Origin of the sequence: Hydrogenophaga sp. (genome assembly GCF_050182545.1) — a bacterium.
Classification (GTDB): domain Bacteria; phylum Pseudomonadota; class Gammaproteobacteria; order Burkholderiales; family Burkholderiaceae_C; genus Hydrogenophaga.
On sequence record NZ_JBFXCD010000012.1, the window covers coordinates 56,511 to 110,313 of the forward strand.

A 53,803-nucleotide genomic window follows, 5' to 3' on the forward strand; every position below is an offset into this window, starting at 1 on the left:
TGAACAGCATGTCATCCAACGCCAGTTGCTCGCGGATATCACGCCCCAGTGGAGCGTCGCCGGGCAACTCCAGCAAGCCCCCATGGTCATCGGAGAGTCTGAGTTCGCGCGCCGAACACAGCATGCCCTGGCTTTCCACACCGCGCAGCTTGCCCAGCTTGATCAGGAACGGCTTGCCATCCTCGCCCGGCGGCAGTTCCGCCCCCACGAGGGCGCATGGCACCTTGATCCCCACGCGGGCGTTGGGCGCGCCACACACAATGCTGAGCAGACTGCCCCGTCCGACATCGACCTGGCACACGCGCAAACGGTCCGCATTCGGGTGCTGCTCGGCCGAGACGATCACGCCCACCACCACCTTGGAGAAAGGGGGCGCCACAGGTTGAAGCTCTTCCACCTCCAGACCAGCCATGGTCAAGGTGTCGGCCAGTTGCTGGCTGTTCAGGGGCGGGTTGCAGAAGGTGCGCAGCCAGGATTCGGGGAATTGCATGTCTTGGTCTCAACGGAACTGGGCAAGAAAGCGAACGTCGCCATCGAAGAACAGGCGCAGGTCGTTCACCCCATAGCGCAACATGGTCAGGCGGTCTGGGCCCATGCCGAAGGCGAATCCGATGTGGCGCTCCGGGTCGAGACCCATGTTGCGCACCACGTTGGGATGGACCTGCCCGGAACCTGCCACTTCCAGCCAGCGACCGGCCAGCGGACCGTGCTGGAACTGGATGTCGATCTCCGCGCTGGGCTCGGTGAAGGGAAAGAAGCTGGGCCGGAAGCGCAGCACCAGGTCATCGGATTCGAAAAAGGTGCGGCAGAAATCGGTGAAGACGTACTTCAGATCCTTGAAGCTCACGTTTTCGCCGATCCACAGGCCTTCGCACTGGTGGAACATGGGCGAGTGGGTGGCATCGCTGTCCACCCGATAGGTGCGACCGGGAGCGATCACGCGAATTTCGGGCATGGAGCGACCGGCGTCCAGCGCGGCACGGTGGCGCTTCACATGCTGCACCGCATGGCGAATCTGCATCGGGCTGGTATGGGTGCGCAAGAGGTTGGGAGCCTTCGCGCTGCCGCCCTCCACGTAAAACGTGTCGTGCATCGAGCGCGCCGGGTGATCCTCCGGCGTATTCAACGCAGTGAAGTTGAACCAGTCGGATTCGATCTCCGGCCCCTCCGCAACCTCGAAACCCATGGAAGCAAAGATCGCCTCGATGCGCTCGAGTGTCAGGCTCACCGGATGGAGACCACCCTGCCCGCGCTGGCGCCCAGGCAGCGTCACGTCCAGGGCCTCGGCCCTGAGCTGCACCTGCATCTCCGCGTCGGCCAGTGCCTGGCGCCGCTCGGTCAACGCATCCTCGATGGCCTGCTTGGCCTGGTTGATGGCGGCCCCGCGCGACTTCTTCTCATCCACCGGCAGTGCACCCAGGCCCTTCATCAATTCCGTGACGCGGCCCGATTTACCCAGATACTGGGCCTTGGCGTTTTCCAGATCCGCAGGCGTCTCCGCCTGTGCGAAGCCTGCCCGGGCGCTGTCAACCAGTGCGTCCAACTCGTTCATGTTCGTGTGTGAATCGTTGGGAAAGAAAAAAGGGTTGAAGCCAGCGAGGGAATCCCTCAAGCCTCAACCCCTTAGAGCGACGGGTCGTTTGGCGACGAACGCCACCCGACCCGATCGTGAATCAAGCGGCCAGCTTGGCTTTGACCTGCTCCACGATGCTGCCAAAGGCCGCCGGATCGTTCACCGCCAGATCGGCCAGGACCTTGCGGTCGATCTCGATCTGGGCCTTCTTCAGGCCGTTGGCGAACTGGCTGTACGTCAGGCCGCAAGCACGGGCGCCGGCGTTGATGCGGGCAATCCACAGCTGGCGGAAGACGCGCTTCTTGGTGCGACGATCACGATAGGCATATTGCCCAGCCTTCATCACCGCCTGCTTGGCGATGCGGAAGACATTGCCGCGGCGGCCGCGGAAACCTTTGGCCAGAGCCAGAACTTTTTTGTGTCGGGCGCGAGCCGTTACACCACGTTTGACGCGAGGCATGTGTGTTCTCCTTGTTCGTCGTTGATCAAATGCCCATGCCGGGCAGCATCTGCGCCATGTGACCCATATTGGTCTCATGAACGTTGACGGCTCCACGCAGATGGCGCTTGTTCTTGGTGGTCTTCTTGGTCAGAATGTGACGTTTGAAGGCTTGACCGCGCTTGACGGTGCCACCGGGACGAACGCGAAAACGCTTCTTCGCGCTGCTCTTGGTCTTCATTTTGGGCATCTTCATGCTCCTTTTTCATTTGTGCTCGTGAGGCGCCGCGAACCTTCCGCGGACTTGTTGGCCCCGAGCCACTTTTGGAGGGGCAGCCTTTCGGCCGCCCGCTTCGACATCCAGCCCTTCGGCCAGATCCTCGGACCAGCAGGAGACTACCCTGCCCGTCCAATCCTGTTCTTCTGTTCCGCAGCCCTCACGCAGCCGACTGACCTGCTGCTGGAGCCGCCGCGTCGGCAGTCTTCGTCGCAGCGCCGGCCTTCTTGCGCCCAGGCGCGATCATCATGATCATCTGGCGCCCTTCGAGCTTGGGAAACTGTTCCACCACGATGGAATCAGCCAGCTCGTCACGGATGCGGTTCAACAAGGCAAGGCCCAGATCCTGGTGCGTGATCTCACGACCACGGAACCGCAGCGTGATCTTGCACTTGTCGCCATCGTCCAGAAACCGGCGGATGTTGCGCATCTTGATGTTGTAGTCGCCATCGTCGGTACCGGGACGGAACTTGACTTCCTTGATCTCGATGACCGTTTGCTTGGCCTTGGCTTCCGCCGCCTTCTTCTGCTCCTGGTACTTGAACTTGCCGTAGTCCATCAGACGACACACGGGAGGGACAGCAGTGGCCGCAATTTCGACCAGATCCACATCCAGTTCACCGGCCATGCGCAGCGCCTCCTGCAGACTCACGATGCCCAGCGGCTCGTTCTCGGGGCCATTGAGGCGAACCTCAGGAGCCATGATTTCCCGGTTCAGTCTGTGTGCGCGCTCTTCACGTTGGCGGCGGTCGCGAAAGTTGGTAGCTATGGTGAGTTCCTTCGTGTGGGCTTGATCAAGCGTAATGGCGGCCCTTCGGCCGCCACCATACACGCGAGGTGTGCCACGGCGGCAGGGGCATCAAGCCAGATGTTGGACATCAAACTTTGGATGAAACGTCTGCCGCAATGAGTTTGGAAAAGGCTTCCAGCGGCATGACACCGAGGTCTTTGTTCCCTCGAGCCCGTACAGCCACGGCACCAGCTTCCTTCTCTTTGTCGCCCACGACAACGATGAAAGGCAGCTTTTGCAGCGCGTGCTCCCGTATTTTATACGTAATTTTCTCGTTGCGCAGGTCGGTGGTGACCCTAAGCCCTTGATTCTGCAGAGATTTCGCGATTTCCCGACAGTAGTCGGCCTGCGCATCGGTGATGTTGAGCACCGCAACCTGCACCGGCGACAACCAAGTGGGCAATGCGCCTGCATGTTCTTCGATCAAGATGCCGATGAAGCGCTCCAGACTGCCCACGATGGCGCGGTGCAGCATGACCGGCCGATGGCGTGATCCGTCCTCGCCCACGTACTCGGCGTCGAGCCGCTCCGGCATGGAGAAGTCCACCTGCATGGTGCCGCACTGCCACTGCCGCCCGATAGCGTCCTTCAGGGTGTATTCGATCTTGGGGCCATAGAAGGCCCCGTCGCCGGGCGCGATCTCGAATTCGCAACCCGACGCGCGCAAGCTCTCCATCAGGGCATGCTCGGCCTTGTCCCAGACTTCGTCCGAACCAATGCGCGCAGCCGGCCGTGTGGCGACCTTGTAGATGATGTTCCTGAACCCGAAGTCGGCGTAGACCTTCTGCAGCAAGGCGGTGTAGGCCAGGCACTCGGGCAGGATCTGCTCCTCGGTGCAGAAGATGTGCCCGTCGTCCTGGGTGAAACCACGCACGCGCATGATGCCGTGCAGGCCGCCGCTGGGCTCATTGCGGTGGCACTGTCCGAACTCGCCATAGCGCAGGGGCAGGTCGCGGTAGCTCTTGATGCCCTGCTTGTAGATCAGGATGTGGCCCGGGCAGTTCATGGGCTTCAAGGCATAGTCGCGCTTTTCACTCTCCGTGGTGAACATGTTGTCGCGGTACTTGTCCCAGTGGCCGGTCTTCTCCCACAGCGACTTGTCGATGATCTGAGGGCCCTTGACCTCCTGGTAGCCGTTGTCGCGGTAGACGCGGCGCATGTACTGCTCCACCTCCTGCCACAGCGTCCAGCCCTTGGGATGCCAGAACACCAGGCCAGGGGCGTGCTCGTCGATGTGGAACAGGTCGAGTTCGCGCCCGAGCTTGCGGTGGTCGCGCTTCTCGGCCTCCTCGATCATGGTCAGGTGCTGCTGCAGCTCCTCCTTGGTGGCCCAGGCCGTGCCATAGATGCGTTGCAGCATCTCGTTGCGGTGGTCACCCCGCCAGTACGCTCCCGCCACCTTCATGAGCTTGAAGTGCTTGAGCTTGCCGGTGCTGGGCACGTGCGGACCACGGCACAGGTCTTCGAAGGCACCCTCGCGGTACAGCGACACGTCCTCGTTGCTCGGGATGCTGGCGATGATTTCCGCCTTGTAGTGCTCGCCCATGCCTTTGAAGTGGTCCACCGCCTCGTCGCGCGGGAGCACACGGCGTTCGACCTTCTCGTCCTTCGCTGCCAGTTCGCCCATGCGCTTTTCGATCGCGACCAGGTCCTCCGGCGTAAAGGGGCGCTTGTATGAAAAGTCGTAGAAGAAACCGTGTTCGATCACCGGGCCGATGGTGACTTGTGCATCCGGAAAAAGCTCCTTCACCGCGTAGGCCAGCAAGTGCGCCGTCGAATGCCGAATCACTTCCAGGCCATCCGGGTCCTTTGCCGTGACGATGGACAACGGGCTGTCCTGCGTGATGAGGTAGCTGGTGTCGACCACCTTGCCGTCGATCTTGCCGGCCAGCGCCGCCTTGGCCAGACCGGTGCCGATCGACGCCGCCACATCGGCGACCGTGACCGGGCCGGGGAATTCGCGTTGGGAACCGTCTGGGAGCGTGATGTGCAACATGGGGAGTCCAGAAAACAAAAAAGCGCGGCAGGGGCCGCGCTGGTGTGGATCAAAAGGCAATCAATCGGGCAGGCGCGAACTGCAGGCCTCAAAGGGCCGTGGAAGTCAACTCCATAGTTCGCGGTGTCATAACCAGATTGCCTTTCTCGCTCTTGCTGTGTGAAACAGGCTGCGATTTTCCCACAAAAAAGCCCGGGCATGCCCGGGCTTCTGTCTCCTCGGCCTCTGCGGGCCCCGCTGAGCTCAGGCTCAGTGGAACTGCTCTTCCTCGGTCGAACCCGTCAGCGCCTTCACGCTGGACGAACCGCCCTGGATGACCGTGGTCACGTCGTCGAAGTAGCCCGCGCCCACCTCCTGCTGGTGCGACACGAAGGTGTAGCCCTTGTCGCGCGCGGCGAATTCGGGCTCCTGCACCATTTCCGTGTAGTGCTTCATGCCTTCGCCGCGGGCGTAGGCGTGGGCAAACTGGAAGGTGTTGAACCAGTTGATGTGGATGCCGGCGAGAGTGATGAACTGGTACTTGTAGCCCAGCGCGGCCAGGTCTTCCTGGAACGACGCGATCTGCTTGTCGTTGAGGTTCTTCTTCCAGTTGAACGAGGGCGAGCAGTTGTACGAGAGCAGCTTGCCGGGGCAGGCAGCCTGCACGGCCTGGGCGAATTCGCGGGCAAAGCCGATGTCGGGCACGCCGGTCTCGCACCACACCAGGTCGGCGTAGGGCGCGTAGGCGATACCGCGGCTGATGGCCTGCTCCAGACCGTTCTTGACGCGGAAGAAGCCTTCCTGCGTGCGCTCGCCGGTCAGGAAGGGCTTGTCGTTGGCGTCGTGGTCGCTGGTGATCAGGTTGGCGGCCTCGGCGTCGGTGCGGGCGAGCACGATGGTGGAGACGCCCATCACGTCAGCGGCAAAGCGCGCGGCGATGAGCTTCTCGCAGGCTTCCTGGGTGGGCACGAGCACCTTGCCGCCCATGTGGCCGCACTTCTTGACAGCGGCCAGCTGGTCTTCGAAGTGCACGCCCGCAGCGCCGGCCGCGATCATGTTCTTCATCAGCTCGAAGGCGTTGAGCACGCCGCCGAAGCCGGCTTCCGCGTCGGCCACGATGGGCAGGAAGTAGTCGATGAACTCCGGGCTGCCCGGTTCGATGCCGCGGCCCCACTGGATTTCATCCGCGCGCTTGAACGTGTTGTTGATGCGGCGCACCATGGTCGGCACCGAGTCGTAGGCGTAGAGCGACTGGTCGGGGTACATCGTTTCCGAAGTGTTCCCATCGGCAGCGACCTGCCAGCCCGACAGGTACACCGCTTCCAGGCCCGCCTTGGCTTGCTGCATGGCCTGGCCGGCGGAGATCGCACCAAAGGCGTTCACATAGCCCTTCTTGGCGCCGCCATTGACCTTGTCCCACAGCTTCTCGGCACCGCGCTTGGCCAGCGTGTGCTCGATCTGCATGCTGCCGCGCAGGCGCACGACGTCGGCGGCGGTGTAGCCTCGCTTGACACCTTTCCAGCGTGGGTTGGTGGCCCAGTCTTTTTCCAGCGCTTCGATTTGCTGCTGGCGGCTCAGTTGCTCGGTCAGGGATTGCGGCATGGGGAAACTCCTTGAGGTTGAGGGATCGGGGCGGCTGGGCCCGCAAGCCATTGCGGTGCCGTTGACAAGACTTTAAGTCTTATAGAAGAGTTTGTGAATCTCTTATGTCTTATATAAGAGAAAAAATTTCTTGTTTATTTTCAACATGCTTTCAAACAAATCTCTCAATGTGGAATTGTCTTTCTTGCATTGAGAAAATTTCGTGCAGCGCAACATGAGATCATTCCATATGACAAAACAAAAATCTCTCATCCCGAAATGCGCGCTCCGCCTCAGGCATGATGCGCGGACTTGCACGCACAAACAGAAAACGCCGTGACTTCCCCCAACCGCTGGTGGGCCTACCTTTGCCTGGCCCTGAGCATGTCCCTGGTCGGCAGCTACGTGGCACTGTCCAAGCCCCTGGTGCTGGTGTTCCCCGTGTTTCTGCTGGCCTGGCTGCGCTTCGGCATCGGCGGCGTGGCCATGGCCCACTGGCTGCGCAAACCCGCCAGCGAGCCACCGATCGGCACGCGCACGCGCTGGCTGCTCTTTCTTGAATCGTTTCTCGGCAACTTCCTGTTCTCGATCTGCATGCTGTTCGGCGTGAGCCTGACGACGGCCGTGGCCGCTGGCGTGGTGATGTCCTCGATTCCGGCGGTGGTCGCGGTGCTGAGCTGGATCTTCCTGCGCGAGCGCTTGGGCTGGCGCAGCGCGGCCGGCATTGCGTGCGCGGCCATCGGCATCGGTTTGTTCTCGCTGCAGAAGGTGGACACCAGCACCCCGGTCGCCGACGCCAGCGGTCCGTTCGGCATCAGCAAAGCCCTTCTGGGCAACCTGCTGGTGTTTGCCGCGGTGGTCTGCGAGGCCTCCTACGTGGTGATCGGCAAGCACCTCACCGAAGGCCTGGGGCCCAAGCGCATCTCGGCCATCATCAATCTCTGGGGATTCGCGCTGGTCACGCCGTTCGGTCTGTGGGCTGCCTGGCAGTTCGACTTCTCCACCGTCACCCTGCCCGTCTGGGGCTTGCTGGTGTTCTACGGACTGGCCGCCAGCGTCTGGACGGTATGGCTGTGGATGACGGGCCTCAGGACGGTGCCGGCATCTCAGGCCGGTGTGTTCACCGTGATGCTGCCCATCAGTGCCGCTGCCATCGGCGTGCTGTTCATGGGTGAGCGCCTCACGCTGCTGCAAGGCGTGGCCTTCGGCATCGCCCTGCTCGGCCTGGTCCTGGCCACCCTGCCCGAAGGCCGCCCGCGCCCCTGACTCAGAGGCACCACAGACCGGTCGGCTGGGTAATGCCCATCCACAGGGCCCAGCCCGACGTGGCGGCCAGCGCCAGCCCGGCCAGGCGGATACCCCAGCCGCCGGATCGCGCGCCGCGAAGGCGCAGCAGCAGCCACGGGCCTGCCGTCAGGCTCAACGAAGTGCCCAGGGCGAACAGCGCCATGGTGGCCGCGCCTTCCAGGGCATTCGCAGACAGCGAGGCCACCAGCAGAGCCGAGTACAGCAGCCCGCAGGGCATGAGCGCCCAGCCCACGCCCAGCACCATGGGCGCGCGCGGCCCCAACGCAGACAGCGCCGGCCGCGCCCGGCGCCACACACCCTGCCCCAGGTTGTCGATCCACGCCGGCTGACGCGCCTGCCACAGCAGCACCGCGCCCAGCAAGAGCGCCGCCACATGGAACATGGTCCACACCGGGCGCAGCGCCGCAGTGCTGGTGCCCAGCCACGCAAGCCCCTGCACCGATCCGCCAGCCAGCGCACCCAGCAGGGTGTAGCCAGCGATGCGACTCATCTGGAAGCGCAGCAACGTGGACGTGCTGCGCTGGCCGGCGGCGCGTCCGATACCGGCGCACGCTGCGCCGCACATGGCCACGCAATGGGGACCTCCCACCAGCCCCATGACAAGCCCCGAGATCGCCAGCGATGTCTGCATGTCGACCCTTGCCTGCCCGCTCAGATAATCCGCGAAAAGCGCGCGCGGTTCTCGTCGACCTGCAGATTCCGGTCGAACACCATCGCGATGGCACGCACCAGGAACCAGCCGGTCTCGGTGACGTGCACACCCGACGCATCCACCCGCACCAACCCCTGATCTGCCAATTCCTCCAGGACCTGGAGTTCGCGCGCGAAATGCGTCCTGAAGTCGATCAGGTGGCCCAGTTCGATCGGCTCGTACTGCACCTCGCCCTGGCACATCAGGGACATGATCACTGCGCGCCGCAGCAGGTCTTCACGCGTCAGCGCCAGACCCCGCACGATGGGAAGGCGGCCCTGGTCGAGCAGGTCCCGGTACTCATCCATCGTCTTGGCGTTCTGGCTGTAGGTGGCGCCGATGCGGCCGATGGCCGACACGCCCAGCGCGATCAGGTCGCAATCCGGCTGCGTGCTGTAGCCCTGGAAGTTGCGGTGCAAACGGCCCTGTCGCCTGGCCACGGCCAGCGCATCGTCAGGCAGGGCAAAGTGGTCCATGCCCACGTACACATAACCGGCATCCATCAGGGCGTCGAGGGACGCCGAGAGCATCCCCAGCTTGTCGCTGGCGCTGGGCAGCTCGGCGGCCACGATGCGCCGCTGTGGCTTGAAGCGCGACGGCAGGTGCGCATAGGCGTAGAGCGCGATGCGGTCGGGCCGCAACCGGTTCACTTGCGCCAGCGTGCGCGCGAACGACTCGGGCGTCTGCAGCGGCAGGCCGTAGATCAGGTCCACGTTGACCGACTCAAAACCAATGCGCCTCGCGGCATCGACCAGGGCGAATACCTGCTCGGCGGGTTGCACGCGGTGCACGGCCTTCTGCACCGCCGGGTCGAAGTCCTGCACGCCGAAGCTCAGGCGGTTGAAGCCCAGCCGGGCCAGTGTCCACAGGCGTTCCTCGCTCACCGTGCGCGGATCCACCTCCACCGAATACTCACCGCCGGGCGCCAGCACAAAGTGGCGCCGGATCACAGACATCAGCTCTTCCAGCTCGTCGTCAGAGAGGAAGGTGGGCGTGCCGCCGCCCAGGTGCAATTGCGAGACGGTCTGGCCCTTGCCCAGGTGCTCGACCTGCAGTTCCAGTTCGCGCCCCAGATAGCGCAGGTATTCGGCAGCACGCGAATGGTGCTTCGTGATGACCTTGTTGCAGGCGCAGTAGTAGCACACCGACTCGCAGAAGGGGATGTGCACGTACAGCGACAGCGGCAAGGCCATGGAGCCAGCGCGCCGCTGCCGCAGCGCCTGGACGTAGTCGCTCTCCGTGAAGGCCTCGACAAACCGGTCGGCCGTCGGGTACGAGGTGTACCGGGGCCCGGGAACATCGAAGCGCCGCAGCAGCTCTTCGGAAATGACGTGGCGCAAGGTCTGGTCTCCCAACATGGCACTCACTGTGCGGCAAAGAGCCCGCGCGTCCCTTGATCCGGATCAAACAAGGACCCGAAGCCTCGCGTCTCGACGGTCCGGATTGATACGTCACGGGGTATGCTCGATTCATGGACACCCACAGCATCAAAGTCGCCTGTTCGAGCTGCAACCTGCGCGAGCTGTGCCTGCCCATGGGGCTGAATCCCGAGGAGATGGACAAGCTCGACCAGGTCATCTCCAAGCGCCGGCGGGTCAAACGTGGTGCGGCGCTGTTCAACACGGGGGACAGGTTCACCTCCCTCTACGCGGTGCGCTCGGGCTTCTTCAAGACCTGCGTGACCACCGCCGACGGCCGTGACCAGGTGACCGGCTTCCAGATGACGGGCGAGATCATCGGCCTCGATGGCATCGTCAGCGACCACCATTCGTGCGATGCGATTGCGCTGGAAGACGCCGAGGTCTGCGTGATGCCCTTTGACCAGGTCGAGGAACTATCCCGCGAATTCACCACCCTGCAACACCACGTGCACAAGATCATGAGCCGCGAGATCGTGCGCGACCACGGTGTGATGCTGCTGCTGGGCAGCATGCGCGCCGAAGAGCGACTGGCGGCCTTTCTGCTCAACCTGGCGCAGCGCCTTCACGCGCGGGGGTTCTCCCAGTCCGAACTGATCCTGCGGATGACGCGCGAAGAGATCGGCAGTTACCTGGGCATGAAGCTGGAGACGGTCAGCCGCACCTTCTCCCGCTTTGCCGACGAAGGCCTCATCGACATCAAGCAGCGCTACGTGCACATTCGCAATACCGACGGCCTGCGCCAGATCGTCAACTCCCCGTCCTGCGCCTGAGCTCTTCGCTGGGCGATGGTGTGCCGATCAGCAGCGCGGTCAATGCGCTTGAGGCGGTGGTGACCGCCCAGAACGCGAAGAACGCCACGGTGTAGACCATCTGGCGCGAGGCCTCCAGCGGGTGGCCGAACCAGTGCAGGTCGCGCGGGTCCACCATCGCAAACACGAGCATCTCCAGGACCGCCGCCGCGATGAAGGCCGGCCAGGCAATGCCCATCCACTGGCGCGCATCCACCTCAGCGCTCCTGGCCGGGCACCACCGGCGAGGCCGCATGGTTGCGGGCCTGGTGGGCCGGCTGCAACTGGATCAGTGCCGCATCCCGCGCCTTGCCCTGCAGCGCCAGCGCGGCCTGCCGGTCGCGCTCGAACACGGCCTTGTCCAGGACCGGGTCGGCGTAGTTCACGGCGATGAATGCGGTAATCAGGCTGGCCACCACCACCAGCAGTGGGCCGCCGACCACCAGCCACATCTGTGGCACGCGCCACCAGGACTCGGCGGGCACTGCGGCGGCGGGAGACGGGGACGTGTTCATGGGCGACTCCTTCGTGTATCGGTCTTCATCAGCGTGGCACGAGAAACACCGCCTTTTCGACAACGCGGATCGCGCTGTCACCTTCGGCCTGTATCTCGAAGCGGATCGGGTGCGAACCCGTGGTGGCGGCTTCGGGCGCAATCTGCACCCGCACCGCCGCCGAGCGGACTTCCGTGGGCAGCACCTCGACCTCGGCGGGCGAAGCGAGCTCGATGCCGGGCAGGCCCGTCACACGGATCTGGTAGCGCTGCGTGTCTTCGGTCGCGTTCATGACCTGCAGGCGGAACACGTTCTCGATGCGCCCGTTCTCCACCATCCGCGCCAGGGCACCACGGTCGCGGATCACGTCCACCTTGAGCGGTGTGCGCAGCCACAGGCTCAGACCGACGGCCAGCGTGATCGACAGCAGCACGCCGGCATAGACCAGCACGCGCGGACGCAGTGCGCGCCGCAGCATCTGGCGCGTGTCCCAGCCACCGGCCATGCCGTTCTGCGTTGAAAAACGGATCAGGCCACGCGGATAGCCGACCTTGTCCATGACGTCATCGCACACATCCACGCAGGCGGCGCAGCCGATGCATTCGTACTGCAGCCCCTTGCGAATGTCGATGCCGGTCGGACAGACCTGCACGCAGAGCGAGCAGTCCACGCAGGACCCCAGGCCCAGTGCTTTCGGATCGGCCTTTTTCGAGCGCGCGCCCCGCGGTTCACCGCGGCGGGCGTCGTAGGTCACGATCATGGTGTCCTTGTCGAACATCGCGCTCTGGAACCGCGCGTACGGGCACATGTACTTGCAGACCTGCTCGCGCAGGAAGCCGGCGTTGCCATAAGTGGCAAAGCCGTAGAAGAAGATCCAGAACATCTGCCAGGGACCGAGCGCAGCCGCCACGGCCAGCGCGCCCAGCTCGCGGATGGGCGTGAAGTAGCCCACGAAGGTGAAGCCGGTCCACAGCGCAAAGCCGATCCACAGCACGTGCTTGAGCGCGCGCTTGCCAAGCTTGGCCGCGGACATCTGCGCCTTGTCCAGCCGCAGGCGCGCCGAACGGTCGCCCTCCACCTGCTTTTCGATCCACAGGAATATTTCCGTGTAGACCGTCTGCGGGCAGGTGAAGCCGCACCACAGGCGACCGGCCACCGCCGTGAACAGGAACAGCGACAGCGCCGAGATCACCAGCAAGCCGGTGAGATAGATGAAATCCTGCGGGTACAGCACCAGGCCGAAGATGTAGAAGCGCCGCGCCTCCAGATCGAACAGCACCGCCTGGCGCGCATGCCACTGCAGCCAAGGCAGACCATAGAACACGAGCTGCGTTGCCCAGACCATGATCCAGCGCCAGCGGGCAAACAGGCCCGAGACCGAGCGCGGCTGGATCTTTTCGTGTGCCGCATACAGCGACACCACCGCCTCGTCGTCCGCCGCGGCGGGAACGATGGCGATGGTCTTGCGTTCCGGAACGGTCATGGCACCCCGAGGTTCGGGATCAGTTGGCGGCAGCGGGCCGGGTTGACAGGCCCCAGACGTAACCCGTGAGCACATGGATCTGCTCGGCGTTGAGCTTGCCAGCCTGGGCGGGCATCTGGTTGGTGAAGCCCTGCGTGATGGCGCGCACCACCGCCTCTTCGCCCCAGCCATGCAGCCAGGTGCTGTCGCTCAGGTTCGGCGCGCCCAGCGCGGTGTTGCCCTTGCCGTCCGCGCCGTGGCAGGCGGCGCACGCGGCGAAATTGGGACGGCCCAGCGTCGCGCGCACCGGATCGTGCGGGCTTCCCGAGAGGCTCAGCACGTAATGGGCCACGTTGCGCACGTCCTCCGGAGAGCCCACGGCGGCGGCCATGGGTGGCATGACGCCGGTGCGGCCTTCGGTGATGGTGGTTTTGATGGCCGCAGGCTCACCGCCCCAAAGCCAGTCGCCATCGGTCAGGTTCGGGAAGCTGCGCGCGCCGCGCGCGTCCGAGCCGTGGCACTGGGCGCAGTTGTTCATGAACAGGCGTTCCCCAATGGCCATGGCCTGTGCATTGGCCGCCAGTTCCTGCGGCTGCATGTCCTGGAACTTCGCGTAGATGGGCGCGATGGCTTTTTCCATGGCCGCCACCTCGGTCTGGTGCTGCCCGTTGGACGACCAGCCCAGCACGCCCGGGTACTTGCCGAACGTGGGGTAGAGCACGCCATAGACCAGCGAAAAGACCACGGTGATGACGAACAGCCACACCCACCAGCGCGGCAGGGGGTTGTTCATTTCGCGCAGGTCGCCGTCCCACACGTGGCCGGTGGTGTTGTCGGCCGAGGCCTTGACCTTGGTGGTGCCGCTCACCCAGAGCAGGATCAGGCAGGCCACGATGCTGACCAAGGTCAGCCCGCCCACGTACCAGGACCAGAAATCATTGGTGAAATCGCTCATGACGGTTCTTTCATGCTGTCCGCGGTGGCTTCGTCCTGGAATGGCAGCTGTGCCGCCTCGTCGAAGCGCGACTGGTTGCGCCGGGCCCATGCCCAGGCCACGATGCCCAGGAAGGTCATGAGGCTGATCACGGTCACGGCGCTGCGCAGGTCATTGATGTCCATGGTGGTGTTCTCCTTGCGGTCACTTGATCGCCGTGCCCAGCACCTGCAGGTAGGCGATCAGGGCGTCCATTTCGGTCTTGCCCTTCACGTCCGCGCTGGAGGCGGCAATCTCCTCGTCGGTGTATGGCGCGCCGAGCGTGCGCAGCACCTCCATGCGCCTGGGCAGGCCCGCCGCGTTCACGGTTTTTTTCTCCAGCCACGGGTAGGCCGGCATGTTGGACTCGGGCACCAGGTCGCGCGGATTGTTCAGGTGGAGGCGGTGCCACTCGTCGCTGTAACGGCCGCCCACGCGCGCCAGGTCGGGCCCGGTGCGCTTGCTGCCCCACTGGAAGGGCCGGTCGTAGACGAATTCACCTGCCACCGAGTAGTGGCCGTAGCGCAGGGTCTCGGCCTGAAAGGGGCGGATCATCTGCGAGTGGCAGTTGTAGCAACCTTCCTTCACGTAGACGTCGCGGCCGGCGAGCTGCAGCGGGCTGTAGGGCTTGAGGCCGGCCACCGGTTGCGTGGTCGACTTCTGGAAGAACAGCGGAACGATTTCCACCAAGCCACCCACCGCGATCACCAGGACGATGAGCACGATCATCAGGAAGTTGTTGGTCTCGATCCGCTCGTGGGTGAAACCCTGGGGCTTTTGATTGGCCATGGTGCGGTCCTCAGGCGTGGGCGTGGTTGAGAGCGGGAATGCGGACGTCTTCGACCCGGCCACTGCGCGCGGTCATCACCGTGTTCCACAGCATCACGACCATGCCGGCCAGGTAGAGCACGCCACCGGCCAGACGGATCACGTAGAACGGAAAGGTGGCCTTGACCGATTCGACGAAGGTATAGGTCAGGCTGCCGTCGGGATTGACGGAGCGCCACATCAGACCCTGCATCACACCGGCGATCCACATCGCGGCGATATAGAGCACGATGCCGATGGTGGCGATCCAGAAGTGCAGCTCGATGGCGGGCACCGAGTACATCTTCTTCTGCCCGTACAGGCGCGGGATCAGGTAGTACATCGAGCCCATCGTCACCAGCCCCACCCAGCCCAGCGCGCCGGAGTGCACGTGGCCCACGGTCCAGTCCGTGTAGTGGGAGAGCGCGTTGACGGTCTTGATCGACATCATCGGCCCCTCGAAGGTCGACATGCCGTAGAACGAGAGCGAGACGATCAGGAAGCGCAGGATCGGGTCGTCGCGCAGCTTGTGCCACGCCCCCGAGAGCGTCATGATGCCGTTGATCATGCCGCCCCAGCTGGGCGCGAGCAGGATGAGCGAGAACACCATGCCGATGGACTGCGTCCAGTCCGGCAGTGCGGTGTAGTGCAGGTGGTGCGGGCCGGCCCACATGTAGGTGAAGATCAGCGCCCAGAAGTGCACGATGGACAGGCGGTAGCTGTACACCGGGCGTTCAACCTGCTTGGGGATGAAGTAGTACATCATCCCGAGGAAGCCGGCCGTGAGGAAGAAGCCCACGGCGTTGTGGCCGTACCACCACTGCACCATGGCGTCCTGCACGCCGGCGTAGGCCGAATAGGACTTGAAGATGTCGACGGGGATCACCGCGCTGTTGACGATGTGCAGCACGGCCACGGCCAGGATGAATGCGCCGAAGAACCAGTTGGCCACGTAGATGTGGCGCACCTTGCGAATGCCGATGGTGCCGAAGAACACGATCGCGTAGGCCACCCAGACCACGGCGATCAGCAGGTCGATCGGCCATTCCAGCTCGGCGTATTCCTTGCCCTGCGTCATGCCCAGCGGCAGTGTGATGGCAGCCAGCACGATCACCAGTTGCCAGCCCCAGAAGGTGAAGGCCGCGAGCGCATCGGAAATGATGCGCACCTGGCAGGTGCGCTGTACCACGTAGTAGCTCGCCGCGAACAGTCCACAGCCGCCGAAGGCGAAGATCACGGCGTTGGTGTGCAACGGTCGCAATCGACCGTACGACAGCCATTCGATGCCCATGTTGAGGCCGGGCCAGGTGAGCTGGGCGGCGATGATCACGCCGACGAGCATGCCCACCACGCCCCACACCACCGTCATGATGGTGAACTGCCGCACGACTTTGTCGTTGTAGACCGCCGACGGGCTGGCCTTGTTGTAGGTCACGGACATACAGAAACTCCTTGCCAATGTCACTGCATGCAGTGTGCGCAAGGCATTCCTTTCGCGCCTTGACTTGCGTCAAACGCCGCCTCAATCGTTGCGGAGAATGCGCTCGCCTTCGCGTTCGATGTTGTCGAACTGACCCGCCTGCAAGGCCCACCAGAACACGCCGATGATCCCGAAGACCAGCAGGACCGACAGCGGAATGAGCAGGTAGAGGACGTCCATGGTCTACCTTCAGCGCCGCGACAGGCGCAGCGCGTTGCCAACCACCAGCAGCGAACTGGCCGCCATGCCCAACCCGGCCAGCGACGGCGGCATGAAGCCGGCCAGCGCCAGGGGCACGCTCACGGCGTTGTAGCCCGCAGCCCAGGCCAGGTTCTGGCGCACCGTGCGCAGGGTGGCGCGCGCCTGGGTGAGCGTGCGCACCACGTCCATCACCTGCCCACCCTGGACGATGAAGTCCGACTGCGCCTGCGCCAGCGGCGCCGCATGACCCAGCGCGAACGAGGTGTCGGCGCGCGCAAGCACCGGGCCATCGTTGAGGCCATCGCCCACCATCGCCACCGTCAGGCTACGCGCCTGCAGGCCGGCGAGTTCGGCCAGCTTGCCCTCGGGCGAAGCGCCGCCGACCACGTGGTCCACACCCACCGCCTGCCCGACCCGCTGCGCCGCCATGACCCGGTCACCCGACAGCAACCAGGTTCGCACGCCCAGTGCCCGCAGGGCCGACACCGCTTCGGCGGCGTCCTCGCGCAGGCCTTCGCGAAGCCGGAAGGTGGCGAGCCAGCCGTGCGCGTCGCCCAGATGCACCTGTGGTGCGTCCCCCTCGTCTGGGCGCACCGGCACGCCGCAGAAAGCCGCGGAACCCAGGCGAACCCACGAACCATCGGGCCGCAGCGCCTGCATGCCCTGCCCCGCGCGCTCCTCGTGGCCGGCCAGTGCCGCGAGCGCAATGCCCGCGCTGGCGGCACTGGCCGCGATGGCGCGGGACGCCGGGTGCAGGGACCCTTCGGCCAGCGCACCCGCCAGGGCAAGTGCCTGCTCCCTGTTCACGCCTTCGCGGGTGACCAGTGCATCCAGTTCAAGCCGGTCATGGGTCAGGGTGCCGGTCTTGTCGAACACGACCGCATCAATGCGCGCGAGGGTCTCGAAGGCCTGCAGACGGCGCACCAGCACGCCGCGCCGCGCGAGCGCGCCGGCCGATGCCAGCATGGCCGCCGGGGTGGCCAGTGACAGCGCGCAGGGGCAGGTGACGATGAGCACCGCCACCGCCACCGCCAGCGCCTGCGTGTGATCGATCTGCCACCAGTACACGCCGGCAGCGGCCGCCGCGAGCAGCACCAGGACGAGGAACGGTGCGGCCACGCGGTCGGCCAGCACCGCCCAGCGGGGCTTCTCGACACTGGCCTGTTCCATCAGGCGCACGATCTGCGCGAAGCGGGTGTCCGCGCCGGTGCGCTGCACGCGCACGCGCACGGGACCGCCCAGGTTGAAACTGCCCGCCACCACCGCCTGCCCATGCGAGCGCGTCACGGGGTGGGATTCGCCCGTGAGCAGCGCTTCGTCCACCAGCGCCACCTCGTCGAGCAAGGCCCCGTCCGCGGGAAAAGCCTGCCCTGCGCGCACGCGCACCAGGTCGCCCGCGCGCAAGCGCCGCAGCGAGACGGATTCGTACCCCCCGTCAGGGCGCTGCCGCTCGCACACCTGCGGCAGGCGGTTCATCAGTTCGTCCAGCGCGCCCGCCGTCCTGTCGCGCGCCTTGTGCTCCAGGTAGCGGCCACCAAGCAGGAAGAAGACGAACATGGTCAGCGAGTCGAACCACACTTCGGAACCCCAGGGGCCGGTGGGGTCGAAGGTGGCGGCGGAGCTGGCAAGAAAGGTCACCAGGATGCCGATCGACACCGGGGTGTCCATGCCCACGCGCGCATGCCGCAGGTCACGCCATGCGCTGGCGAAGAAGGGGCCACTGGCGAAGAACACCACCGGCAGGCTGATCACCCAGCTGGCCCAGCGCAGCAATTGCTCGATGTCGGGCGGAATGTCGCCGGGCGACGTCACGTACGCGGGCCATGCGTACATCATCACCTGCATCATGCAGAAGCCCGCCACGAACAGCCGCCACAGCGCCTGCCGGGTCTCGCGCTGGCGTTCGCTGACGGATAGGGCCTGTTGCAACGGGAGCAGGCGGTAGCCAGCCTCGCCCACCGCACGCGCCAGGCGCGAGAGCTGGGTCTGCGAACGGTCCCAGCGCAGCGTCAGGCGCCGGCTCGCCGCCTGCACCCGCGCCTGTTGCACCCCCGGCAGCGCAGTGAGAACGGACTCCACCGCGTCGGCGCAGGCCGCGCAATGCATGCCCTGCACCACCAGCAGCGACTCGGCTTCGCTGCCACCCTCCGCGTCCAGCGCGCGGGTGAAGACCTCCTGCTCGCCGGGGTCATCGAGCACCGCGAAGTCGTCGGTCACGGTCAGCGACCCGCGCTGCAACCCCAGCCAGCCCGATGCGGGCGTGGCGGCGCCTTGCGGCGCCTCGCGCGCAACACCGCTTTGCCACCGCTGTGGTGGCGCTGCTGATACGGCCGGATTCATGCCCGCAGGCTACGTCACATCGTGTTGCAAGCCCTTGATACAGATCAACCGCGCCAGCCCAAGCTTTGTTACGCTGATGCCATGCCCCAACAACAGAAGGAGAACCTCATGTACAAGCGCATTCTGGTGGCCACCGACGGCTCCAAGCTCTCCCAGCAGGCTGTGGAGCACGGCCTGAACCTGGCCGACCTCACGGGCGCCGAGGTGGTCGCGCTCAAGGTGATCCCGCGCTATCCCCAGACCTATTTCGAAGGGGGCATGGCGCTGGCGGCGGCCGAGATTGCCCGCATCGAGAAGCAGTGGCACACCGAGGCCATGGACGCGGTCAACGCGGTCAAGTCGGCCGGGCAACTGCGCGAGGTCAAGGTCAAGCCGGTCACGGTGAAGTCCGACCTGATTGCCGAGGCCATCATCGCCGCGGCCAAGCGCAACAAGTGCGACCTCATCGTCATGGCATCGCACGGTCGGCGCGGCATCAAGCGCCTGCTGCTGGGCAGCGAGACCCAGCAGGTGCTGACGCACTCGCACATCCCGGTGCTCGTGCTGCGCTGAAGGCCTGCGCCGGCACGCGCCGGCCAGACAGGGTAGAGTGCGCGGGCCTGCCGCCCGCCCATGCCCAGAGATCCCAGCCCGTCATCGCCCGCCACCGGTGCCTTTGTCACCGGCTCCACGCTGCGCCACGTCATCACCATGACGGCCACCGGCTCGGTGGGCCTGGTGGCGGTGTTCTTCGTGGACATGCTCAACCTGTTCTACATCTCGCTGCTGGGCCAGAAGGAACTGGCCGCGGCCGTGGGCTACGCAGGCACGCTGCTGTTCTTCATCACCTCGCTGGCCATCGGCCTGTCGATCGCCGTCACGGCCCTCACCTCGCGGGCGCTCGGGCGCGGCGACCGCGAACACGCCCGCACCCTGGCCGGTGCCTCGCTGGTCCTGATGGCATCGACCATGACGCTGGCGGCCTTGCTGGCCCTGCCCTGGCTGCCGTCGCTGCTCGCGCTGCTGGGCGCCAGCGGAGAAACCGCCGCCCTGGCCCTGCGTTTCCTGTACATCGTTCTGCCCTCGGCACCGCTGCTGGGCATGGGCATGTGCCTGGGTGCGCTGCTGCGTTCGCTGGGCGACGCGCGGCGCGCCATGTGGGTCACGCTGGGTGCGGGCGCGGTGGCCGCCGTGCTCGATCCGATCCTGATCTTCGGCCTGGGCTGGGGGCTCGATGGCGCCGCCGTCGCCACCCTGGTCACGCGCGGCGCGATGATGCTGATCGGCCTGCAGGCGGTGCTGCGCGTGCACAGGCTGTACACCCGCCCGAACCTGCCCGTGCTGCGGCAGACGCTCGGTCCCTTCCTCGCCATCGGGTTCCCGGCGGTGCTCACGCAGGTCGCCACGCCGGTGGGCAACGCCTTCGTGACGGCGGCCGTCGCGCCTTTCGGCGACGACGCGGTGGCCGGCTGGGCCGTGATTGTGCGCCTGATCCCCGTGGCCTTCGTGGCCCTGTTCGCGCTCTCGGGGTCCATCGGTCCGATCCTGGGCCAGAATCTGGGCGCGCACCGCCATGACCGCCTGCGCACGGCCGTGCGCGACAGCCTGAAGGTGGTGCTGGTCTACGTGCTGGTGGTGTGGTTGCTGCTGGCGCTGGGCAGTGGTGCCATTGCCGACGCCTTCGGCGCCACTGGCGAGGCGCGCCAGCTGATCGTGTTCTTCTGCGTCTTCGTGGCCGGCAGCTTCATGTTCAACGGCGCCCTGTTCGTGGCCAACGCGGCTTTCAACAACCTGGGTTTCGCGTTCTACTCGACGGCGCTGAACTGGGGCCGCTCCACCCTGGGCGTCGTGCCCTTCATCTGGCTGGGCGCGCAATGGTTCGGTGCGCGCGGCGTGATGGCCGGCTATGGGCTGGGCGTGGTGCTGTTCGGCATCGCCGGCGCGCTGCTGTGCTTTCGCGTGCTGCGCCGGCTGGAGACTCAGGCGGCCTTGAACAGACCCGCGTAGTCGTTGCGCAGCAGGTTCTTCTGCACCTTGCCCATGGTGTTGCGCGGCAGTTCGGGCACCACCACGCAGCGCTTGGGAATCTTGAAGTTCGCCAGCCGGGCCTTGAGGGCCGCGAGCACCTCCTCGGGGTTCACGGCCGCGCCGGGCCTGGCCGTGACCACCGCCACCCCCACCTCGCCAAAGTCGGGGTGCGGCACGCCCACCACGGCACTCTCGGCCACGCCGGGCATCTCGTTGATGCAGCTCTCGATTTCCGCCGGGTAGACGTTGTAGCCGCCGGAGATGATCAGGTCCTTGCTGCGTCCGACGATGCTCACGTAGCCCCGGTCGTCGACGCGGCCCACGTCGCCGGTCTTGAAGAAGCCGTCGGCCGTGAACTCTTCGGCCGTCTTCTCGGGCATGCGCCAGTAGCCCTTGAACACGTTGGGACCGCGGACCTGGATGGCGCCGATGTCGCCCGCGGGCACCGGCCGGTTGGCGTCATCGACCACCCTCAGCTCGTTGCCCGGCAGGGGAAAGCCCACCGTGCCCCCACGCCGCTCGCCCTGCCCGCCGTGGCGCGCGTCGGGCGCATAGGGGTTGGAGGTGATCATCACCGTCTCGCTCATGCCGTAGCGTTCCAGGATGGTGTGGCCGGTGCGTGCCCTCCATTCGTCGAAAGTCTCGATCAGCAACGGCGCCGAGCCCGAGACGAACAGCCGCATGTGCGCCGCCTGCTGTTTCGTCAGGCCTGGCTCGGCGAGCAGGCGCGTGTAGAGCGTCGGCACCCCCATGAACACGGTGGCGCGCGGCAGCAGTTCCACCACGGCACGCGGCTCGAACTTGTTGAGCCAGAGCATGGGGCTGCCGTTGATCAGGGCACCATGGATGGCCACGAAAAGGCCATGCACGTGGAAGATCGGCAGCGCGTGGATCAGCACGTCGTCGGGCTTCCAGCCCCAGTAGGTCCTGAGCACCTGCGCATTGCTCAGCATGTTGCCGTGCGAGAGCATCGCGCCCTTGCTGCGCCCGGTGGTGCCGCTGGTGTAGATGATCACGCCGAGGTCGTCGGCGCGGCTTGGCACCGGCGTGTGCAGGTCGCTGTGGTGGGCGGCGCGCTCGAGCAGGCTGCCGCTGCGGTCCTCGCCGAGCGTGAACACGTGGCGCGTGCCGGCCTTGAAAGCGATCTTCGACACCCAGCCAAAGTTGGCGGGGCTGCAGACCACCACGGCCGGTTCGGCGTTGCCCACGAAGTACTCGATCTCGCCGGCCTGGTAGGCCGTGTTGAGCGGCAGGAACACATGGCCGGCGCGCAGCACGGCGAGGTACAGCATCAGCGCCTCGACCGATTTCTCCACCTGCACCGCGATGCGCGAGCCCGCGGGCAGCGCCAGCGATCCCAGCAGGTTGGCCAGCATGGCGCTGGCGCGGTCCAGGTCGCGCCAGGAGTAGCGCAGGCCGGGATGGGCGCCGCCCACGGTTTCCACGGCGGTGGCATCGAGATCGGCGGGAAACGCCGCGCGCAGGGCGGCATACAGGTTGTGGTTGCTCATGGTGGTTCTAGGGCCTGTTCACACTATTTTTCCAAGTGCGAATGGGGTGGAAACAGCGCCAATCGAGGCGCGCGACGACGGCCAGACTGGGTGTCTGGCCTGGGAGTGCAACGAAGAGTGGCGCTGTTTCCACCCCATACCCTTCGGGTTGCGGCCAAAAAGGCCATGCGCGGCGTTGCGAAGCCTTGCCGGGGGGCAACCCCGGCTGCGTTTCGCGCCTTGCGCATGGCCTTTTTGATCCGCAACGCATCTTGGAAAAATAGTGTGAACAGGCCCTGGTGCGGGACGGGAAGTCAAAACGCGGGGCGGCGCCGGGCCACGAAAGCTTCAATACCTTCGCGGTGCTCGGCCTCGTCGGCATAGCGGTAGGCGCCCTCCACGACGGATTCGATCGGCTGACCCGCGGACAAGGCCCGAAGGGTCTGCTTGTTCAGGCGCGCGGCACGCGGGGCCAGCGCCAGGATCTGCTGCGCACGCGCCAGCGCTTCGGTGGCCACACCAGCGTCGGGCAGCACGGCATGCAGAAAACCGCGCGCCTTCATCTCCCGCGCACCGAGCACCGCCGCCTCCAGCAGCAGCTCGCGCGCGGTGGCCGCACCCGCCTCGCGTGCGACGAGCTGCGCCTCGCGGGGCGCCATCGGAAAGCCCAGCCGCGCAATCGGCGCGCCGAAGCGCGCGCCCTCGCCGGCCACTCGAATGTCGCAGCAACTGGCAATTTCAAGGCCCGCACCCAGGCAGTTGCCTTCGATCTGCGCCACGATGGGCAGGTCGCAAGCCAGCATGGCGCCCAGGCCACCCCAGACATCGGCCTCATGAAAGTCGCGCAGGGTGACCTCCTCGAAACGAAAGGCCGGGTATTCGGAGATGTCACCGCCGGCGCAGAAATGCCCGGCGTCGCCGGCGACGATCACGCAGCGCAGGTCCTCGCGCGCCTGCAGCGCCAGAAAGATGGCCCGGAGTTCGCGCCACATCGATCGCGACATGGCGTTGAACTTGCCTGGATGGCACAGGCTCACGCGCGCGAGCGTGCCGTCGATGCCGAGCCGCACCTGCCCGGGCATGCCGCAATCAGCCTGCCGCGGCGCCAGCCAGGCGCACGGACATGTGGACGACAGACGTCTCGATCAAACGATGGTCTCCGGGAACGACGCGAATGGCCTCAAAGGTAGAGCTCCCTGACGGCCTTGGCTATCGGGATTTTTCCCTGCGCCAGCAAGGCGCGGTGCTTGTCCAGCCGCTTGAGATCATAGAGGTAGTTCACCATCAGGCCGAACGACTGTCGCGCCCCCTTGGCAGACGGATCGGCGGCCCAGTTCAGGCGCTCCACGCACGCGCCATTGCCCAGGTGGAAACGCGCCACCGGATCCAGCGGCCTACCATCCTTGAGCTCGTCGCCCAGGTAGCGGGCGGCCCAGCCCATGAGCGCGCGGCGCTCCGGTGCCCCGTCGGGCAACTCATCGGCGCGCTCCCAGGCCTTGAGCAGCTCGGCCGGCGCGTTCTTCGAAAGCCAGGCCCGCAGGCCGGGGATCGGCGAGAGCGTGGCGAAGGTCTTGAGGCGCGGAAACTCGTGCTTGAGCGTCTCCACCACGTGCTTGATCAGCGAGTCCCCGAAGCTCACGCCCTTGAGACCGGTCTGGGTGTTGCTGATGGAGTAGAAGATTGCAGTCGTGGCCTTGTCCAGATCGGCCGGTGCGGCCGACTCGTCGAGCAGCGGCGTGATGCTGGTGGCGATCTCGTTCATCAGCGCCACCTCCACGAAGATCAGCGGCTCCTGTGGCAGGCGGGGGTGAAAGAAGCCGTAGCAACGCCGGTCACTGTCGAGCCGGTTCTTCACGTCGGACCAGCTGCGGATGTCGTGCACCGCCTCGTACTTGATGAGCTTCTCCACCAGCGAGGCCGGCGAATCCCAGGTGATGCGTTGCAGCTCGAGAAACCCCACGTCGAACCAGGTGGAGAACATGTACTCCATCTCGACGTCGAGCGCGAGCAGTCGCTTGTCCGTCTTGAGCTGCGGCTGGAACTCGGCGCGCATGTCCACCAGGAAGCGCACACCCTCGGGGTTGGCACTGAAGCGCTGCAGCAGGCGGCGCCGCGGCGAGACCGTGGCGCGGCGGTACAGCACTTCGGCTGCGGCCTCGTCGGGTGTACCCACCGCGGCGGCGAACTGGGCCTGCGCCTCTTTCACATGCTCTGGGTCCGCCACAAAGCGCTCGCTCATGAGCAGCCAGAGGTCGCGCCGCTGAGGCGTGCTCGCACCGGCGTACCAGTCCATCATGGCCTGTGCGCGGCGACCGCCCTCGACTTCGCTCACCAGCGGGTCGACGATGGCCTGGAGGTCCTTGAGCGACTGGCGCAGCATGCGCGGTGACATGGCCTCTTCGTCATGGCGCAAGGTGGCCTTGAGGCGCTCCATCGTCGTGCGCGGCCGGGCCGCCTTGGCGCCCGGCCGCAGCAAGGACACGCCTTGGGCGAGCCAGTCGGGAGGCGTCATCGGAAGTCCTCCTTTCGGTGGGTAGGGGCAAGGTTGCAGGCGGAGCGAGTCATGCGGACAACCTCGACTTCTGGCTGCGCGCGAGTTCGCGCAACGCCACGCGCTGGCGCGTCAGGTGGGTGCGCATGGCGGCTTCCGCGCCTTCGGCGTCGCGGGCCTTGAGGGCGGCGAACACCGCCATGTGCTCGGACAGGCTTTGCTCCAGCCGGCCCGGCGCGTGCAACTGCTGCAGGCGAGCGAGGCGCACAATCTTGCGCAGGTCGCCAATCACCTGCGCCAGCCAGCGGTTGTCGGCCAGAAGGATGATGGCCTCGTGGATTGCATGGTTGGCCTCGTAATACTCGTTGATGCGCCGCGATTTCGCGAACCGGTTGAGCCGCTCGTGCAGGGCTTCCAGGGCCGCCAGGTCGGCGTCGGTCGCGCGGGTGGCCGCCTCGAACGCGCAGCGTCCCTCCAGGAGGGCAATCACGGGGAAGATTTCGTCGAGGTCGCGCTCGGTGATTTCGCTCACGAAACAGCCGCGGCGGGGTTCGTGGCGCAACAGGCCTTCGGCGGCCAGCACCTTGAGCGCCTCGCGCAGCGGCGTGCGAGAGATGGACAGCTCGGCGCACAGCGCGGGTTCGTCCAGAAAGCTGCCGGGCAGGAGCTCACCGGCAAAGATGCGTTCGCGCAACTTTGCGGCCACCTCGTCGTGCAGGGAATTGAGCACCAGTCGCATTCGTAATGATCTGTAATTATGAGAAATTTTACGATACGCTGCTCTAAAGGCAACCCGTGTTTACCCTGCGGTGCTCAGGTCTTCGACGCGCGCCGGCCGAACCACCACCACAGGCCGGCGCCACCCAGGATCATGGGCACACACAGCCACTGGCCCATGCTCATGCCCAGCGAGAGCAAACCCAGGTGGGCGTCGGGCTCGCGGAAGAACTCGGCGATAAAGCGAAACACGCCGTAGCCGAGCAGGAACACGGCCGAGACCTGTCCGCGTGCCCGCTCCTTGCGGGCGTAGAACCACAGCAGCACGAACAGCAGCAGACCTTCGAGCAGGAACTGATACACCTGCGAGGGATGGCGCGGCAGGTCCCCCGCGCCCCGGAACACCATGCCCCAGGGCAGCGACGGGTCGGCCACGCGGCCCCAGAGTTCGCCATTGATGAAGTTGCCCAGGCGCCCGGCAGCCAGGCCCGTGGGCACGCAGGGCGCCACGAAATCCATCACCTGCATGAACGGACGCTGGCGGCTGCGCGCGTACCAGACCATGGCCAGCATCACGCCCAGCAGCCCGCCATGGAAGCTCATGCCGCCCTGCCACACGGCAAAAATCTCGAATGGGTGGGCCAGGTAGTACGCTGGTTTGTAGAACAGGCAGTAGCCAATGCGCCCGCCCGCCACCACGCCGAGCACACCGAGGAAGAGGATGTCTTCCACGTCGCGACGCGTCCAGGCTGGCTGCGTGATACCGGCAAACGGCATGTGGCGCAGGCGCGCACGGGCCAACAGCATGAACAGGCCGAAAGCCAGCAGATAGGTCAAGCCGTACCAGTGAATGGCCAAGGGTCCGATCTGCAGGGCGACAGGGTCGATCTGGGGGTGTTGAAGCATGGCGGCTATTGTGGCAGGGGCGAAATTACGCGGCCCGTGTGCGCGCGAACTCGACAAAGTGCGCCAGTGTCGGGCTCACGGCCTCAGCGCGCCAGACCAGGCTGGTTTCGCAGGCAGGCACGGCACGCCCACGCACTGGCCGCACGCCGCGATACACCACGCCAGGCCGCTGGAACTGCCGCACACTTTGCGGCACCCAGGCAATGCCCAGACCGGCCGACACCAGGTTGACGATGGTCTGCATCTGGATCGCCTCCTGCGCCACCAGGGGCACGCGGTCGACCGCGTGGTACAGGGCAAAGATGGCGTCGTGCAGCGTGGGCAGGATGCGCCGCGGGAAGATCACCAGCGGCTCGGCCAGCAGCGCAGTCAGCCCCACGCGGTCATGCGCCGAGAGCGGATGTGACTCGGGCAGGGCCACCACCAGCGGCTCGCTGGCGATGCGCGCGTGCGCCAGACCGGGCGCCTGAAACCCGGGGGAATGCAGCACCATGCCGGCGTCCACCTCGCCGCGCGCCAGCAACTCCAGTTGCACATCGCCGGTGGCTTCGATCAGCTCCAGCGCGATCTGCGGCCAGCGCTGGCGAAACGCGCGCACCCATCGCGGCAGCAGCTCGAACCCCACGGTGGACACGAAGGCCAGGCGCAGGCGCCCGGTCTCACCGGCGGCAGCGGCGCGCGCCAGCGCGGGCAGTCCCTGGGCCCGTGCGAGCAGCTCGCGCACCCCGGGCAGCAGCGCCGCCGCCGCCGGCGCCAGCGCCACGCTGCGCCGGGTGCGCTCGAACAGGCGCACGCCCAGCGCCTGTTCGAGCCCGGCAATCGCCTGCGTGAGCGGCGGCTGCGTCATGTGCAGGCGCGCAGCGGCGCGTCCGAAGTGCAGCTCCTCGGACAGGACGACGAACTGCCGCCATTGCCTCAATTCAATGCGCAGCGGATTTTTTGCCTCACTCATATGCTGCACATATTAATCGAAGCGATCAAAGCAATTGGAAAGCGGCCGACGCCTGACGCATACTCGCGGCAAACGACCCTGGTGCGCTCGCCGCAGCCACCCTTCCCTCCCCCCACGAAAAGACATGCCATGGCAGACAGCAAAACCATCACCATCAAGCCCATCAACAGCCGCAGCTCGCACATCACCGAAGGCAAGTCGCGCGCGCCCAACCGCTCCATGTACTACGCCATGGGCTACGAGGAAAGCGACTTCAAAAAGCCCATGGTAGGGGTGGCCAATGGCCACAGCACCATCACCCCTTGCAACAGCGGCCTGCAGAAGCTGGCCGACGCAGCGGTGGCCGGTATCGAGGAGGCGGGCGGGAACGCCCAGATTTTCGGCACGCCCACCATCTCCGACGGCATGGCCATGGGCACGGAGGGCATGAAGTACTCGCTGGTGAGCCGCGAGGTGATTTCCGACTGCATCGAGACCTGCGTGCAGGGTCAGTGGATGGACGGCGTGGTGGTGGTCGGCGGCTGCGACAAGAACATGCCCGGCGGCCTGATGGGCATGCTCCGTGCCAACGTGCCCGCCATCTATGTGTACGGTGGCACCATCCTGCCCGGCCGCTACAAGGGCCAGGACCTGAACATCGTTAGCGTGTTCGAGGCCGTGGGACAGAACGCCGCGGGCAACCTGAGCGACGAGGACCTGCTGGAAATCGAAAAGCGCGCCATTCCTGGCACAGGATCCTGCGGCGGCATGTACACGGCCAACACCATGTCCTCGGCCTTCGAGGCCCTGGGCATCTCGCTGCCGTACTCAAGCACCATGGCCAATCCGCACGACGAGAAGATGAACTCGGCGAAGGAGTCGGCCAGAGTGCTGGTTGACGCCATTCGCAAGGACATCAAGCCGCGCGACATCGTGACCCGCAAGGCCATCGAGAACGCCGTGGCCGTGATCATGGCCACCGGCGGCTCCACCAATGCGGTGCTGCATTTCCTGGCCATCGCCCACGCGGCCGGTGTGGAATGGTCCATTGACGACTTCGAGCGCATGCGCAAGAAGGTGCCCGTGCTGTGTGATCTCAAGCCCTCGGGCAAGTACCTCGCTGTCGACCTGCACCAGGCGGGCGGCATTCCTCAGGTGATGAAGATTCTGCTCAATGCCGGCCTGCTGCATGGCGACTGCCTCACCATCACCGGCCAGACCATCGCGGAAGTGCTCAAGGACGTGCCCGACGTGCCGCGCGCCGACCAGGACGTGATCCGCCCAATCAACGACCCGATGTATACACAGGGCCACCTCGCCATCCTCAAGGGCAACCTCTCGCCCGAGGGCGCGGTGGCCAAGATCACCGGCCTGAAGAACCCGGTCATCACCGGCCCGGCGCGCGTGTTCGACGACGAGCAGTCGGCGCTCAAGGCCATCCTGGACGGAAAGATCGTCGCTGGCGATGTGATGGTGCTGCGCTATCTCGGCCCCAAGGGAGGCCCGGGCATGCCCGAGATGCTGGCGCCCACCGGCGCGCTCATTGGCGCGGGCCTGGGCGAGAGCGTGGGCCTGATCACCGACGGCCGCTTCTCAGGCGGTACCTGGGGGATGGTGGTGGGTCACGTGGCGCCAGAGGCGGCAGCAGGAGGCACGATCGCCTTCGTGCAGGAAGGCGACTCGATCACCATTGACGCCCACAAGCTGGTGCTGGAGCTCCACGTGCCAGAGGCGGAGATCGCCAAACGCCGCGCCGGCTGGACGGCGCCGCTGCCACGCTACACGCGCGGTGTGCAGGCCAAGTTCGCTTTCAATGCAGCCAGCGCCAGCAAGGGCGCCGTGCTCGACAACTACTGACCCGAAAAGGAACCGCTCAGCGCGAGCGCCGCTTGGTTTTTATGCCCAGGGCCTCACGCTGCTTGTCGATGCGGTCCTGCTTTTTCTGGTCCATCTTCTCCATGGCTTTGCGGCGCGTGTAGCCGGTGGCGTCGGCCCATGCCCACCATGCCACCGCGAGCGCGAACGGCGACAGCACCCACCACCAGGACCAGGTGGCCACGACGCCGTATTCCATGTACTTCATCAGCAACAGCAGGACGCCCAGGATCAGCAAATACATCACACACTCCGGTAAAGGCCCCGTGAAGCGGGCAAGCAACTGTAAGCGTTCGTTTCCGAGAGGCCCGGCGTCGGTAGAATCAACCGAGTCAACTCCTCAGATCTCAAACAGAAGGACAACCCCATGAAACGCGCTCTCCTGATTATGGCCGCCATGACCACGCTGGCGGCGCCCGCGATGGCCGATGAAGCCCTGGCCAAGAGCAAGAACTGCATGGCCTGCCACGCCGTCGACAAGAAGCTGGTGGGCCCGTCGTACAAAGACGTGGCCAAGAAGTACGCCGGTGATGCCAAGGCCGTGGACATGCTGGCCACAAAGATCATGAAGGGTGGCTCGGGCACTTGGGGTGCCATTCCCATGCCGGCCAACCCGCAGGTCAGCGAGGCCGACGCCAAGAAGCTGGCGGCGTGGGTTCTGAGCCAGAAATAAGCGCACCTCGCGCTGCAACAAAAAACCCGCTGGGCTCCAGCGGGTTTTTTGTTGCCCGCAGCGCCAGCGCGGCGCGCGAACTGAATCAGTTGTTCTCTGACAATTGATCCAGGATGGCCGGGTTCTCCAGGGTCGAGGTGTCCTGGGTGATGGCTTCGCCCTTGGCGATTGAACGCAGCAGCCGCCGCATGATCTTGCCGCTGCGGGTCTTGGGCAGGTTGTCGCCGAAGCGGATGTCCTTGGGTTTGGCGATTGGACCAATCTCCTTGCCCACCCAATCACGCAGTTGTTTGGCAATCGCCTTGGCTTCCTCACCCGTCGGGCGCGCGCGCTTGAGCACCACAAAGGCCACGATGGCTTCACCGGTCACGTCGTCTGGCCGGCCCACTACCGCCGCCTCGGCCACCAGGTCGGTCTTGCCCACCAGCGCCGACTCGATTTCCATCGTGCCCATGCGGTGGCCCGAGACGTTGAGCACGTCGTCGATGCGCCCGGTGATGCGGAAGTAGCCGCGGTCGGCGCTGCGCACGGCGCCGTCGCCCGCGAGGTAATAGCCCTTGAGCTCCTCGGGAAAGTAGCTCTTCTTGAAGCGCTCCGGGTCACCCCAGATGGTGCGGATCATTGAAGGCCACGGCTTCTTCACGACCAGAATGCCGCCCGCGCCGTGGGGCACATCGTTCCCCGCCTCATCGACGATGGCCGCCGCAATGCCGGGCAGAGGCAGCGTGCACGAACCGGGCACAAGTGGCGTGGCCCCCGGCAGGGGCGTGATCATGTGACCGCCGGTCTCCGTCTGCCAGAAAGTGTCCACGATCGGGCAGCGCTCGCCGCCGACGTGCTTGTAGTACCACATCCAGGCTTCGGGGTTGATGGGTTCGCCCACCGAACCGAGCAGGCGCAGGCTGGTGAGGTTGGAACGCGCCGGGTGCACTTTCTCATCGCCCTCGGCGGCCTTGATCAAGGAACGGATGGCCGTGGGTGCCGTGTAGAAAATGCTGACCTTGTGCTTCTCGATCATTTGCCAGAAGCGCCCCGCGTTCGGGAAGGTGGGGACACCCTCGAACACGATCTGCGTTGCACCCGCGGCCAGCGGACCGTAGGCCACATAAGTGTGCCCAGTGATCCAGCCGATGTCGGCGGTGCACCAAAAGATGTCTTCGGGCTTGAGGTCGAAGGTCCAGTTCATCGTGAGCTGGGCCCACAGCAGGTAGCCGCCGGTGCTGTGCTGCACGCCCTTGGGCTTTCCGGTGGAGCCCGAGGTGTAGAGCACGAACAGTGGATGCTCGGCACTCACCATCTCGGCCGGGCAGACGTCGGATTCCTTCGCCACCACCTCGTGCATGAAGCTGTCGCGCCCGGGGACCATGTTGCATGCGGTCGGCGTGCGCTGGAACACGATCACGTTCCTGATGCTCTCGCAGCCACCCATGGCAATGCCTTCGTCGACGATCGCCTTCAGCGGCAGCTCCTTGCCACCGCGCAACTGGTAATTGGCGGTGATCACGGCCACGGCACCCGCGTCCTGGATGCGCTCCTGCAGTGCCTTGGACGAGAAGCCGCCAAACACCACGCTGTGCGTGGCACCGATGCGCGCGCAGGCCTGCATGGCGACCACGCCCTCCACCGTCATGGGCATGTAGATGACGACACGATCACCCTTTTTCACGCCACGCGCCTTCAACGCGTTTGCGAAGCGGGAAACCTTGGCCAGGAGCTCCTTGTACGTGACCTTGGTCACCTCGCCACCATCGGCCTCGAAAATGATCGCGGTCTTGTTCTCCACGGGCGTGCCCATGTGGCGATCAAGGCAGTTGTAGGAGGCATTGATCTCCCCATCCTCGAACCACTTGTAGAACGGGGCCCCGGAACTGTCCAAAGTCCGGGTGAAGGGCTTGTGCCAGCTCAGGGTTTCGCGCGCCAGGCGCGACCAGAAGCCTTCGAAATCCTTGTCCGCCTCGTCGCACAGCGCCTGGTAGGCCGCCATGCCGGATACCCGGGCGGCCTTGACCGTCGCCTCCGCGGGTTCAAAGACACGGTTCTCGACCAGGGTGGATTCGATGGACGACGAAGGTGCGGACATGTGCAGTCTCCTGGGATGTTGTGGGTACGCGATTGCGGCGGACTGTGCGCAAGGGCTCTTACGAGCCTCTTACACCCGACTGCGCCGGACTCGACCGCACCGGGTGCGGATGGCCGAGGCACTCATACAATACACCGGCGCCAACCCGACGCGCGACAGATTCTCTCCCCGCATGACCGACCCCGTCAAAGCCACCGCCCCCATCCGGGCCCTGCCCAACCTGATCTTCGCCAGCCGCTGGCTGCAGCTACCGCTCTACATCGGGCTGATCGCAGCGCAGGGCATTTACGTCTTCCATTTCTGGGTCGAACTGGTCCACCTGATCGAGGCAGCTTTCGGCAACGACGCCGCGCTGGCCAAGCTGGTCACCAGCATCGGCTACAAGAGCGACGTGCAGCTCACCGGGTTGAACGAAACCGTGATCATGCTGGTCGTCCTGGCGCTGATCGACGTGGTCATGATCTCCAACCTGCTGATCATGGTGATCGTGGGCGGCTACGAAACCTTCGTCAGCCGCATGCACCTGGAAAACCACCCCGATCAGCCTGAATGGCTCAGCCACGTGAACGCCTCGGTGCTCAAGGTGAAGCTGGCCACCGCCATCATCGGCATCAGCTCCATCCACCTGCTCAAGACCTTCATCAACGCCGCCAACTACGACGAGAAGGTGCTGATGTGGCAGACCATCATCCATGTCGTGTTCCTGCTCAGCGCCATGGCCATCGCCCTGACGGACCGGTTGATGCAGCCGGCGCCCGGCGCGAAACACTGAGGCCGGTCCCGAATCCCGATCAAAAAAAGGCGGTCGCAACGACCGCCTTTTTCTTCGCGCATCCGCCAGGTCAGCGCCCGACCATTCGCTCGGCCCGCACCCACAGATCGAACTGCTCCGGCGTCACATGACCCAGCGCCAGTGCGGCTTCGCGCAAGGTGGTGCCCTCCTTGTGGGCTTTCTTGGCGATCTGCGCGGCCTTGTCGTAGCCGATGTGCGGATTCAGTGCCGTCACCAGCATCAGCGAGCGATCCACCAGTTCGGTGATGCGAGCGCGGTGGGGCTCGATGCCCACCGCGCAGTGGTCGTTGAAACTGCGCATGCCATCGGCCAGCAGGCGCACGCTCTGCAGGAAGTTGTGCGCCACCATGGGGCGGAACACGTTCAGTTCGAAATTTCCCGAAGCACCACCGATGTTGATGGCCACATCGTTGCCCATCACCTGCGCGCAGAGCATCGTCACCGCTTCGCTCTGCGTGGGGTTGACCTTGCCCGGCATGATGGATGAGCCGGGCTCGTTCTCCGGAATGGCGATTTCGCCCAGGCCGCTGCGTGGGCCACTGGCGAGCCAGCGGACGTCGTTGGCGATCTTCATCAGACTGGCCGCCAGCGTTTTGAGCGCACCATGCGCATGCACCAGCGCATCGACACTGGCCAGGGCCTCGAACTTGTTCGGCGCGGTCACGAAGGGCAGCCCGGTGAGCCGGGCCAGCTCGTCGGCGACCTGCGCCGCGTAGCCCCTCGGCGCGTTCAGGCCCGTGCCCACCGCCGTGCCGCCCAGCGCCAGTTCGCACAGGTGCGGCAGCGCACCGCGCACATGGGTTTCGCCATGCGCGAGCTGCGCGACCCAGCCGGACATTTCCTGCCCCAGCGTGAGGGGCGTGGCGTCCTGCAGATGGGTCCGCCCGATCTTGATGATGTCGTCAAACGCGGCGGCCTTCTGCTCCAGCGTGCCACGCAGCCGCGTCAGGGATGGCAGCAGCCGGTGCGTGATCGCTTCGACCGCCGCCACGTGCATGGCGGTCGGAAACACGTCGTTGCTGGACTGGCTGCGGTTGACGTCGTCGTTCGGGTGCACGCGCCTGCCTTCGCCGCGCGCGCCGCCCAGCAGTTCGCTCGCACGGTTGGCCAGCACCTCGTTGACGTTCATGTTGGTCTGCGTTCCCGAGCCGGTCTGCCAGACCACCAACGGGAATTCGGCGTCATGCACGCCGGCGATCACCTCGTCCGCGGCCGACACGATCGCCTGCGTCGTGTTGTCCGCCTGCAGGCCCAGAGCGTGGTTGACCACCGCCGCCGCGCGCTTGATCTGCGCAAGGGCGCGGATGAGCTCGCGCGGCTGGCGCTCGCCGGAGATGTCGAAGTTCCGCAGCGAGCGCTGTGTCTGCGCGCCCCAGAGGCGATCAGCCGGCACGTCGACCGGGCCGAAAGTGTCGTGTTCGGTTCGGGTGGCTGGGCGCATGCTCATGGTCTGGCTTCACCTGTCAAAATAACGGGCTGGGACCCTCCTGCCCGGAGACCCTCAGCATAGTTCCGAACCAAAGCAACTCTGACGGGATGGCCTCTTGAAGCCCGGTGGCCGCCAGCGCGATTTGCTCCCAATGCCCACGACACCATGACGACCACCATCCGCCAGGCCGACCTCATCGAATCCGTCGCCGCCGCGCTGCAGTACATCAGCTACTACCACCCGGCCGACTACATTGCCCACCTGGCCCGCGCCTACGAGCGCGAACAGAGCGCTGCGGCCAAGGACGCGATCGCGCAGATCCTGACCAACAGCAAGATGAGCGCCACCGGCCACCGGCCGATCTGCCAGGACACCGGCATCGTCAACGTGTTCCTCAAGGTGGGCATGAACGTGCGCTGGGAAGGCTTCACCGGCAGCCTGGACGACGCCATCAACGCGGGAGTGCGCCAGGGCTACAACCATCCCGACAACCAGCTGCGCGCCTCGGTCGTGGCCGACCCGCAGTTCGCCCGCAAGAACACGAAGGACAACACCCCGGCGGTCATCTTCACCGAGCTCGTGCCTGGCGACACGGTGGAAGTGACCGTGGCGGCCAAGGGAGGTGGCAGCGAGAACAAGAGCAAGATGATCATGCTCAACCCCGGCGACTCGGTGGTCGACTGGGTGCTCAAGACCGTGCCCACCATGGGCGCAGGCTGGTGCCCACCAGGCATGCTGGGCATCGGCATCGGCGGCACCGCCGAGAAGGCCGTGCTGATGGCCAAGGAAAGCCTGATGGACGACATCGACATGTACGAACTACAGGCCAAGGCGTCCAGGGGAGAAAAGCTCGATCAGGTCGAAGAGTTGCGCCTGGAGCTGTACGAGAAGGTCAACGCGCTGGGCATTGGCGCCCAGGGCCTGGGTGGGCTGACCACCGTGCTCGACATCAAGATCAAGATGTACCCCACCCACGCGGCCAGCAAGCCCGTGGCCATGATCCCCAACTGCGCCGCCACGCGCCACGCGCACTTCGTGCTCGACGGCAGTGGTCCGGTCTACCTGGACGCCCCCAGCCTGGACCTCTGGCCCAACGTCAACTGGGTGCCCGACACGCAGAAGAGCCAGCGCGTGGACCTGAACAAACTGACCCCGGCCGAAGTGGCCAGCTGGAAGCCGGGCCAGACCCTGTTGCTCAACGGCAAGATGCTCACCGGCCGTGATGCTGCGCACAAGCGCATTCAGGGCATGCTGGCCAAAGGCGAAAAGCTGCCGGTGGACTTCACCAACCGCGTCATCTACTACGTCGGCCCGGTCGATCCGGTGCGTGACGAGGCCGTGGGACCGGCCGGCCCCACCACCGCCACGCGCATGGACGGCTTCACCGACATGATGCTGGAGCAGACAGGGCTCATCGCCATGATCGGCAAGGCCGAGCGCGGTCCGGTGGCCATCGAATCGATCAAGAAGCACAAGAGCGCCTACCTCATGGCCGTGGGCGGCGCGGCCTACCTCGTGTCCAAGGCCATCAAGCACGCGAAGGTGGTGGGATTCGAAGACCTGGGCATGGAAGCCATCTACGAATTCGACGTGGTCGACATGCCCGTGACAGTGGCCGTGGATGCCGGTGGTACCAGCGCCCACATCACCGGCCCGGCCGAGTGGCAGAAGCGCATTGCCACCGGCGAATTCAAGGGCATCGCCGTCGCGGCCGCTTGACAACCGTCGGGGTGTTTGACAGCGGGGTCGGCGGCCTGAGCGTGCTACGTGCCCTGCTCGCCGAGCTGCCAGGCACACGCTTCGTCTACCTGGCCGACAGCGCCTTTGCGCCGTACGGGGAGCGCGACGCGGCCGAGGTGTCGCAGCGCACCCACCGCGTCGCCTCCTACCTACGCAAGGCTCACGCCATCGATGCGCTGGTGCTGGCCTGCAACACGGCCACGGCCATTGCCATCGACAGCCTGCGCAAGGACCATCCTGACTTGCCTATTGTCGGTGTGGAACCGGCGCTCAAACCGGCCGTCGGCCTGAGCCAAAGCGGGTGCATCGGCGTGCTGGCCACGCGGGGCACGCTCGAGAGCCCACGGTTTTCCGTGCTGCGCAAACGACTGATGTCGCAGGTGACAGGCCCGCTGCGCTTCCTTTGCCAATCCTGTGACGGGCTGGCCGCCGCCATCGAACGCAACGACGACTCCGCCATCCAGACCTTGTGCGAGCGCTACACCCTGGCGTTGCGCGACGCGGCTGGCCCGGATCTGGACGCCGTGGTGCTGGGCTGCACGCACTATCCCTTCGCGATGAGCGCACTCACCCGTCTGCTCGGATCGTCCGTGACCCTGGTGGACACCGCCGTGCCGGTGGCTCGCCGCACACGCGAGGTACTGGGACTGATGCCTGCTGCCCCCGGTACGTCAGTCCCGCCGCCTGTGCTGCTGGCCACCCGCGATCCACAGGCACTCGAGCAGGCGGCGAGCCGCTGGCTGGGTCTTCTCACAACGGCGCGGCTCGTCCACCCTTGACGCTGCATTAACGCGCAAGGGATCCTTCCCCCAGCGCGGCCGCGCGGCCCCGCTCCACGTTCACCGGAATCAGCAACACCAGACCAATCAGGAACAGCACTGCAGTGAAGCCGATCGCCAGTCGCTGGTTGCCCCCTGTCATCCACGTGATGGCGCCGTAGCTCAACGGACCGACGATGCTGGCCACGCGGGTAGCAAAGGTCCACAGGCCAAAGAACTCGGCCAGTTGGGCCGGTGGCGCCAGCATGCCGGCCATGGCCCTGCCGGATGACTGGCTCGACCCCATGCACACGCCGGCGATGGCTGCGGCGTACCAGAAACCGCCCTTGGTGGTCGTGAGTGCCGCGATGATGCAAGTGGCTACCCAGCCCACCAGCGTGATGCCCAGCGCCAGCTTGTGACCCAGGCGGTCCTGCCAGTAGCCGAACGCCAGCGCACCCAGTGCAGCTGCAATGTTGAGCACGAAGATCAGCACCATGGTTTCCTGCTGCACGAAGCCAATCACCTGTTCGGCATAGATTGCCGCCAGCGTGATGGCCACAGCCACGCCACCCTGGTAGGCCGCCACGCAGGCCAGCAGCCACATGAAATCCTGGTACCGGCGCGCCTGTGCGAAGGTGCGCCGCAGTTGTCGCAGTGATTCGCGCCAGCCCGAGACACCGCCGGTTTGCGTCAATGGCTGCGCGCGCTCGCGCAGCAAGAGGAAGGTGAACAGGGATGCCGCCGCGAACACGCCTGCGGTGATCAGCATCGTCACAGGCACAAACTGCGCGGCATTCTGACCCCGAGCCTGGGCCCACAACACGTACGCCAGGCACATGCCCAGCGCCAGCATGCCACCCACGTACCCAAGACTCCAGCCCCACCCGCTGACGCGCCCCATCGCCTGGGGACGGGCCAATTCGGGGAGAAACGCCGCGACAAGCGACTCACCCCAGGCAAAGAAGACGTTGGAAATCACGATGAGCACGACCCCCAGCACCACGGCACCAGGGCCTACCAGTGCCAGCGCGGCCGTACCGAGCACACAGCCCAGTGCGGTCATCAGCAGCAAGCGCTTCTTGGCCGCGTGGCGGTCCGCCCAGGCACCCATCGCCGGAATGGTGAACATCACGATCAGGTGGGACAGGCTCAGGGCCGCCGTCCAGACAAAGGTGGCCCAGTCGGCACCACCCGCGACCGCGCCCACGAAGTAGGCCGCGAATACTGCGGTGATGACCACCGTCGTGTAGCCCGAGTTCGCGAAATCGAACATGGCCCAGCCGAACACCTCGCGCTTGCGCACGCCAGGGTTCAGGGCATCGGAGGAGAAAAAAGCCATGCGGACTCCAACCACGAGGCCATCCCCCGCGCTGCTGGGGAGTCTAGTACGAGTGGGAGGCCGGGCCGTGGCCGGCCGCCACAGCAGTCAAGTCAGTGCAGATGACGCGGCTTGCGCGGGCCACCATGCCCGGAAGGGCCACCGTAGCCGCGCGGCGGTTTGCCCAACTGCATGGAACTCACCAGCGCGTCGAAGCGCTGCGTGAAAAGCTTGTCAATGGCGCCCACGACATCACCCAGTTCCGAGGCGTCGAAATGACGCTCCATGATGTGCATCACATCCTGGACCAGCAGATCGCGCTGCACCTGCATGATCGCAGCCGGCGTGGGGCCGACGAAGCACATCAGGAAGTCGTCGCGGGCCTCCTCCTCGGAAGACTCGTCTTCCTCGTCGTACTCGGCGTCATAAAAGGACACCTCCAGCGGCGCGCCCGCGGAGGCGATCTCGTTCAGCCCCATGCAGGCTTCCTCGACTGCTTGCCGAAAATCGTCGTCGCCCGGCACCGTCCAACAGATCTGCAGCACGTGGGCTTCGGCATCGAACCTGATACCGGGCTCATCCTCATAGCTGCTTTCGGCTGCCGCCGCAAGCGAACGGGCTCCTGCGTACTGCCACAGGGGTTTGAGCGCGTCCTGGATCTGGGCAAAGACCACGTCCTCGCGCAGCGGCACGTCCCCGTGCACATGGATCTCGAAGGGCGCGTTGTATCGGGTCATGGAAACTCACTGTACTGGCGAAAGCGGAAAAATCCTAGAGCTGGTGCCTCGAGGCGGACTCGAACCGCCAAGTCGTTTCGCGACGGGGGATTTTAAGCCTGAGCATGGCATCCGCACCGGACTAAGGATGGGCTTGGATGAGGCTTGCTGCAGCAGGTTTTCCCCGAGGCCAGTGCCTTCGATCATATCCCGGTGCGCGATGCAAACCGCCCCGGTTCCCCTCCGCCTGGCTCCTAGCCGGCCCCTGGAATCGGGGCCTTTCAGGAGCACCTCATGGCGAAGGTCAAACTCACCAAGTCCGTCGTTGACACATCGCAGGCTCAAACCTGCGACGTGGAACTCCGGGATACGCTCGTTCCGGGCTTCTTGTGCAAGATTACACCAACGGGCCGCAAGGTCTTCATGGTTCAGTACCGCACGAACTCCGGCGTGCGGCGCAAGCCGGCAATCGGCCAGTTCGGCGAACTGACGGTCGAACAGGCGCGATTGCTTGCGCAAGACTGGCTGGCCGAAGTCCGGCGCGGGGGCGATCCCGGACTCGACAAGGCCGAATCCCGCAAGGCGCCGACGGTCAAGGAGCTGTGCGGCCGGTTCATGGACGACCACTCCAAGCCGCACAACAAGCCCAGCACACAGGCCGGCTACCAGTACCAGATCGACAGCTTCGTCATCCCGGCCTTCGGCAGCAAGAAGGTTCACGAGGTCACACGCCACGACATCACCGCGCTGATGAAGCGCATGGAGAAGTCGCCCACCCAGGCTAACCGGGTGCTGTCGCTCGTCCGCAAGATGTTCAACCTGGCCGAGCTGTGGGGCTACCGGCCCGATGGCTCCAACCCGTGCCGCCACGTCCCCAAGTACCCGGAAAAGGGTTCGACCCGGCTCATCACCGACGACCAGATGACCAAGCTGTTCACCTATCTGGAGAAGGCCGAGGCCGAAGGCTTGGAGCATCCCACCCACCTGCTGGCAGTCCGGCTGCAATTCGAGTTCGCCGCACGCATGTCGGAAGTCCTGCTCTTGCAGTGGGATTGGCTCGACCTACCCAACGGCCGGGTGGTCTGGCCGGACAGCAAGACCGGCGATATGTCCAAGCCCTTGAGTGAGGAAGCCCGCCGGCGGCTGACCAATGCTCCTCGCTACGGCGATTCGCCCTATGTCTGCCCGGCGATCCTCGACCACAGCAAGCCCCTCAGCACCCACACCTACTATCAGGCGTGGCGGCGCATCCTTGACCGTGCCGGTGTGCCGAAGGTCGGCACTCACGGTATCCGCCACCGCTCGGCGACCGACATTGCCAATTCGGGCGTTCCCCTAAAGGTCGGCATGGCGCTGACAGCGCACAAGACCGCGGCGATGTTCATGCGCTACGTCCATACCGAGGACGATCCGGTGCGGCAAGCGGCCGAACTAGTGGCGGCCCGGCGCAAGACGATCACGGGTGCGCAACGCCAGGCGGAGGTCGAAGCATGAGAAGGAGGCCCACCCGGGAAATCCGAGACAGTGTCTCGGAAATGTGGACGCGGGCTCGCCCCTTCTCCTTGACTTCCATTCGTCTATAAACGAAAATAACAATGTACCGAATCGAGCACTACCTCTCGGCCGACGTACAGAAGGATCTCTACACCGACTGGCTGCGGCGCTTGCGTGATGCACAAGCCAAGGTGGCGGTCATCCGCCGCGTGGCCCGTATCGAGCAAGGCAACTTCGGCGACCACAAGTTTTGCCGAGATGGCGTGTGGGAGCTGCGCATCGACGCGGGGCCTGGCTATCGGGTTTATTACGGCCTAGCGGGGCAACGGTTGGTGCTGCTGCTGTGTGGTGGCGACAAGCGCACCCAGGATGCGGACATTGACCGGGCGGTGGGCTATTGGCAGGACTGGCAACGGAGAATCGACGAATGAGAGGCAAATCCCATGACGAGGCGATGGCCGAGCTGTACCGCAACGATCCGGCGCTCGCACTTGAAGTCATCAACAACATCCTGGCCGATGGCGACCAAGCCGAACTGATGACCGTGCTGCGCCAGCTTGCGCAGACAGTCGGCGGCGTGCAGGCGGTGGCCGAACAGGCTCACCTTAACCCGACGCAGCTTTACCGCACGTTGTCGCCGAAGGGCAATCCCGCCCTGAACAGCTTGACCGCCATCCTCAAGACGATGGGCCTACGCTTGGCTGTGCAGCCGCTGGCTTCTGCGCCCTCGGCGCACGCGGCTTGATGTTCGATGCCTATGGCAAGCATCGTTCATCCGATTCACTTTGAAGACTACAGCGGCGTTCAATTTGAGCGCCTTGCTTTTGCTTATCACGTTCGTACCGGCTGGCGCGACCTGATCTGGCACGGCCAATCGGGTAGCGACCAGGGACGAGACATCTTCGGAATCGAGGAGTTTGACGATCGACCTTCGCGCAAGACGATTATCCAGTGCGCTAATCGTGACATGCTGACCCTGGCGAAAGCCCGAACCGATATGGAGAAGGCTGTCGAGGCTACTGGCGGTACGCCAGATGCTTTCAAATTCATCTGTCGTGGTGCAGTCTCTGACGCCAGCAGAACACGGATCAGCGATAGCGCTGCTGCACTTGGCGTAGCGCATGTGACGATCTGGTCGAGCGTCGAGTTCGAGGAGAACCTGCGTTTGCGTGGCGAATACCTCTTGCACCGCTTCGTCCAGGGAGTCGAGTTCCCCGAAGCCGAAGCTGAGATCCGAAAATTCGTTGATGACTTCCCTGGCTTATCCGACGCCGAGGCGCTGGGTTTGATGGCTGCCGTATTCGACCGGCCTGCTTTTCGCACACCTTTTCAACAGGAAAGTTCGCTACCCGCCTTCCAGCAAGCTGTTGAGGACACCATTCGAGCACTCAACACCGGAGCGTGGAGAACACGTGAAGGCACCGAAATTCGGCGCATTCCATCGATCCATCACATCAGAGATCAGCGTGTTCGCAAGGTGCTGGCCCAGGTTGTGCGTCAAGTCGATGAACTGCGCCGCATCTTCGTCTCTCGCCTCCGAGAAGGCGAGATCCGGCATTGTGAATGCGGCAAGGCGGACTGCCCCACCTACATGCTCAGTTCTCGTGTAGCGGACGAACTGGATTGCGCCCGTGACCGCATCCTCGCTACCTTTCGCTCGGTGCATGCACCGTTCGATGTTGTCGTCCGCTAAACGCGGAGAGGTCGGCAATGGCGGCGCAAATTGACCTGTTCAGTTCTCAGCATCTTGAAGCTGCCTGCCGTGTGCTTGCAGACACCGAGCGCGGCTTGAGTGGCACACAGATTGGGAGGCTGCTGCAAGAGATGGAAGTGATCGACCCATCGCCGGGCATGACGAAGTGGAAGCGGTTGTTCAACGCGCTCGCCGAGTTGCAGAACAAGCATCAGCGAGGCAACCATCTGATTATGTTCATCAACCGCGCAATGAACCCGGTGAACTACGTGCGCGATCCTGGAACATTTGCTTGGCTGCGGGATGAACTCAATGTCGTGCTGGCGTTCTCTGGCTTCTATGTTCGCGACGATGGCAAGGTGGGATATGCCGACAAGGCGACGACGTTGGATGCAGCCCGCGCACGCGCTGGACGTCTCAAGGCGGCGCTGGAAAGCAGAGTCGTCCATGCGGAGGTCTTGAATTACTGCCGAGCCGAGCTGTTGGACGAGAACTATTTTCATGCGGTCTTCGAGGCGAGCAAGGGTGTCGCCGAGCGAATTCGCATACTGTCGGGGTTGACCGGCGATGGTGCCGACTTGGTGAACAAGGCGTTCGCGGGTCAGCAGCCAATCTTGGTCTTGGGACCACTGAGCACCGAGTCCGAAAAGAGCGAGCAGAGAGGATTTGCGAACTTGCTAATCGGTCTGTTCGGCGCCGTGCGCAATCCCTTGGCCCATGCCCCGAAGACGAATTGGCCTATGTCTGAGCAGGATGCGCTCGACATCTTGACGCTGGTTTCACTGATCCATAGAAAACTGGATGGCGTGCAGAAAGCGGCAGTGTCCTTTTCGTAGGCGTCGCAACGCCGTCCTGATCGATTGTTGTATCGTGATACGACAATCACCTGCCTCCTCTGAATAGACCGTCCCAGCCTGTTGAACGAGATTCAAATGGCTTAAAACAAGGAATCTTCATGTCGCAAGCGGCGTTCAATGTCTTCGATGCGCTGTCCGCTTGGGGCAAGACGCTTTCCAACTGGCAGCGGTGCCTGCTGGTCAAACTCGTTGGCGCCGTCGATTTCCCGGACGAGGCTTTGGATGAGGTCTACCGCGAGTACTTGATGGACCAGCAACTGGCCACCACGGAGATGCCACGCGCCACATGGGACATCGCCTTGCCCCAGATCCAAGGCGGCCCCACAACGGACTCAAGCGTAGTGACCGCCATGACCGCACTGACCGGCGTCAACGCCCTGGCGCCGGGTGAAACACTGACTTTCGGGCGCAAGCTCACTGTGATCTATGGTCCCAACGGTGCGGGCAAGTCCGGCTATGCGCGAGTGCTCAAAGCCGCATGCTTCACCCGTTCCAAGCAAACCGCGATTCTCGGCGATGTGAAGTTGGCCAAGCACAAACAACCCACGCCTAGCGCGACGTTTGCCTTCGACGACGGCTCCAACACGACATTTGTCTACAAGGAGCCTTGCCAGCGACTGCGCGACAACTTCGCGGTGTTCGACTCGACCTGCGTGCGTGTCCATCTGGATGAGCGCAATGCCTTCCAAGTCATGCCTTATCTGTTCGATGTTTTTCCCCGCATGGTGGAGGTCTTCGGAAAGCTCCAGCGCAAGCTGCGCGATGACATCGCTCTACGTTCCCACGCTACGGACAAGTTCGCGATTCCAGGCAGCACGTCCGAAGTCGCTTCGCTGCTGATCACCCTGACGGCACAGACGGACCTCGTTGGCTTGCAGGCATTGGCCGCCTTCGGCGACGAGGAGCGCGCGCGCCTGGAATCGGTTGTCCAGCAACTCGCGACACTCAGGACCACCGATCCCAAGGAGATCATTCGCCAGAATGAGCAGCGCATCATCGATCTGGACGCACTGAAAGCATCGATCTCAGGTTTGCACATGGCTGTATCGCCTGCAGTCGCGGAACAGATCACCAATGCCGTCAAGCAGATTCAGACGCTGACGGAAAAGGCGTCAGCGCTCTCAGCGGCACAGTTGGGCGAGGAGCCGGTGCAGCCCATCGGCACAGCAGCATGGCGTGACCTGCTGGCTGCGGCCATTGCTTACAACGCCGAAGCCTATCCTGACGAGGCGTTTCCACCGAAGGCGGATGCGGCCCGATGCGTGCTTTGCCATCAGGTTCTCGACGAAGACGGCATTGCACGATTGACCCGCTTCTATCAGTTCGCAACCAGTGGTGTCGAAGCGCAGCTTGGCCAGGCCAAGACAACGCTCGCAGGGTATGGCACGAAGTTGTCGAAGATCAGTCTCGCCTTCTTCGACGAGGGCAGTGTCGCGCGCCGGACCTTGACCGAGGTGGATGCCGCAATGGCCGCGGCGGTTTCCAGTCATGTCGAAGGCTATCGGGAAGTCATCGGAGCATTGGCGCGGGCGGTTGCCGGTGCCTTCGACCCTGGCTTGAGCATGTTGGACCATGACCCGGTCTCGGTACGCATCACGGAGTTGGTTGAGCGCCTGAAATCCGACAACGATGCCTTGCGACAGAAGGACCCCAAGGTACTGATGGGGTCGTTGATGGCAGAGGAGCGATTGTTACTCGATCGCCAGGTGCTCTCCGGCCAGTACGATGCCATCGCTGCGGCGGTGGCAGACCTCAAATGGGTGGTGAAGGCCAATTCGTGCATCCGCGGCTTTGCCGTATCCCAACGCGAAGTGACCAGCAAGCAGAAAGCGCTGGCCACAGAACTGGTGGCGCAGGGCTTCATCGCGCGATTCACGGAGAACTGCGCCGCCCTGCAGCTCAAGCTGCCGGTGCAATTCCGCTTCGCGGGCGATGCTGGAACGACTGATCGCAAAATCGAGATTGCCAACGCCAGCGTGGCCGGCATCGACCCGTCTTCGGTGCTGAGCGAGGGCGAACAGACCGCCGCGGCATTGGCCGACTTTCTCACTGAAGTGGAACTCAACGGTTCCTGTTTGGGCGTGGTGTTCGATGACCCCGTGACCTCGATGGACCATGTACGCAAAGAGGCGATCGCACAACGCCTGGTGGACGAAGCCGCCAAGCGGCAGGTGATCGTCTTTACGCACGACATCCTGTTTACGAACTATCTGGCGACGGCTGCGGTGGAAAAGGGTGTCGATTTCGCGGGCCGGACCGTGTGGCGTGGCGAGGCCGAAGAGCCAGGTGTCATCGACAGCCTGGCCTTCCCTCACGAACATTACGAAGGTGCTGCACACGATCGCGCACGAAAGCACCTTGACGTCGCCCGCACGCTGGATGGCGACAAGCAGCGCGACAGCCTGGAGAAGGCGTGTGGCAGCCTGCGTACCGCCTATGAGGACTTCATTCAGCGAAAGCTGTTCGGCAATGTCGTGCGCCGCTGGCGGGAGAACATCACCTTCACCCTCAGTCAGGTGTATTTTGATGAAGGCATTGCTGCACAGGTTCACACGCGCATGGTGATGTTATCCCGATACATCGATGCTCACTCCCACTCGCCAGACTTCCACGAAGTGCCGTTGACGATTGATTTCGTGGTTGACGAATTGGCACAGATGGACCGCATCAAGGCTGAGTACAACACAGCGCGCAAGGCATGGGAGAAAGCCAAGCCCCAGGCGGCGACCTTTAGCTGATCCGGACTTCAATGGCAAAGCCCACGATTGTTCTCGACAAGAACTACCTGCAAGGATCGACGGCGGCGCACATGCTGCAACTCGCGCAGTCGCACCAGTTGCTGATGGCCGACGTACTTTTCTACGAGTTGATCTCGTCGTCCGAACCGGGACGCTCGCGCTGCTTCGCCAAGTTTCCCAAGATCGAGAACCCGGTGATCTTGGTCAATCACGTAGGGGCGCTGCTGAAACAGGAGATAGAGTCGCACGAAGCCTGCGGCAAGCCCTCTACGCGGTACGAGGATATCCGCTTCCAATTCAACGAGGCGCTGACCGGCGCGAACTACGCGCTGCCGCCTTCGGCGGCTGAGGCGCTTCAGGAGCAGACGGCGGAACTTCGTGAAGATGTCGAACGATTTCTTGACCGGGTGCGCTTGATTCCGACCCTAATCCCAAATCTTCTGGAAGGCACCAGCGCGGAGCGACAGTCACTGCGGGAGGCCGCCGAGGAGGTCATCGCGACCAATACCGATGCAATGTTGAAGTTCTACGGGAGCCTGGAAGTCCCTTCGGGCGAACTTCCACTACCGCCTGCCACGATCATGACCCGGGATTGGGCACTATTTCGTTGGCAGCAGGTCCAGTTGCTTTTCGCGCTGGACGCATATTGTCGTTATGGTGGACGTGTTCCCGACACACTGAGCGGAAAAGCCTACGAGAAAATCGAGCACGATGTTCTCGACGCGCACTACCTCCTGTTGGGAACACTGGAAGGATCGTTCGCCACGCGAGAAAAGAAACTGCAGCGGTGGTTTGGTCTGCTTTGTCCCGACGGCCAGCTCTATTCCTAGCCAGTGGCCTTGCGCAGGCATCTTTTCAGATCGTCGGGTAGACCACCTTCTCGTTGTGATCGCTGAAATCGTCGCTCCACGTCAGCTTGATGGAGTGCTTGCTTTTGCTACCCAGTGATATGGACGCAATCAATTCCACCGACTGGAGCGTGTCCAGTGTCTCTAGCGGAAATTTCGAGTCGATGTCCGATTGAACCAGGCAGTCGTTGCCATCGGGAAACGACAGCGACACGTTGCGCGCGGCCGATTTCCCCTTGTTCCAGATTTTCAGCCGTCGGTTGTTGCTGCCGATCTTGATGAACGTCGCGCCGAGGTCCGCTTTCTTAATGTTGAGGATTTCAGTGGCTTCTTTTTCCAGAAGTAGCTTGTTCAGTCGATCCTGGCTCTCAATCAACTTGTTCTGTTTCTGATTGAATCTGAACGTCGTCCAAGTGGCGTACGCGGACAGCAAAAGAGCGCCTATGGCGATGGCATCACCAACACTGATTGGGAAGGGCATCATCGGATCTTGATGTTCTTGCTGCCGCGGAATGCCCTCTTCAGCGATTCGTGCAGTTCCTTCTGAAGATCTTTGACGACGGCTTTCCCGATCTCCTTGGCATGCGCTTGCACGTTCTCATCGTTGGCTCGGATGAGATCATCCTTGGAAATCTGCAACCCACAGTTGCCGCAGGTGAACAGTTCGCTCGTCTGCCCATCAGCGCCGTCGTGTGAAAACTCAGTGCCACCGCACGTTGGGCAATTCAGACAGACCGACCGGTTGTACTTGTCCGCTTTGAACGTCATGCCGTATCTCCGATCGTGTCAACGCTGTGAGCCGTGAATGATCGCAGCGAAGAAAAGAATAGCATCGCTGCACGGGGATCTTTCGTCGACGCGATGCCTATTTATTCTATCTGACAGTCTTCATTGCGTCCCGGCGTGCCGCCGCCGGGTTCGAGGGCTGCGCCCCGCGCTTCGTGCCGAATCGCGGCCATTCGGCTTTGCCCCCTGACGCCTCCGGCCCTTTCGAGCCTGCGCGTTCCGCTTGCCCTAAAAGCCGAGTGTGTGCAGCGGGCGGGTGTGGGCAGTCTTGCTGTTCCCTTCACCGTATCACGGCGTTCTCGCCGTCAAGGGCGGCGCGCGCCATGCGCGCTTGCGTCCTGTCGGCCGTCTGCGACCCCTGACTGCTTGCGCTGCGCCGTGCCCCGGAAGGGTCGGGCAATTCCGCCCGGCATCCTTGCAGGAGTTCACCATGAACAACGCACTCATCACTGACGAGCAGCGCATCGTACTGCTGGCCAACGGCCGCGAATCCTTGGAGAACCCGGACTTTGATCCGGCCCCCGTGGTCAAGCTGTTCACGCCGGACGCCGGCGCGACCTGGCTGCTGACCGAGATTGATCCTGACGACCACGACCACGCTTTTGGTCTTTGCGACCTGGGCCTGGGGGCGCCGGAAATCGGCTGGGTCAGCCTGGGCGAGTTGGCGATCGTGCGCGGCGGGCTGGGCTTGCCGATCGAGCGCGACCTGTCTTTCCGCGCTGAGAAGCGGTTGAGCGCCTACGCGCGCGAGGCGCGGCTGAGCGGGCGGATAGCTGTCTGACTCGGCCTTGGGCGGATGGCCCAGCAGCGCATCCCGTATCGGGATGCGCTTACTGCATCGTCAGCGAGGCCAGTCGTCGCTACGAACGCCTTCAAAGAAGCCAGGGCCGACTTCGATACGCAGTGAAGAGTGACGGCGCAAGATCTTCTGCGCTATCTCGGGCGATGCGTAGTCCGTGAAGTCGAGGAGGTAGCCGTAGACCATTTCACCGCTACTGCCGTCCAACTCCATTGCTTCTACATCGGCGAGATTGCCAACCTCATGCAGTTCGAGGCCCAGCAGTTCGGCATAGGATTGCGATACGCTGCGCGGCGGTGGCTCGCCGTCGTGGTCGTCATCCCCCCAGTTCGTATCGAGTTCCGCTTTGGTGACTTGGCAGTCCACTGACCCAAAGCACTGGCTGCCCAATCGCTCCACGCTCAAAGTGCCCTCCACATTCACGATGTGGCCCGCGTAGGGACGCTCAGTGTCGATGCCCAAGCCAACATGGCCATCCAGGTCGATTTCCAGCGAGCTGCCAACGGGGACGTTTTCAGACTCAACCTCGAAATCGAAATAGACCTCATCAATGCCATCGTAATTGGCGTTGGCCATCTCGCTGTTCACGTCATCGTCTTCGATGACCACCTGATCCACATGCTCACGCAGATAGTTATCGAAGCCTGCGTGAGAGGCGTGAATGTGTGTGTGGGGTGCTCGTTCCTTGAAGGCTGCGTCGATCAGCTCATGCAGTTGGCTTGGCGCGGGGGCTGCGCCAAGTTCGCTGGCGCGCCTATCGAGCGAGTCGTAGTCGAGTACAACGTGGTAGACATTGCTCAAGTCTTTGGGTTCGAGTGCGGCTACCTGGGCGGCCTGGTAGGCGGCAAGGCTCTTGTAGCCGAGTGCAGCAACAATGATTTGCTGCGCATGGCCAAGCTGCACAGGGGCGGCCACAGAAACGCTGTTCTTGCGAACAGAATGGGCAAGGTCGGAAATGCCGATGGGCATACGATTCTCCTGATTTCAGCGCAGGCCAATCGAGCGATTACTTGGCCTACGCCCAGGCGATATCGCATGGTGGTGGCAAGAAATACGGGGGGAAAGCAGAACGCAGTCTTGATTGAGCCGCTCGAAGCTCAGGCGGACAGGGCCTTGCCCACATTGTCCGCGAAAAATCCGCCGAAGACAAATCCCGCGATGCCCAAACTGCATGGGCGTCCCCGGCCACCTGGGAGATGGCCGGTCGCGCTGTCGTGCTGCGCATCGAGCCGCCTGCGGCGTCTCGCCCCTGACGGGCTTCCATCGTTCCCTCGCTCCGCTCGGCTGACGCCTCCGGCCCGGCTTCCAGCTTCGGGCCTGCGCGCTTCGCTTGCCGTGCGGTCGGCGTGTGGGGAAGGCCGTTGCCTTGTCCAGCCGTCTCCCCTGACTTCATCACCTTCACCGCGACTGTAGCCCGCGCCCGTGTGCCGTCAAGGCGCGCAGGGCCGTGTCCTCGGCTGCGCCTGCGGGCCGCACCAACCCTGCGCTTGCCTCCTTGACGGCGCCCGTTCGCGCGCTCCTGACCGTCGCGGGCGATGAACTCAGGAAAGACGGTGGCAACAGGGCCAACCGGGTTCCTCGTGCCGACCGCACCGAACAGCCGAAAGGCTGGGCTCCGAATCTAGGAATCCGGTGTGCGGTTTTCTTCAACAGCCTTTTTGTTCAGGAGAAAGACATGCAACTCGCATCCCGTTTCGCTTCCCGCTCCCCTTCGCTGCGCAGTGACTACCCGCTGTCCGATGACCAGATTCATCGCGTGGCCCCGTCCATCTTCGCGGATGCCCCGCACGAAAGCCGTTCGCAGCGGTACGCCTATATCCCCACCGCCGCCGTGCTGACCGAGCTTCGCAAGGAGGGATTTCAACCCTTCATGGTGACGCAGACCCGCGTGCGCGATGAAGGCAAGCGCGAGCACACGAAACACATGCTGCGCCTGCGCCACGCCAGCCAGATCAACGGCGCAGAGGCCAACGAAATCGTGCTGCTGAACTCGCATGACGGCACCAGCAGCTATCAGATGCTGGCCGGAATGTTCCGCTTCGTTTGCAGCAATGGTCTTGTGTGCGGCGACACCGTGGCGGACGTGCGCGTACCCCATAAGGGCGACGTAGCCGGTTCCGTCATCGAAGGCGCTTTCGAGGTGTTGAGCGGCTTCGAGCGGGTGAAGGATTCCCGCGATGCCATGCGCGCTATCACGCTGGATGAAGGCGAAGCCGAAGTGTTCGCCCGTTCCGCGCTGGCCCTCAAGTACGACCCCACCGACAAGAAGCCCGCGCCCATCACCGAATCGCAAATCTTGATGCCGCGCCGGTTCGACGACCGCCGCCCCGACCTGTGGAGCGTGTTCAACCGCACGCAGGAAAACCTGACCAAAGGCGGATTGCATGGCCGCAGCGCCAACGGACGCCGCCAGCAGACCCGCCCGGTGCAGGGCATTGATTCCGATGTGCGCCTCAATCGCGCCCTCTGGATGCTGGCCGATGGCCTGCGCCAGTTGAAAGCCTGAACCGTTTCCCCGCCGGAGGGGCGGTTCCCCTCCATTCCCTTGTTTCACTCGATTGGAGATTCACCATGAACGCCGTTACCCAAACCGAAGCCCGCGCCGTCAATACCGCCGCCGCTATCCCGTTGGAAGCCGCCGACCCGACCAAGAACCTGATTCTGGTTCCACTGTCGCGGCTGGTGCTGCGCCCCACGGGCCGCAACGTGCGCAAGACCCCGCGCATGTCCATCCCCGAACTTGCCGCAAGCATCCAGCGTGTCGGCCTGCTGCAAAACCTGATCGTGATTGCATCCGCCGATGGCGAGCATTACGAAGTCGTGGCCGGTGGCCGTCGCCTCGCAGCCCTCAAGCTGCTGGCGAAAAAGCACCGAATCAGCAAGGAATGGGAAGTGCCTTGCCTGCTGGTGGCCGATGGCACCGCCCGCACCGCCAGCCTCACCGAGAACGTGCAGCGCGAAGCCATGCACCCGGCAGACCAGTTTGAAGCCTTCGCGGCGCTGGTGGCCGAAGGCCGCCCCATCGAGGACATTGCGGCGGATTTCTCCGTTACGCCGCTGGTGGTGCAGCGCCGCTTGAAGCTGGCGAACGTGTCGCCCCGCCTCATGGCCGACTATCGCGCCGATGCCGTGAGCCTTGACCAGTTGATGGCCCTTGCCATCACCGATGACCACGCCGCGCAGGAAAGCGCGTTCTACGATGCGCCAACCTGGCAGCGTCACCCGTCCAACCTGCGCGAACGCCTCACCGAAAGGGAAATCGACGCCTACCGGCATCCGCTGGTGCGCTTCGTCGGGCTGGACAGCTACGAGGCCGCAGGCGGTGGCATCCGCCGTGACCTGTTCGCCGAAGATGACGCGGGCGTGTATCTGACCGATGCCGCGCTGCTGGAAGGGCTGGCGTTCAATAAGCTGACGGGCATTGCTGCCGAGGTGAAGGCCGAAGGCTGGGCATGGGTGGATGCCACGCCAGGCGTGACCCATGCCGACCTGCACGCCTTCCAGCGTGCGCCGAAGGAGCGGCGCGAACCGAACAAGCGTGAAGCCGCACGCATCGAGAAGCTGCAAACCAAGATGCACGAACTGGCCGAAGCCGTGGATGCTGCGCTGGACGCTGACGATGAGGAAAAGGCCGACGCCTTGCAGGAGGAAGGCGAAACCCTGGGCGAGCAGTTGCAGGTGCTGGAAGATGGCTTGCAGGACTACGGCGCGACCGTGAAGGCCGCAGCCGGTGCCATCGTCACCATCGACCGCAACGGCGAAGCCGTGATTCATCGCGGCTTGATGCGCGAGGCCGAGGCCAAGGCGCTGCGCACGCTGGAAAGGCTGCGCCAAGGTTTCGGCAGCGAAGGCGAAGCCGCGAACGACGACGAAGGCGAGGACGACGAGCCACCCAAGACCGCCGCCATGTCCGACCGGCTGGCGCAACGCTTGAGCGCCCACCGCACCGCCGCGCTACAAATCGAAGTCGCCCGGCATCCGCAAGCCGCGCTGGCCGCCGTGGTGCATGGCATGGTGCAGACCGTCTTGCAGGAACGCCGCTACGGCCGCAGCCGTGATTCTCTGCCGCTGGGCGTGGGCCTCAAAGTGCAAGACCGGCTGGAAGGCATGGCCCCGGACTGGCCGGAAACTCCCGCCGCCGTGGCGCTGTGCGAATTGCAACAGGTGGCGGGCGAAGCCTTGCCGGAGGACAGCGCCGAACTGTTTGCCGCGCTGCTGGCGAAGCCGCAAGATGAACTGGTGCGGCTGCTGGCCGTGTGCGTGGCTTCCACGGTGGACGTGGTGACGCCCCGTGCCACACCGCACCAGCCCGGCGAGGAACTGGCGCAGGCCGTGGGCCTCGACATGGCTGCATGGTGGAAGCCGACCGCAGAAGGCTACTTCAAGCACGTTTCCAAGGCCGTGATTCTGGAAGCCGTGGGCCAGTACGCGCCCGAGCACGTCACGCGACTGGCGAAGTTGAAGAAGGCCGACATTGCCAGCGAAGCCGAGCGGTTGGCCGATGGCACGGGCTGGATGCCTGCCATCTTCAAGACCGAAGGCCCGGAAGCTGCGCCGCAGGAAACGCAGGCGCAGGATGCCCCGGAGGATGCCGAGGCAATGGCGGATGAACCCGCCGAGGCGCTGGCCGCTTGACCCGCGCCGAAGGCAAGCGCCCCGGCCTCGACCGGGGCGCTTCGCTGCAAGGAGAAGCCCCCATGACCCGCATCACCAGCAGCCGCCCGCGCATGGCGGCGATCTACGCGCCCAGCACGGTACGCGCTCGCCGCTGGCACGACGATGGCGACGTGCGCGGCTACCGCCCGCCCTCGGGCTGGTCGGCCCGCGCCGACCTCACCGACATTCACCCCATCACGGGCCGCGCCTTGCCGCGTGCCGTGTGGTGGCTCATCGAGACGAAGGAATAACCGCGTTCAGCACCGCGCCCAGGCCGTTCCGTCCTGGGCGCGGTGGACGCAAAATCCGGGCGCGGCAGTGGCCGCGCCCGGTGTTCAAGGCCAGCAGCCGAGTCAGAACGCCGCCGCCTTCGCGGTGGCTCAGGCGGTGGCGTTGAAGGCATCGCTGTAGCGCGCGATGCCTTCGGGCACTGGCCCATGCAGGGCCAGCGCCATGAAGTAGCCGGGCGGCACGCCCGGCAGTTGCAGGCCCGCATGGGCCTGAAAACCAAAACGCGCGTAATACGCGGGATCGCCTAGCAGCACGCAGCCTGCGGCCTGCATGGCCCGCAGTTCAGACAGCGCCTGCTCCATCAGGCGCGAGCCGATGCCGTGCCCCTGCCTTTGCGGCAGGACGGAGATCGGCCCCAACCCGTACCAGTCCTCAGCCTGGCGGCCGTGGCCGTCGGTGATGGTCACGGGCGACAGGGCCACATGGCCGATGATCTGGCCGTGTTCTTCGGCCACGATGGAAAGCGTCAGTTCGTTGGCAGTGCGCAGTGCGCGCACGATGAATTGCTCGGTGTGGCTGGTGTGCGGCGCATCGGCGAAAGCGGCCGTCGTGACGGCTTCGATGGCAGCAATGTCGTCCGGGGTTTCGTGTCGGAGCTGGAGAGTCATGGGCTTGTCTTGGGTTACTTCCTGAAAATATAGAACGGCCTGGGCGTGTCGGCGCGAGGCGCCGCCGGGCTTTCGGGCTGCGCCCCGTGCTTCGTGCCGAATCACGGCCATTCGGCTTCAATCCCTCACGCCTTCGCGCCTGTGGCGCTGCGCGCTTCGCTTGCGAGGAAGGCTGCGCCCCGCCGCAATGGGCGGAGCTTGTGGGGCTACGCCCCGGCTTGCTGCGGCAGGTTGTGCAAAAGCGTGCCGTCCTCGACGCTGGCGATTCGTTGCCTGTACGTCACGAAGGACGGTTCACCGACACACCGCTCGGCCTCGCCCGATGGAGCTTCCTCACCACGCCTCAAGCATGTGCCGCGAGCTGCGGCTGGGGCGCTCTGGCCTTGTCGTCGGGGCATTGACCTGGCCCGCGTCAGGGCGCAAGCCGGTGAAGCCGTCACGCGGGGATGCCGAGTCGGCCCTGTCTCCATTCGGGAGCGGGCGGCCTGTGCGTCCTTGTCTTGTTG

Annotated in this window: 53 protein-coding genes (1 of these 53 running past the window's edge); 20 read left to right on the forward strand and 33 right to left on the reverse strand. The window is 64.5% G+C overall.

Annotated features, from left to right (window positions below):
• From pheT to aceA, 7 genes are all read right to left on the reverse strand, one after another.
• On the reverse strand, positions 1–490 hold the 5' portion of the coding sequence (gene pheT / locus AB7P10_RS13610) for a phenylalanine--tRNA ligase subunit beta (protein ID WP_428294392.1). The gene continues 1,931 nt to the left of window position 1, outside the view; only the first 490 of its 2,421 coding nucleotides appear in the window; its start codon is at positions 488–490; the stop codon falls past the left edge of the window.
• A gap of 9 nt (positions 491–499) precedes the next feature.
• Positions 500–1,552, reverse strand: a complete 1,053-nt coding sequence (gene pheS, locus AB7P10_RS13615; protein ID WP_428294393.1) for a phenylalanine--tRNA ligase subunit alpha — start codon at positions 1,550–1,552, stop codon at positions 500–502.
• Positions 1,553–1,673: 121 nt separating this feature from the next.
• The gene (rplT, locus tag AB7P10_RS13620) at positions 1,674–2,033 is read right to left on the reverse strand and encodes a 50S ribosomal protein L20 (protein ID WP_086120609.1); all 360 of its coding nucleotides are present in this window, start codon (positions 2,031–2,033) and stop codon (positions 1,674–1,676) included.
• Between the two features lie 25 nt (positions 2,034–2,058).
• The gene (gene rpmI / locus AB7P10_RS13625; RefSeq protein WP_101101819.1) at positions 2,059–2,262 is read right to left on the reverse strand and encodes a 50S ribosomal protein L35; all 204 of its coding nucleotides are present in this window, start codon (positions 2,260–2,262) and stop codon (positions 2,059–2,061) included.
• A gap of 187 nt (positions 2,263–2,449) precedes the next feature.
• Positions 2,450–3,058 carry a translation initiation factor IF-3 gene (gene infC / locus AB7P10_RS13630; protein ID WP_428294427.1) on the reverse strand — a complete coding sequence of 203 codons (609 nt, stop codon included), beginning with the start codon at positions 3,056–3,058 and terminating at the stop codon, positions 2,450–2,452.
• A 109-nt stretch (positions 3,059–3,167) separates the two neighbouring features.
• Positions 3,168–5,075 (reverse strand): threonine--tRNA ligase, encoded by a 1,908-nt coding sequence (gene thrS, locus AB7P10_RS13635; protein ID WP_428294394.1) that lies wholly within the window; start codon positions 5,073–5,075, stop codon positions 3,168–3,170.
• 249 nt (positions 5,076–5,324) lie between these two features.
• Positions 5,325–6,656: an isocitrate lyase gene (aceA, locus tag AB7P10_RS13640; RefSeq protein WP_428294395.1), complete on the reverse strand. Its 1,332-nt coding sequence runs from the start codon at positions 6,654–6,656 to the stop codon at positions 5,325–5,327.
• Positions 6,657–6,971: 315 nt separating this feature from the next.
• Between aceA and AB7P10_RS13645 the strand changes: the two genes are divergently transcribed.
• On the forward strand, positions 6,972–7,901 hold the full coding sequence (locus AB7P10_RS13645) for a DMT family transporter (RefSeq protein ID WP_428294396.1): 930 nt from the start codon (positions 6,972–6,974) through the stop codon (positions 7,899–7,901).
• A 1-nt stretch (position 7,902) separates the two neighbouring features.
• On the opposite strand, the gene AB7P10_RS13650 is transcribed toward AB7P10_RS13645, so the two are convergent.
• Together AB7P10_RS13650 and hemN are read right to left on the reverse strand one after the other, a co-directional pair.
• Positions 7,903–8,574: a sulfite exporter TauE/SafE family protein gene (locus AB7P10_RS13650; RefSeq protein WP_428294397.1), complete on the reverse strand. Its 672-nt coding sequence runs from the start codon at positions 8,572–8,574 to the stop codon at positions 7,903–7,905.
• A 20-nt stretch (positions 8,575–8,594) separates the two neighbouring features.
• Positions 8,595–9,992, reverse strand: coding sequence for an oxygen-independent coproporphyrinogen III oxidase (gene hemN / locus AB7P10_RS13655; protein WP_428294398.1), 1,398 nt, complete (start codon positions 9,990–9,992; stop codon positions 8,595–8,597).
• A gap of 113 nt (positions 9,993–10,105) precedes the next feature.
• Here hemN and fnr point away from each other — a divergent pair, with 113 nt between their 5' ends.
• Positions 10,106–10,825: a fumarate/nitrate reduction transcriptional regulator Fnr gene (gene fnr, locus AB7P10_RS13660; protein ID WP_428294399.1), complete on the forward strand. Its 720-nt coding sequence runs from the start codon at positions 10,106–10,108 to the stop codon at positions 10,823–10,825.
• Here fnr and AB7P10_RS13665 read toward each other — a convergent pair.
• The 9 genes from AB7P10_RS13665 to AB7P10_RS13705 form a co-directional block, all read right to left on the reverse strand.
• Entirely contained in the window at positions 10,803–11,042 is a 240-nt protein-coding gene (locus AB7P10_RS13665; RefSeq protein ID WP_428294428.1) for a hypothetical protein, read from the reverse strand. The two genes, fnr and AB7P10_RS13665, sit on opposite strands and share 23 nt — an antisense overlap.
• A 19-nt stretch (positions 11,043–11,061) precedes the next feature.
• On the reverse strand, positions 11,062–11,358 hold the full coding sequence (locus tag AB7P10_RS13670; RefSeq protein ID WP_428294400.1) for a nitrogen fixation protein FixH: 297 nt from the start codon (positions 11,356–11,358) through the stop codon (positions 11,062–11,064).
• A 28-nt stretch (positions 11,359–11,386) separates the two neighbouring features.
• On the reverse strand, positions 11,387–12,820 hold the full coding sequence (gene ccoG / locus AB7P10_RS13675; protein ID WP_428294401.1) for a cytochrome c oxidase accessory protein CcoG: 1,434 nt from the start codon (positions 12,818–12,820) through the stop codon (positions 11,387–11,389).
• Positions 12,821–12,839: 19 nt separating this feature from the next.
• Positions 12,840–13,754 carry a cytochrome-c oxidase, cbb3-type subunit III gene (ccoP, locus tag AB7P10_RS13680; protein WP_428294402.1) on the reverse strand — a complete coding sequence of 305 codons (915 nt, stop codon included), beginning with the start codon at positions 13,752–13,754 and terminating at the stop codon, positions 12,840–12,842.
• Positions 13,751–13,918 carry a cbb3-type cytochrome oxidase subunit 3 gene (locus AB7P10_RS13685; protein ID WP_428294403.1) on the reverse strand — a complete coding sequence of 56 codons (168 nt, stop codon included), beginning with the start codon at positions 13,916–13,918 and terminating at the stop codon, positions 13,751–13,753. The genes ccoP and AB7P10_RS13685 overlap by 4 nt, the downstream gene beginning before the upstream one ends.
• Before the next feature lie 19 nt (positions 13,919–13,937).
• A complete protein-coding gene (ccoO, locus tag AB7P10_RS13690) occupies positions 13,938–14,561 on the reverse strand; it encodes a cytochrome-c oxidase, cbb3-type subunit II (protein WP_428294404.1) in 624 nt (207 codons plus the stop codon).
• A gap of 10 nt (positions 14,562–14,571) precedes the next feature.
• Positions 14,572–16,020: a cytochrome-c oxidase, cbb3-type subunit I gene (gene ccoN, locus AB7P10_RS13695; RefSeq protein WP_428294405.1), complete on the reverse strand. Its 1,449-nt coding sequence runs from the start codon at positions 16,018–16,020 to the stop codon at positions 14,572–14,574.
• 81 nt (positions 16,021–16,101) lie between these two features.
• Entirely contained in the window at positions 16,102–16,239 is a 138-nt protein-coding gene (ccoS, locus tag AB7P10_RS13700; protein ID WP_428294406.1) for a cbb3-type cytochrome oxidase assembly protein CcoS, read from the reverse strand.
• 9 nt (positions 16,240–16,248) lie between these two features.
• Positions 16,249–18,600, reverse strand: coding sequence for a heavy metal translocating P-type ATPase (locus AB7P10_RS13705; RefSeq protein WP_428294407.1), 2,352 nt, complete (start codon positions 18,598–18,600; stop codon positions 16,249–16,251).
• A gap of 108 nt (positions 18,601–18,708) precedes the next feature.
• Here AB7P10_RS13705 and AB7P10_RS13710 point away from each other — a divergent pair, with 108 nt between their 5' ends.
• Both AB7P10_RS13710 and AB7P10_RS13715 read left to right on the forward strand, forming a co-directional pair.
• Positions 18,709–19,152 carry a universal stress protein gene (locus AB7P10_RS13710; protein ID WP_428294429.1) on the forward strand — a complete coding sequence of 148 codons (444 nt, stop codon included), beginning with the start codon at positions 18,709–18,711 and terminating at the stop codon, positions 19,150–19,152.
• Between the two features lie 60 nt (positions 19,153–19,212).
• Positions 19,213–20,586: an MATE family efflux transporter gene (locus tag AB7P10_RS13715; RefSeq protein WP_428294408.1), complete on the forward strand. Its 1,374-nt coding sequence runs from the start codon at positions 19,213–19,215 to the stop codon at positions 20,584–20,586.
• Here AB7P10_RS13715 and AB7P10_RS13720 read toward each other — a convergent pair.
• The 6 genes from AB7P10_RS13720 to AB7P10_RS13745 all read right to left on the reverse strand — a co-directional run bounded on the left by AB7P10_RS13720 (position 20,559) and on the right by AB7P10_RS13745 (position 27,163).
• On the reverse strand, positions 20,559–22,118 hold the full coding sequence (locus tag AB7P10_RS13720) for a malonate--CoA ligase (RefSeq protein ID WP_428294409.1): 1,560 nt from the start codon (positions 22,116–22,118) through the stop codon (positions 20,559–20,561). The two genes, AB7P10_RS13715 and AB7P10_RS13720, sit on opposite strands and share 28 nt — an antisense overlap.
• Before the next feature lie 293 nt (positions 22,119–22,411).
• The gene (locus AB7P10_RS13725; protein WP_428294410.1) at positions 22,412–23,179 is read right to left on the reverse strand and encodes an enoyl-CoA hydratase/isomerase family protein; all 768 of its coding nucleotides are present in this window, start codon (positions 23,177–23,179) and stop codon (positions 22,412–22,414) included.
• 98 nt (positions 23,180–23,277) lie between these two features.
• Positions 23,278–24,609, reverse strand: a complete 1,332-nt coding sequence (locus AB7P10_RS13730) for a malonyl-CoA decarboxylase (RefSeq protein ID WP_428294411.1) — start codon at positions 24,607–24,609, stop codon at positions 23,278–23,280.
• A 49-nt stretch (positions 24,610–24,658) separates the two neighbouring features.
• Positions 24,659–25,327 carry a GntR family transcriptional regulator gene (locus AB7P10_RS13735; protein WP_428294412.1) on the reverse strand — a complete coding sequence of 223 codons (669 nt, stop codon included), beginning with the start codon at positions 25,325–25,327 and terminating at the stop codon, positions 24,659–24,661.
• A 74-nt stretch (positions 25,328–25,401) separates the two neighbouring features.
• Positions 25,402–26,211 carry a prolipoprotein diacylglyceryl transferase gene (gene lgt / locus AB7P10_RS13740; protein ID WP_428294413.1) on the reverse strand — a complete coding sequence of 270 codons (810 nt, stop codon included), beginning with the start codon at positions 26,209–26,211 and terminating at the stop codon, positions 25,402–25,404.
• 25 nt (positions 26,212–26,236) lie between these two features.
• Positions 26,237–27,163 carry a LysR family transcriptional regulator gene (locus AB7P10_RS13745; protein ID WP_428294414.1) on the reverse strand — a complete coding sequence of 309 codons (927 nt, stop codon included), beginning with the start codon at positions 27,161–27,163 and terminating at the stop codon, positions 26,237–26,239.
• A 129-nt stretch (positions 27,164–27,292) separates the two neighbouring features.
• Between AB7P10_RS13745 and ilvD the strand changes: the two genes are divergently transcribed.
• The gene (gene ilvD, locus AB7P10_RS13750) at positions 27,293–28,999 is read left to right on the forward strand and encodes a dihydroxy-acid dehydratase (RefSeq protein WP_428294415.1); all 1,707 of its coding nucleotides are present in this window, start codon (positions 27,293–27,295) and stop codon (positions 28,997–28,999) included.
• A gap of 16 nt (positions 29,000–29,015) precedes the next feature.
• On the opposite strand, the gene AB7P10_RS13755 is transcribed toward ilvD, so the two are convergent.
• On the reverse strand, positions 29,016–29,261 hold the full coding sequence (locus tag AB7P10_RS13755; RefSeq protein ID WP_428294416.1) for a TIGR04438 family Trp-rich protein: 246 nt from the start codon (positions 29,259–29,261) through the stop codon (positions 29,016–29,018).
• 123 nt (positions 29,262–29,384) lie between these two features.
• Between AB7P10_RS13755 and AB7P10_RS13760 the strand changes: the two genes are divergently transcribed.
• The gene (locus AB7P10_RS13760) at positions 29,385–29,690 is read left to right on the forward strand and encodes a c-type cytochrome (protein ID WP_428294417.1); all 306 of its coding nucleotides are present in this window, start codon (positions 29,385–29,387) and stop codon (positions 29,688–29,690) included.
• A gap of 85 nt (positions 29,691–29,775) precedes the next feature.
• Here the strand turns inward: AB7P10_RS13760 and acs are convergent, their stop codons facing one another.
• A complete protein-coding gene (acs, locus tag AB7P10_RS13765) occupies positions 29,776–31,770 on the reverse strand; it encodes an acetate--CoA ligase (protein ID WP_428294418.1) in 1,995 nt (664 codons plus the stop codon).
• Between the two features lie 172 nt (positions 31,771–31,942).
• On the opposite strand from acs, the gene AB7P10_RS13770 reads away from it, so the two are divergent.
• Entirely contained in the window at positions 31,943–32,542 is a 600-nt protein-coding gene (locus AB7P10_RS13770) for a TIGR00645 family protein (RefSeq protein ID WP_297655284.1), read from the forward strand.
• Positions 32,543–32,612: 70 nt separating this feature from the next.
• Here the strand turns inward: AB7P10_RS13770 and fumC are convergent, their stop codons facing one another.
• Entirely contained in the window at positions 32,613–34,010 is a 1,398-nt protein-coding gene (gene fumC, locus AB7P10_RS13775) for a class II fumarate hydratase (protein WP_428294419.1), read from the reverse strand.
• Positions 34,011–34,157: 147 nt separating this feature from the next.
• Here fumC and AB7P10_RS13780 point away from each other — a divergent pair, with 147 nt between their 5' ends.
• Complete coding sequence (locus tag AB7P10_RS13780) at positions 34,158–35,711, forward strand: fumarate hydratase (protein ID WP_428294420.1); 1,554 nt, start codon at positions 34,158–34,160, stop codon at positions 35,709–35,711.
• Positions 35,712–35,722: 11 nt separating this feature from the next.
• Positions 35,723–36,511: a glutamate racemase gene (gene murI / locus AB7P10_RS13785; RefSeq protein WP_428294421.1), complete on the forward strand. Its 789-nt coding sequence runs from the start codon at positions 35,723–35,725 to the stop codon at positions 36,509–36,511.
• Positions 36,512–36,518: 7 nt separating this feature from the next.
• Here the strand turns inward: murI and AB7P10_RS13790 are convergent, their stop codons facing one another.
• Positions 36,519–37,832 carry an MFS transporter gene (locus AB7P10_RS13790; protein WP_428294422.1) on the reverse strand — a complete coding sequence of 438 codons (1,314 nt, stop codon included), beginning with the start codon at positions 37,830–37,832 and terminating at the stop codon, positions 36,519–36,521.
• 92 nt (positions 37,833–37,924) lie between these two features.
• Entirely contained in the window at positions 37,925–38,548 is a 624-nt protein-coding gene (locus AB7P10_RS13795) for a DUF6806 family protein (RefSeq protein WP_428294423.1), read from the reverse strand.
• A gap of 273 nt (positions 38,549–38,821) precedes the next feature.
• Here AB7P10_RS13795 and AB7P10_RS13800 point away from each other — a divergent pair, with 273 nt between their 5' ends.
• The 7 genes from AB7P10_RS13800 (at position 38,822) to AB7P10_RS13830 (ending at position 46,139) form a co-directional block, all read left to right on the forward strand.
• Complete coding sequence (locus tag AB7P10_RS13800) at positions 38,822–40,021, forward strand: tyrosine-type recombinase/integrase (RefSeq protein WP_056581584.1); 1,200 nt, start codon at positions 38,822–38,824, stop codon at positions 40,019–40,021.
• Positions 40,022–40,122: 101 nt separating this feature from the next.
• Positions 40,123–40,452 (forward strand): type II toxin-antitoxin system RelE/ParE family toxin, encoded by a 330-nt coding sequence (locus tag AB7P10_RS13805; RefSeq protein WP_198149213.1) that lies wholly within the window; start codon positions 40,123–40,125, stop codon positions 40,450–40,452.
• Positions 40,449–40,766, forward strand: coding sequence for a DNA-binding protein (locus AB7P10_RS13810; RefSeq protein ID WP_056581600.1), 318 nt, complete (start codon positions 40,449–40,451; stop codon positions 40,764–40,766). The genes AB7P10_RS13805 and AB7P10_RS13810 overlap by 4 nt, the downstream gene beginning before the upstream one ends.
• Before the next feature lie 12 nt (positions 40,767–40,778).
• Complete coding sequence (locus AB7P10_RS13815; protein WP_056581602.1) at positions 40,779–41,714, forward strand: hypothetical protein; 936 nt, start codon at positions 40,779–40,781, stop codon at positions 41,712–41,714.
• A 17-nt stretch (positions 41,715–41,731) separates the two neighbouring features.
• Positions 41,732–42,550, forward strand: a complete 819-nt coding sequence (locus tag AB7P10_RS13820) for a TIGR02391 family protein (protein ID WP_056581607.1) — start codon at positions 41,732–41,734, stop codon at positions 42,548–42,550.
• 119 nt (positions 42,551–42,669) lie between these two features.
• Positions 42,670–45,309 (forward strand): AAA family ATPase, encoded by a 2,640-nt coding sequence (locus tag AB7P10_RS13825; protein WP_056581610.1) that lies wholly within the window; start codon positions 42,670–42,672, stop codon positions 45,307–45,309.
• Positions 45,310–45,320: 11 nt separating this feature from the next.
• Positions 45,321–46,139: a hypothetical protein gene (locus tag AB7P10_RS13830; RefSeq protein WP_056581614.1), complete on the forward strand. Its 819-nt coding sequence runs from the start codon at positions 45,321–45,323 to the stop codon at positions 46,137–46,139.
• Positions 46,140–46,164: 25 nt separating this feature from the next.
• On the opposite strand, the gene AB7P10_RS13835 is transcribed toward AB7P10_RS13830, so the two are convergent.
• The gene (locus AB7P10_RS13835) at positions 46,165–46,641 is read right to left on the reverse strand and encodes a hypothetical protein (protein ID WP_082548878.1); all 477 of its coding nucleotides are present in this window, start codon (positions 46,639–46,641) and stop codon (positions 46,165–46,167) included.
• A complete protein-coding gene (locus AB7P10_RS13840; RefSeq protein ID WP_082548881.1) occupies positions 46,638–46,925 on the reverse strand; it encodes an ECs_2282 family putative zinc-binding protein in 288 nt (95 codons plus the stop codon). The genes AB7P10_RS13835 and AB7P10_RS13840 overlap by 4 nt, the downstream gene beginning before the upstream one ends.
• A 448-nt stretch (positions 46,926–47,373) precedes the next feature.
• Between AB7P10_RS13840 and AB7P10_RS13845 the strand changes: the two genes are divergently transcribed.
• Positions 47,374–47,724: a DUF2958 domain-containing protein gene (locus tag AB7P10_RS13845; RefSeq protein ID WP_056582602.1), complete on the forward strand. Its 351-nt coding sequence runs from the start codon at positions 47,374–47,376 to the stop codon at positions 47,722–47,724.
• Positions 47,725–47,784: 60 nt separating this feature from the next.
• Here AB7P10_RS13845 and AB7P10_RS13850 read toward each other — a convergent pair whose 3' ends face one another.
• Positions 47,785–48,711: a hypothetical protein gene (locus AB7P10_RS13850; RefSeq protein WP_056581617.1), complete on the reverse strand. Its 927-nt coding sequence runs from the start codon at positions 48,709–48,711 to the stop codon at positions 47,785–47,787.
• A gap of 706 nt (positions 48,712–49,417) precedes the next feature.
• On the opposite strand from AB7P10_RS13850, the gene AB7P10_RS13855 reads away from it, so the two are divergent.
• From AB7P10_RS13855 to AB7P10_RS13865, 3 genes are all read left to right on the forward strand, one after another.
• Positions 49,418–50,248, forward strand: coding sequence for a DUF932 domain-containing protein (locus AB7P10_RS13855; protein WP_056581620.1), 831 nt, complete (start codon positions 49,418–49,420; stop codon positions 50,246–50,248).
• 65 nt (positions 50,249–50,313) lie between these two features.
• On the forward strand, positions 50,314–52,377 hold the full coding sequence (locus AB7P10_RS13860; RefSeq protein WP_056581626.1) for a ParB/RepB/Spo0J family partition protein: 2,064 nt from the start codon (positions 50,314–50,316) through the stop codon (positions 52,375–52,377).
• Between the two features lie 62 nt (positions 52,378–52,439).
• A complete protein-coding gene (locus tag AB7P10_RS13865; RefSeq protein WP_056581629.1) occupies positions 52,440–52,649 on the forward strand; it encodes a hypothetical protein in 210 nt (69 codons plus the stop codon).
• 129 nt (positions 52,650–52,778) lie between these two features.
• On the opposite strand, the gene AB7P10_RS13870 is transcribed toward AB7P10_RS13865, so the two are convergent.
• Positions 52,779–53,297, reverse strand: coding sequence for a GNAT family N-acetyltransferase (locus AB7P10_RS13870; RefSeq protein ID WP_056581635.1), 519 nt, complete (start codon positions 53,295–53,297; stop codon positions 52,779–52,781).
• Between the last annotated feature and the right edge of the window lie 506 nt (positions 53,298–53,803).

Bases quoted from the DNA above. Each gene is read 5' to 3' on its own strand.
- pheS (WP_428294393.1), bottom strand. From the start codon at position 1,552: ATGAACGAGTTGGACGCACTGGTTGACAGCGCCCGGGCAGGCTTCGCA.
- rplT (WP_086120609.1), bottom strand. From the start codon at position 2,033: ATGCCTCGCGTCAAACGTGGTGTAACGGCTCGCGCCCGACACAAAAAA.
- rpmI (WP_101101819.1), bottom strand. From the start codon at position 2,262: ATGCCCAAAATGAAGACCAAGAGCAGCGCGAAGAAGCGTTTTCGCGTT.
- thrS (WP_428294394.1), bottom strand. From the start codon at position 5,075: ATGTTGCACATCACGCTCCCAGACGGTTCCCAACGCGAATTCCCCGGC.
- aceA (WP_428294395.1), bottom strand. From the start codon at position 6,656: ATGCCGCAATCCCTGACCGAGCAACTGAGCCGCCAGCAGCAAATCGAA.
- AB7P10_RS13650 (WP_428294397.1), bottom strand. From the start codon at position 8,574: ATGCAGACATCGCTGGCGATCTCGGGGCTTGTCATGGGGCTGGTGGGA.
- hemN (WP_428294398.1), bottom strand. From the start codon at position 9,992: ATGTTGGGAGACCAGACCTTGCGCCACGTCATTTCCGAAGAGCTGCTG.
- fnr (WP_428294399.1), top strand. From the start codon at position 10,106: ATGGACACCCACAGCATCAAAGTCGCCTGTTCGAGCTGCAACCTGCGC.
- AB7P10_RS13665 (WP_428294428.1), bottom strand. From the start codon at position 11,042: ATGGGCATTGCCTGGCCGGCCTTCATCGCGGCGGCGGTCCTGGAGATG.
- AB7P10_RS13670 (WP_428294400.1), bottom strand. From the start codon at position 11,358: ATGAACACGTCCCCGTCTCCCGCCGCCGCAGTGCCCGCCGAGTCCTGG.
- ccoG (WP_428294401.1), bottom strand. From the start codon at position 12,820: ATGACCGTTCCGGAACGCAAGACCATCGCCATCGTTCCCGCCGCGGCG.
- ccoP (WP_428294402.1), bottom strand. From the start codon at position 13,754: ATGAGCGATTTCACCAATGATTTCTGGTCCTGGTACGTGGGCGGGCTG.
- AB7P10_RS13685 (WP_428294403.1), bottom strand. From the start codon at position 13,918: ATGGACATCAATGACCTGCGCAGCGCCGTGACCGTGATCAGCCTCATG.
- ccoO (WP_428294404.1), bottom strand. From the start codon at position 14,561: ATGGCCAATCAAAAGCCCCAGGGTTTCACCCACGAGCGGATCGAGACC.
- ccoN (WP_428294405.1), bottom strand. From the start codon at position 16,020: ATGTCCGTGACCTACAACAAGGCCAGCCCGTCGGCGGTCTACAACGAC.
- ccoS (WP_428294406.1), bottom strand. From the start codon at position 16,239: ATGGACGTCCTCTACCTGCTCATTCCGCTGTCGGTCCTGCTGGTCTTC.
- AB7P10_RS13705 (WP_428294407.1), bottom strand. From the start codon at position 18,600: ATGAATCCGGCCGTATCAGCAGCGCCACCACAGCGGTGGCAAAGCGGT.
- AB7P10_RS13710 (WP_428294429.1), top strand. From the start codon at position 18,709: ATGTACAAGCGCATTCTGGTGGCCACCGACGGCTCCAAGCTCTCCCAG.
- AB7P10_RS13715 (WP_428294408.1), top strand. From the start codon at position 19,213: ATGCCCAGAGATCCCAGCCCGTCATCGCCCGCCACCGGTGCCTTTGTC.
- AB7P10_RS13720 (WP_428294409.1), bottom strand. From the start codon at position 22,118: ATGAGCAACCACAACCTGTATGCCGCCCTGCGCGCGGCGTTTCCCGCC.
- AB7P10_RS13725 (WP_428294410.1), bottom strand. From the start codon at position 23,179: ATGCCCGGGCAGGTGCGGCTCGGCATCGACGGCACGCTCGCGCGCGTG.
- AB7P10_RS13730 (WP_428294411.1), bottom strand. From the start codon at position 24,609: ATGACGCCTCCCGACTGGCTCGCCCAAGGCGTGTCCTTGCTGCGGCCG.
- AB7P10_RS13735 (WP_428294412.1), bottom strand. From the start codon at position 25,327: ATGCGACTGGTGCTCAATTCCCTGCACGACGAGGTGGCCGCAAAGTTG.
- lgt (WP_428294413.1), bottom strand. From the start codon at position 26,211: ATGCTTCAACACCCCCAGATCGACCCTGTCGCCCTGCAGATCGGACCC.
- AB7P10_RS13745 (WP_428294414.1), bottom strand. From the start codon at position 27,163: ATGAGTGAGGCAAAAAATCCGCTGCGCATTGAATTGAGGCAATGGCGG.
- ilvD (WP_428294415.1), top strand. From the start codon at position 27,293: ATGGCAGACAGCAAAACCATCACCATCAAGCCCATCAACAGCCGCAGC.
- AB7P10_RS13755 (WP_428294416.1), bottom strand. From the start codon at position 29,261: ATGTATTTGCTGATCCTGGGCGTCCTGCTGTTGCTGATGAAGTACATG.
- AB7P10_RS13760 (WP_428294417.1), top strand. From the start codon at position 29,385: ATGAAACGCGCTCTCCTGATTATGGCCGCCATGACCACGCTGGCGGCG.
- acs (WP_428294418.1), bottom strand. From the start codon at position 31,770: ATGTCCGCACCTTCGTCGTCCATCGAATCCACCCTGGTCGAGAACCGT.
- AB7P10_RS13770 (WP_297655284.1), top strand. From the start codon at position 31,943: ATGACCGACCCCGTCAAAGCCACCGCCCCCATCCGGGCCCTGCCCAAC.
- fumC (WP_428294419.1), bottom strand. From the start codon at position 34,010: ATGAGCATGCGCCCAGCCACCCGAACCGAACACGACACTTTCGGCCCG.
- AB7P10_RS13780 (WP_428294420.1), top strand. From the start codon at position 34,158: ATGACGACCACCATCCGCCAGGCCGACCTCATCGAATCCGTCGCCGCC.
- AB7P10_RS13790 (WP_428294422.1), bottom strand. From the start codon at position 37,832: ATGGCTTTTTTCTCCTCCGATGCCCTGAACCCTGGCGTGCGCAAGCGC.
- AB7P10_RS13795 (WP_428294423.1), bottom strand. From the start codon at position 38,548: ATGACCCGATACAACGCGCCCTTCGAGATCCATGTGCACGGGGACGTG.
- AB7P10_RS13800 (WP_056581584.1), top strand. From the start codon at position 38,822: ATGGCGAAGGTCAAACTCACCAAGTCCGTCGTTGACACATCGCAGGCT.
- AB7P10_RS13805 (WP_198149213.1), top strand. From the start codon at position 40,123: ATGTACCGAATCGAGCACTACCTCTCGGCCGACGTACAGAAGGATCTC.
- AB7P10_RS13810 (WP_056581600.1), top strand. From the start codon at position 40,449: ATGAGAGGCAAATCCCATGACGAGGCGATGGCCGAGCTGTACCGCAAC.
- AB7P10_RS13815 (WP_056581602.1), top strand. From the start codon at position 40,779: ATGGCAAGCATCGTTCATCCGATTCACTTTGAAGACTACAGCGGCGTT.
- AB7P10_RS13820 (WP_056581607.1), top strand. From the start codon at position 41,732: ATGGCGGCGCAAATTGACCTGTTCAGTTCTCAGCATCTTGAAGCTGCC.
- AB7P10_RS13825 (WP_056581610.1), top strand. From the start codon at position 42,670: ATGTCGCAAGCGGCGTTCAATGTCTTCGATGCGCTGTCCGCTTGGGGC.
- AB7P10_RS13830 (WP_056581614.1), top strand. From the start codon at position 45,321: ATGGCAAAGCCCACGATTGTTCTCGACAAGAACTACCTGCAAGGATCG.
- AB7P10_RS13835 (WP_082548878.1), bottom strand. From the start codon at position 46,641: ATGATGCCCTTCCCAATCAGTGTTGGTGATGCCATCGCCATAGGCGCT.
- AB7P10_RS13840 (WP_082548881.1), bottom strand. From the start codon at position 46,925: ATGACGTTCAAAGCGGACAAGTACAACCGGTCGGTCTGTCTGAATTGC.
- AB7P10_RS13845 (WP_056582602.1), top strand. From the start codon at position 47,374: ATGAACAACGCACTCATCACTGACGAGCAGCGCATCGTACTGCTGGCC.
- AB7P10_RS13850 (WP_056581617.1), bottom strand. From the start codon at position 48,711: ATGCCCATCGGCATTTCCGACCTTGCCCATTCTGTTCGCAAGAACAGC.
- AB7P10_RS13855 (WP_056581620.1), top strand. From the start codon at position 49,418: ATGCAACTCGCATCCCGTTTCGCTTCCCGCTCCCCTTCGCTGCGCAGT.
- AB7P10_RS13860 (WP_056581626.1), top strand. From the start codon at position 50,314: ATGAACGCCGTTACCCAAACCGAAGCCCGCGCCGTCAATACCGCCGCC.
- AB7P10_RS13865 (WP_056581629.1), top strand. From the start codon at position 52,440: ATGACCCGCATCACCAGCAGCCGCCCGCGCATGGCGGCGATCTACGCG.
- AB7P10_RS13870 (WP_056581635.1), bottom strand. From the start codon at position 53,297: ATGACTCTCCAGCTCCGACACGAAACCCCGGACGACATTGCTGCCATC.